At 72.2% G+C, this 56,777-nt stretch carries 49 protein-coding genes and 2 tRNA genes (1 of these 51 running past the window's edge); 30 read left to right on the top strand and 21 right to left on the bottom strand.

Going from position 1 to position 56,777, the window contains the following annotated elements; all coding sequences use genetic code 11:
- From ACZ49B_RS24900 to ACZ49B_RS24885, 4 genes are all read right to left on the bottom strand, one after another.
- On the bottom strand, positions 1–475 hold the 5' end (the start) of the coding sequence (locus ACZ49B_RS24900) for a carbohydrate ABC transporter permease (RefSeq protein WP_468309748.1). It extends 500 nt beyond the left edge of the window; the window shows 475 of its 975 coding nt (coding positions 1–475); the start codon lies at positions 473–475; its stop codon lies beyond the left edge, outside the window.
- A gap of 6 nt (positions 476–481) precedes the next feature.
- Positions 482–1,816, bottom strand: a complete 1,335-nt coding sequence (locus ACZ49B_RS24895; RefSeq protein ID WP_468309745.1) for an ABC transporter substrate-binding protein — start codon at positions 1,814–1,816, stop codon at positions 482–484.
- 177 nt (positions 1,817–1,993) lie between these two features.
- The gene (locus ACZ49B_RS24890; protein WP_468309743.1) at positions 1,994–3,202 is read right to left on the bottom strand and encodes an ROK family transcriptional regulator; all 1,209 of its coding nucleotides are present in this window, start codon (positions 3,200–3,202) and stop codon (positions 1,994–1,996) included.
- 153 nt (positions 3,203–3,355) lie between these two features.
- Positions 3,356–4,444: a mechanosensitive ion channel family protein gene (locus ACZ49B_RS24885; RefSeq protein WP_468309740.1), complete on the bottom strand. Its 1,089-nt coding sequence runs from the start codon at positions 4,442–4,444 to the stop codon at positions 3,356–3,358.
- Positions 4,445–4,705: 261 nt separating this feature from the next.
- Between ACZ49B_RS24885 and ACZ49B_RS24880 the strand changes: the two genes are divergently transcribed.
- Positions 4,706–5,242, top strand: coding sequence for an HNH endonuclease (locus ACZ49B_RS24880; RefSeq protein ID WP_266667001.1), 537 nt, complete (start codon positions 4,706–4,708; stop codon positions 5,240–5,242).
- Between the two features lie 39 nt (positions 5,243–5,281).
- Here ACZ49B_RS24880 and ACZ49B_RS24875 read toward each other — a convergent pair whose 3' ends face one another.
- Complete coding sequence (locus ACZ49B_RS24875) at positions 5,282–8,389, bottom strand: beta-N-acetylglucosaminidase domain-containing protein (protein ID WP_468309736.1); 3,108 nt, start codon at positions 8,387–8,389, stop codon at positions 5,282–5,284.
- A gap of 211 nt (positions 8,390–8,600) precedes the next feature.
- Between ACZ49B_RS24875 and ACZ49B_RS24870 the strand changes: the two genes are divergently transcribed.
- Genes ACZ49B_RS24870 through ACZ49B_RS24860 form a run of 3 tightly spaced genes read left to right on the top strand, consistent with a single transcriptional unit; the run spans position 8,601 to position 11,105 of the window.
- The gene (locus ACZ49B_RS24870) at positions 8,601–8,828 is read left to right on the top strand and encodes a hypothetical protein (RefSeq protein WP_468309733.1); all 228 of its coding nucleotides are present in this window, start codon (positions 8,601–8,603) and stop codon (positions 8,826–8,828) included.
- Positions 8,829–8,850: 22 nt separating this feature from the next.
- Entirely contained in the window at positions 8,851–10,845 is a 1,995-nt protein-coding gene (locus ACZ49B_RS24865) for a 4-alpha-glucanotransferase (RefSeq protein ID WP_468309730.1), read from the top strand.
- Between the two features lie 20 nt (positions 10,846–10,865).
- On the top strand, positions 10,866–11,105 hold the full coding sequence (locus ACZ49B_RS24860; protein ID WP_468309727.1) for a hypothetical protein: 240 nt from the start codon (positions 10,866–10,868) through the stop codon (positions 11,103–11,105).
- 201 nt (positions 11,106–11,306) lie between these two features.
- On the opposite strand, the gene ACZ49B_RS24855 is transcribed toward ACZ49B_RS24860, so the two are convergent.
- The gene (locus tag ACZ49B_RS24855) at positions 11,307–11,801 is read right to left on the bottom strand and encodes a MarR family winged helix-turn-helix transcriptional regulator (RefSeq protein WP_468309724.1); all 495 of its coding nucleotides are present in this window, start codon (positions 11,799–11,801) and stop codon (positions 11,307–11,309) included.
- 111 nt (positions 11,802–11,912) lie between these two features.
- Here ACZ49B_RS24855 and ACZ49B_RS24850 point away from each other — a divergent pair, with 111 nt between their 5' ends.
- From ACZ49B_RS24850 to ACZ49B_RS24835, 4 genes are all read left to right on the top strand, one after another.
- Positions 11,913–13,202, top strand: coding sequence for an MFS transporter (locus tag ACZ49B_RS24850; RefSeq protein ID WP_468309721.1), 1,290 nt, complete (start codon positions 11,913–11,915; stop codon positions 13,200–13,202).
- Positions 13,203–13,267: 65 nt separating this feature from the next.
- Positions 13,268–14,206, top strand: coding sequence for an EamA family transporter (locus tag ACZ49B_RS24845; protein ID WP_468309719.1), 939 nt, complete (start codon positions 13,268–13,270; stop codon positions 14,204–14,206).
- 53 nt (positions 14,207–14,259) lie between these two features.
- A complete protein-coding gene (locus ACZ49B_RS24840) occupies positions 14,260–15,186 on the top strand; it encodes a DMT family transporter (RefSeq protein ID WP_468309716.1) in 927 nt (308 codons plus the stop codon).
- A 10-nt stretch (positions 15,187–15,196) separates the two neighbouring features.
- Positions 15,197–16,096 (top strand): LysR family transcriptional regulator, encoded by a 900-nt coding sequence (locus tag ACZ49B_RS24835; RefSeq protein WP_468309713.1) that lies wholly within the window; start codon positions 15,197–15,199, stop codon positions 16,094–16,096.
- A 79-nt stretch (positions 16,097–16,175) separates the two neighbouring features.
- On the opposite strand, the gene pepN (ACZ49B_RS24830) is transcribed toward ACZ49B_RS24835, so the two are convergent.
- The gene (pepN, locus tag ACZ49B_RS24830; protein WP_468309711.1) at positions 16,176–18,761 is read right to left on the bottom strand and encodes an aminopeptidase N; all 2,586 of its coding nucleotides are present in this window, start codon (positions 18,759–18,761) and stop codon (positions 16,176–16,178) included.
- 141 nt (positions 18,762–18,902) lie between these two features.
- Between pepN (ACZ49B_RS24830) and ACZ49B_RS24825 the strand changes: the two genes are divergently transcribed.
- Entirely contained in the window at positions 18,903–19,424 is a 522-nt protein-coding gene (locus tag ACZ49B_RS24825) for a DUF1203 domain-containing protein (RefSeq protein WP_468309709.1), read from the top strand.
- Between the two features lie 73 nt (positions 19,425–19,497).
- Here ACZ49B_RS24825 and ACZ49B_RS24820 read toward each other — a convergent pair whose 3' ends face one another.
- The 3 genes from ACZ49B_RS24820 to ACZ49B_RS24810 all read right to left on the bottom strand — a co-directional run bounded on the left by ACZ49B_RS24820 (position 19,498) and on the right by ACZ49B_RS24810 (position 24,904).
- Positions 19,498–20,526 (bottom strand): aspartate-semialdehyde dehydrogenase, encoded by a 1,029-nt coding sequence (locus ACZ49B_RS24820; protein ID WP_468309706.1) that lies wholly within the window; start codon positions 20,524–20,526, stop codon positions 19,498–19,500.
- A 208-nt stretch (positions 20,527–20,734) separates the two neighbouring features.
- On the bottom strand, positions 20,735–24,064 hold the full coding sequence (locus ACZ49B_RS24815) for a S8 family serine peptidase (RefSeq protein WP_468309703.1): 3,330 nt from the start codon (positions 24,062–24,064) through the stop codon (positions 20,735–20,737).
- 273 nt (positions 24,065–24,337) lie between these two features.
- Complete coding sequence (locus ACZ49B_RS24810; protein ID WP_468309700.1) at positions 24,338–24,904, bottom strand: CGNR zinc finger domain-containing protein; 567 nt, start codon at positions 24,902–24,904, stop codon at positions 24,338–24,340.
- A 131-nt stretch (positions 24,905–25,035) separates the two neighbouring features.
- Here ACZ49B_RS24810 and ACZ49B_RS24805 point away from each other — a divergent pair, with 131 nt between their 5' ends.
- A complete protein-coding gene (locus ACZ49B_RS24805) occupies positions 25,036–25,494 on the top strand; it encodes a VOC family protein (RefSeq protein WP_468309697.1) in 459 nt (152 codons plus the stop codon).
- Between the two features lie 23 nt (positions 25,495–25,517).
- Positions 25,518–26,420, top strand: a complete 903-nt coding sequence (locus ACZ49B_RS24800; protein WP_468309694.1) for a pyridoxamine 5'-phosphate oxidase family protein — start codon at positions 25,518–25,520, stop codon at positions 26,418–26,420.
- Here the strand turns inward: ACZ49B_RS24800 and ACZ49B_RS24795 are convergent.
- Together ACZ49B_RS24795 and pepN (ACZ49B_RS24790) are read right to left on the bottom strand one after the other, a co-directional pair.
- On the bottom strand, positions 26,396–27,355 hold the full coding sequence (locus tag ACZ49B_RS24795) for a hypothetical protein (protein ID WP_468309691.1): 960 nt from the start codon (positions 27,353–27,355) through the stop codon (positions 26,396–26,398). The genes ACZ49B_RS24800 and ACZ49B_RS24795 overlap by 25 nt on opposite strands.
- A gap of 158 nt (positions 27,356–27,513) precedes the next feature.
- Positions 27,514–30,072 carry an aminopeptidase N gene (gene pepN / locus ACZ49B_RS24790; RefSeq protein WP_468309688.1) on the bottom strand — a complete coding sequence of 853 codons (2,559 nt, stop codon included), beginning with the start codon at positions 30,070–30,072 and terminating at the stop codon, positions 27,514–27,516.
- A 124-nt stretch (positions 30,073–30,196) separates the two neighbouring features.
- On the opposite strand from pepN (ACZ49B_RS24790), the gene ACZ49B_RS24785 reads away from it, so the two are divergent.
- Entirely contained in the window at positions 30,197–30,844 is a 648-nt protein-coding gene (locus ACZ49B_RS24785; RefSeq protein WP_399251625.1) for a mycothiol-dependent nitroreductase Rv2466c family protein, read from the top strand.
- Between the two features lie 123 nt (positions 30,845–30,967).
- On the opposite strand, the gene ACZ49B_RS24780 is transcribed toward ACZ49B_RS24785, so the two are convergent.
- Both ACZ49B_RS24780 and ACZ49B_RS24775 read right to left on the bottom strand, forming a co-directional pair.
- Positions 30,968–31,624, bottom strand: coding sequence for a superoxide dismutase (locus ACZ49B_RS24780; protein WP_468309685.1), 657 nt, complete (start codon positions 31,622–31,624; stop codon positions 30,968–30,970).
- Positions 31,625–31,808: 184 nt separating this feature from the next.
- Entirely contained in the window at positions 31,809–33,218 is a 1,410-nt protein-coding gene (locus ACZ49B_RS24775) for an amino acid permease (protein WP_468309682.1), read from the bottom strand.
- Positions 33,219–33,384: 166 nt separating this feature from the next.
- Here ACZ49B_RS24775 and ACZ49B_RS24770 point away from each other — a divergent pair, with 166 nt between their 5' ends.
- Complete coding sequence (locus ACZ49B_RS24770) at positions 33,385–34,167, top strand: SDR family NAD(P)-dependent oxidoreductase (RefSeq protein ID WP_468309679.1); 783 nt, start codon at positions 33,385–33,387, stop codon at positions 34,165–34,167.
- 71 nt (positions 34,168–34,238) lie between these two features.
- Here ACZ49B_RS24770 and ACZ49B_RS24765 read toward each other — a convergent pair whose 3' ends face one another.
- A complete protein-coding gene (locus ACZ49B_RS24765) occupies positions 34,239–35,654 on the bottom strand; it encodes an amino acid permease (protein WP_468309677.1) in 1,416 nt (471 codons plus the stop codon).
- A 285-nt stretch (positions 35,655–35,939) separates the two neighbouring features.
- Between ACZ49B_RS24765 and ACZ49B_RS24760 the strand changes: the two genes are divergently transcribed.
- Positions 35,940–36,521, top strand: coding sequence for a biotin transporter BioY (locus ACZ49B_RS24760; protein WP_468309674.1), 582 nt, complete (start codon positions 35,940–35,942; stop codon positions 36,519–36,521).
- A gap of 84 nt (positions 36,522–36,605) precedes the next feature.
- Here the strand turns inward: ACZ49B_RS24760 and ACZ49B_RS24755 are convergent, their stop codons facing one another.
- The gene (locus tag ACZ49B_RS24755; protein WP_468309672.1) at positions 36,606–38,051 is read right to left on the bottom strand and encodes an amino acid permease; all 1,446 of its coding nucleotides are present in this window, start codon (positions 38,049–38,051) and stop codon (positions 36,606–36,608) included.
- A gap of 221 nt (positions 38,052–38,272) precedes the next feature.
- On the opposite strand from ACZ49B_RS24755, the gene ACZ49B_RS24750 reads away from it, so the two are divergent.
- Both ACZ49B_RS24750 and ACZ49B_RS24745 read left to right on the top strand, forming a co-directional pair.
- On the top strand, positions 38,273–38,758 hold the full coding sequence (locus ACZ49B_RS24750; protein ID WP_266629240.1) for a ribose-5-phosphate isomerase: 486 nt from the start codon (positions 38,273–38,275) through the stop codon (positions 38,756–38,758).
- Positions 38,759–38,830: 72 nt separating this feature from the next.
- On the top strand, positions 38,831–39,637 hold the full coding sequence (locus tag ACZ49B_RS24745; RefSeq protein ID WP_468309668.1) for an Fpg/Nei family DNA glycosylase: 807 nt from the start codon (positions 38,831–38,833) through the stop codon (positions 39,635–39,637).
- A gap of 54 nt (positions 39,638–39,691) precedes the next feature.
- On the opposite strand, the gene ACZ49B_RS24740 is transcribed toward ACZ49B_RS24745, so the two are convergent.
- A complete protein-coding gene (locus ACZ49B_RS24740) occupies positions 39,692–40,927 on the bottom strand; it encodes a GNAT family N-acetyltransferase (RefSeq protein ID WP_468309666.1) in 1,236 nt (411 codons plus the stop codon).
- 117 nt (positions 40,928–41,044) lie between these two features.
- Here ACZ49B_RS24740 and ACZ49B_RS24735 point away from each other — a divergent pair, with 117 nt between their 5' ends.
- The 5 genes from ACZ49B_RS24735 to ACZ49B_RS24715 all read left to right on the top strand — a co-directional run bounded on the left by ACZ49B_RS24735 (position 41,045) and on the right by ACZ49B_RS24715 (position 46,719).
- A complete protein-coding gene (locus ACZ49B_RS24735) occupies positions 41,045–42,187 on the top strand; it encodes a SpoIIE family protein phosphatase (RefSeq protein WP_468309664.1) in 1,143 nt (380 codons plus the stop codon).
- 146 nt (positions 42,188–42,333) lie between these two features.
- On the top strand, positions 42,334–43,287 hold the full coding sequence (locus tag ACZ49B_RS24730; protein ID WP_468309661.1) for a hypothetical protein: 954 nt from the start codon (positions 42,334–42,336) through the stop codon (positions 43,285–43,287).
- Between the two features lie 185 nt (positions 43,288–43,472).
- Positions 43,473–44,324: an ABC transporter ATP-binding protein gene (locus ACZ49B_RS24725; RefSeq protein ID WP_468309659.1), complete on the top strand. Its 852-nt coding sequence runs from the start codon at positions 43,473–43,475 to the stop codon at positions 44,322–44,324.
- Positions 44,324–46,231, top strand: coding sequence for an ABC transporter permease (locus ACZ49B_RS24720; protein WP_468309657.1), 1,908 nt, complete (start codon positions 44,324–44,326; stop codon positions 46,229–46,231). The genes ACZ49B_RS24725 and ACZ49B_RS24720 overlap by 1 nt, the downstream gene beginning before the upstream one ends.
- Entirely contained in the window at positions 46,171–46,719 is a 549-nt protein-coding gene (locus tag ACZ49B_RS24715) for an FtsX-like permease family protein (protein WP_468309654.1), read from the top strand. Before ACZ49B_RS24720 ends, ACZ49B_RS24715 begins: the two co-directional genes overlap by 61 nt.
- A gap of 217 nt (positions 46,720–46,936) precedes the next feature.
- Here the strand turns inward: ACZ49B_RS24715 and ACZ49B_RS24710 are convergent, their stop codons facing one another.
- A complete protein-coding gene (locus ACZ49B_RS24710; RefSeq protein ID WP_468309651.1) occupies positions 46,937–47,128 on the bottom strand; it encodes a hypothetical protein in 192 nt (63 codons plus the stop codon).
- Complete coding sequence (locus ACZ49B_RS24705) at positions 47,107–47,484, bottom strand: DUF4232 domain-containing protein (RefSeq protein WP_468309648.1); 378 nt, start codon at positions 47,482–47,484, stop codon at positions 47,107–47,109. The genes ACZ49B_RS24710 and ACZ49B_RS24705 overlap by 22 nt, the downstream gene beginning before the upstream one ends.
- A 996-nt stretch (positions 47,485–48,480) precedes the next feature.
- On the opposite strand from ACZ49B_RS24705, the gene ACZ49B_RS24700 reads away from it, so the two are divergent.
- From ACZ49B_RS24700 to ACZ49B_RS24690, 3 genes are all read left to right on the top strand, one after another.
- On the top strand, positions 48,481–49,899 hold the full coding sequence (locus ACZ49B_RS24700; protein WP_468309645.1) for a pyridoxal phosphate-dependent decarboxylase family protein: 1,419 nt from the start codon (positions 48,481–48,483) through the stop codon (positions 49,897–49,899).
- The gene (locus ACZ49B_RS24695; RefSeq protein ID WP_468309643.1) at positions 49,896–50,354 is read left to right on the top strand and encodes an HD domain-containing protein; all 459 of its coding nucleotides are present in this window, start codon (positions 49,896–49,898) and stop codon (positions 50,352–50,354) included. The genes ACZ49B_RS24700 and ACZ49B_RS24695 overlap by 4 nt, the downstream gene beginning before the upstream one ends.
- Before the next feature lie 177 nt (positions 50,355–50,531).
- The gene (locus ACZ49B_RS24690) at positions 50,532–50,726 is read left to right on the top strand and encodes a hypothetical protein (RefSeq protein ID WP_030297273.1); all 195 of its coding nucleotides are present in this window, start codon (positions 50,532–50,534) and stop codon (positions 50,724–50,726) included.
- Here the strand turns inward: ACZ49B_RS24690 and ACZ49B_RS24685 are convergent.
- On the bottom strand, positions 50,723–50,860 hold the full coding sequence (locus ACZ49B_RS24685) for a hypothetical protein (RefSeq protein WP_468309640.1): 138 nt from the start codon (positions 50,858–50,860) through the stop codon (positions 50,723–50,725). The genes ACZ49B_RS24690 and ACZ49B_RS24685 overlap by 4 nt on opposite strands.
- Before the next feature lie 264 nt (positions 50,861–51,124).
- Between ACZ49B_RS24685 and ACZ49B_RS24680 the strand changes: the two genes are divergently transcribed.
- A complete protein-coding gene (locus ACZ49B_RS24680) occupies positions 51,125–51,412 on the top strand; it encodes a hypothetical protein (RefSeq protein ID WP_468309638.1) in 288 nt (95 codons plus the stop codon).
- 197 nt (positions 51,413–51,609) lie between these two features.
- On the opposite strand, the gene ACZ49B_RS24675 is transcribed toward ACZ49B_RS24680, so the two are convergent.
- Positions 51,610–51,680, bottom strand: a tRNA-Gly gene (locus tag ACZ49B_RS24675).
- A gap of 169 nt (positions 51,681–51,849) precedes the next feature.
- Here ACZ49B_RS24675 and ACZ49B_RS24670 point away from each other — a divergent pair.
- The 5 genes from ACZ49B_RS24670 to clpX all read left to right on the top strand — a co-directional run bounded on the left by ACZ49B_RS24670 (position 51,850) and on the right by clpX (position 56,630).
- A tRNA-Pro gene (locus tag ACZ49B_RS24670) sits at positions 51,850–51,926 on the top strand.
- A gap of 172 nt (positions 51,927–52,098) precedes the next feature.
- Entirely contained in the window at positions 52,099–53,493 is a 1,395-nt protein-coding gene (tig, locus tag ACZ49B_RS24665; protein WP_468309636.1) for a trigger factor, read from the top strand.
- A 321-nt stretch (positions 53,494–53,814) separates the two neighbouring features.
- Positions 53,815–54,432 (top strand): ATP-dependent Clp protease proteolytic subunit, encoded by a 618-nt coding sequence (locus tag ACZ49B_RS24660; RefSeq protein WP_351884830.1) that lies wholly within the window; start codon positions 53,815–53,817, stop codon positions 54,430–54,432.
- An 86-nt stretch (positions 54,433–54,518) separates the two neighbouring features.
- The gene (locus ACZ49B_RS24655; RefSeq protein ID WP_030297267.1) at positions 54,519–55,190 is read left to right on the top strand and encodes an ATP-dependent Clp protease proteolytic subunit; all 672 of its coding nucleotides are present in this window, start codon (positions 54,519–54,521) and stop codon (positions 55,188–55,190) included.
- 153 nt (positions 55,191–55,343) lie between these two features.
- Positions 55,344–56,630: an ATP-dependent Clp protease ATP-binding subunit ClpX gene (gene clpX / locus ACZ49B_RS24650; RefSeq protein ID WP_030297265.1), complete on the top strand. Its 1,287-nt coding sequence runs from the start codon at positions 55,344–55,346 to the stop codon at positions 56,628–56,630.
- The last annotated feature ends 147 nt before the right edge of the window (positions 56,631–56,777 follow it).

Raw genomic sequence — 56,777 nt, 5'->3', positions numbered from 1 at the left:
CGGCCCCCTCCAGCAGGGTGTTGACCGGGCCGGTGCCGGGGTTGAGCAGGAAGACGAAGGCCAGGGTCGCGGCCACCGGCGGGGCCAGGTACGGCAGGTAGAACAGGGTCCGGAAGATCCCCGCCCCCGTCTTGATCTTCGTGATGAGCAGGCCGATGCCGAGGCCGAAGACGACGCGGCCGGCGACCATCACCACGACCAGCCACAGGGTGTTGCGCATGGCCGGCCAGAACAGCGGATAGTCCGAGAAGACGTACGTCCAGTTGTCCACGCCGTTGAAGACGGGCGGGCGGAAGCCGTCGTACTTCGTGAACGAGAAGTACACGGTGGAGACGAGGGGGTACGCGAAGAAGACGGCGAACCCGATCAGCCAGGGCGACATGAAGGCCGCGGTCCGCAGGGCGGACCGCCGTCGCTTCGCCCGCAGGGCGGGGGCGGTGGGTAGGGTGCCTGTGCTCGGCAGCGGGGCGGTCATCGCGGGCTACTTCGCCTTCGCGATGTCCGTGTCGATCTGCTGGTCGGTCTTGGCGAGGCCGGCCGGGATGTCGGCGACGTCGCCCTTCTCGACCGCGTACGCGAGGTCCTGGAAGGTCAGCTGGTAGGTGCCGCCGTCGGCCTGGGCCGGGGTGGTGTTCGACCTCGGGTGCCGGGCGATGTCGAGGAAGGTCTTGAACTCCGGGGTGACCTGGAGGTTCGGGGACTCCAGGGCGGCCAGGGTGGAGGGCACGTTGTGGATGGCGTTGGCGAACGCCACGACCGCCTCGGTGTCCGTGGTCATGTACTTCACCAGCTCCCAGGAGGCGTTCTGCTTCTTGCTGCCCGAGGCGATGCCCATGATCGTGCCGGAGAGGTAGCCCTTGCCGTAGTCGGCGACCTGGTCGTCCGGCACCGGCAGCGGTGCGGTCCCGATCTCGAACGTGACCCCGGCCTCCTTGGCCATCGCGGCCCGCCACTCGCCGTCGATCTGCATGGCGACCTGGCCCTTGTGGAAGGGGTGCTCGGCGCTCCACTCGTCACCGAAGGTGCTGCGGAACTTCTCGAGCTTCTCGTAGCCGCCGAGCTTGGCCACCAGGTCCTTCTGCGCGCTCAGCATGCTCGCGAAGCCCGGGTCCTCGGCCAGGTTCGACTTCCCGTCGGCGCCGAAGTACTTCGGGCTCCACTGCGCGGCCAGGCGCATGGGGGTGGTCTCGTAGCCGTGGTAGGTCGGCATGATGCCGAGCTGGTCGTACGAGTCCCCGTGGGACTTGGTCAGCTTCTGCGCGACCTCGGTGAACTGGCTCCAGGTCTTCGGGGGTTCGGTGATGCCCGCGGCCTTGAAGGCGTCCTTGTTGTAGACGAGGCCGTACGCGTCGTTCAGCAGCGGCAGCGTGCACTGGTTGCCGTTGAACTGGGTGTATTCCAGCAGGGTTTTGGGAAAGACCTTCGCCTTGTCGACTCCCGACTTCTGCAGGAAGGGGTTCAGGTCGGCGAAGGCGCCGGAGTTGCAGAACTTGCCGACGCTGTCGGTGGTGAAGGAGGAGACCACGTCGGGGGCCTTGTCCCCGCCGGCCCGGAGCGCCTGGTTGATCTTGTCGTCGGTCATGTTGCCCGTGACCTTGACCTTGATGTTCGGGTGCGCCTTCTCGAACCGGGCGATGTTCTCCTCGATCGCCTTGGCCTCGCTCGGCGCGGACCAGCCGTGCCAGAAGTTGAGCGTGACCTCCTTGTCCGGGTCGTCGGCGGCCGCGCTGCCGCTCTGGCCCGTACACGCGGTGGCCAGGACGGATATCGCGGCGACGGCGGTGGCCACGGCGGTCAGGCGGCGGTTTCTGGGCATGGCGGTGCTCGCTCTCTGCGGGAGGAACTTCCGGAGGTGTGCCAGGGGATGCGACGACGGGCTTCGGTGACGCGGTGGTGCCGGTGGCGCCGGACAAGCGAGGGGCAGGGAGAGTCGATGGGGCCGGAGGTGCTGGTCGTACGTCCGGGAAAGCGGGCCGTGCCCGGCCCGGGCCGGTCAGCGGCGCGAGGTGTCGAAGACCTCGTCGCGGGTGGCGGCGAGGGCGCTCTCGAGCGCTCCGCGCAGCACGGGCCGCTCGCGCACCGTGCCCGACACCAGGCGGGGCCGGGAGGGGGCCAGATCGGCGAGCTCGGCCTCGACGAGCTCGCGCAGCACGTCCCCGCCGGCGGCGGTCACCGCGCCGGAGAGCACCACGATCTCGGGGTCCAGTACGGCGACCAGCGCGGCCAGACCGGTGGCCAGTGCGGTGGCGTACTGCTGCAGGAAGCGCAGGTTCGCCCCCTCGGGATCCCCCGCGGCCTGCGCCAGCAGCGCGACCGCCGCGGCGACCGGCGCCCCCGCATCGGCCCCGGGCGGCATCCCGATGCCCAGCGCGGCCGCCATCCCGGGCACCACCTCCATACCGGCCAGGGCCTGGTAGCCGCCGGAGTTGACCCGGGTGACCTGCCGGACCAGGGGGTGGCCCGACACGGGCAGGAACCCGACCTCCCCCGCGCCGCCGGTCCAGCCGCGGTGCAGCCGGCCGCCGAGCACCAGGGCGGCGCCGAGGCCCTCCTCGTTCCACAGCAGGACGAAGTCCCCGTGGCCGCGGGCCGCGCCGAGGCGCTGCTCGGCGACCGCGGCGAGGTTCACGTCGTTCTCGTACCCGACCGGCATCGGCAGGGCCGCCGCCAGCTCCTCGAGGAGGGTGGGGGAGTGCCAGCCGGGGAGGTGCTCGGCGTAGCGCAGCACCCCGGTGCGGGGGTCGAAGGACCCGGGGGTGGCGATGACGGCGCGGTGGATGTCGGAACGCTCGAGCCCGGCGTCCTTGACGGCCCCGCCGAGGGCCCGGGTGACCCGGTCGACGGCCCCGGCGCCCTCGGCGTACGGGAGCTCGTGGCTGCCGATGACCTCGCCGGTGAGATCGGCGACGGCCGCGACGATGCCGCCCGGGGTGACGTCCAGTCCGGCGACGTGGGCGGCGCGCGGGTTGACCCCGTACAGCTGGGCGTTGGGTCCGGGGCGGCCGCCGTCGGTGCCGGTGGCCACGACCAGCCCGGCGGCTTCGAGGCGGGCCAGCAGCTGGGAGGCGGTGGGCTTGGAGAGCCCGGTGAGCCGGCCGATCCGGGTGCGGGACAGGGGGCCGTGCTCCAGCAGCAGGTCCAGCGCCGCGCGGTCGTTCATGACGCGCAGCAGGCTGGGCGTTCCGGGGGTGGTGCCGGTCATGAGCGCTCTCTCCGTCGTCGGCTCACGCCGTGATGGGAACTGTTAGGTAAGTTTCCTATCGGTGTTTGAGCCGTGTCAATGCCGCTGCCCCCGCAGAAATGAACCTGCGGGGGCAGCGGTGTGGTGCGGGAGCGATAAAGGGGAGGGGTGGGGCTACTTGCTGATCCGGGGGGTGGCGGAGGCCGGCGCCGGGATCGGGGCGGTGGCCAGGGACTGCGGGGAGGCCGGGTTCGCGAGCGCCGACGGGGGCGCCACCGTGGCCGAGGGGTCGGCCGGGGCCTCGTCCTCGCCGTCGGCGGCCGGCAGACCGCCGATGATCCGGATACCGGCCTCGTCGAAGGCCTCCTTGATCCGCCAGCGCAGCTCGCGCTCCACGGCGAACTGCTGGCCCGGCATCGTCTTCGCGGAGATCTTCACCGTCATCGACGCCAGCAGCACCTCGTCCAGGCCCAGCACCTCCACCGGGCCCCACAGCCGCTCGTCCCACGGGGACTCCTTGGCCAGACCGTCGGCGACGTGCTTGACCACCTCGCGGACACGGGTGAGGCTCTCCGACGGCTTGACCTGGACGGCCACGCCCGCGGTCGCCCAGCCCTGGCTGAGGTTGCCGATCCGCTTGATCTCGCCGTTGCGGACGTACCAGATCTCGCCGTTGTCCCCGCGCAGCTTGGTGACGCGGAGGCCGACCTCGACGACCTCGCCGGAGGCCACCCCCGCGTCGATCTTGTCGCCGACGCCGTACTGGTCCTCGAGGATCATGAACACGCCGGACAGGAAGTCGGTCACCAGGTTCCGCGCACCGAAACCGATCGCCACACCGGCCACACCGGCACTCGCGAGCAGCGGACCGAGGTTGATGCCCAGGGCGCCGAGCACCATCAGCCCGGCCGTGCCGAGGATCAGGAACGAGGCCACCGAACGCAGGACCGAACCGATCGCCTCGGAGCGCTGCCGCCGGCGCTCCGCGTTGACGAGGAGCCCGCCGAGTGCCATGCCCTCAACGGCTTCGGCGCCCCGGTTCATCCGCGTTATCAGCTTGGTCAGCGACTTGCGGACCAGCGAGCGCAGGGCTGCGGCGATCACCAGGATCAGCAGGATCTTCAGGCCGAGGTACAGCCATCCGGCCCAGTTCTCCTCGATGAAGCTGGCGGCGTTCGTGACGCTCTCGTGGGCTTCCTTGACCGAAGCGGCCGGGTCCGGGTTGTCGGCTGCCAGGGGCAGCAGGGCGGCAGGCCAGGGCACGACGGGAACCTCCAGGTGTAGCGGTCCGCCCGCGGAAGGGGTGTGCGGGACAGACCAACCACACTAACGGGGCATTCGTGTGACCCCGTTGCCGTGTTCGAGGGAGAGACCAGACTCACCTGGGGATGAAGCGGGTGTGGTTGAAAACACCTCGGACCCGTTACGGGCGCGTGGTGGCGCTTCGACCAGCCGTAAGGAGAGACTGGAGAGCAGATCGTCCCGGCGCGAGCCACGCGCCGCCGGCGTACAAGGAGGCAGTCCGTGCCGCACGTCCTGGTCCTCAATGCGTCGTACGAGCCGCTCGGCGTCGTACCGCTCCGCCGCGCGCTCGTCCTCGTCCTGGAGAACAAAGCTGTCTCCCTGGAGGAATCCGGCGCCTTTCTGCACAGCGCGACGAGAGTCGTCCCCGCGCCCAGCGTGGTCCGGCTCAAGCGTTTCGTGCGGGTCCCCTACCGGGGGCCCGTTCCACTCACCCGCCGCGCGCTGTTCGCCCGCGACGGCGGCCGCTGCATGTACTGCGGCGGGGTCGCGACCAGTGTCGACCACGTGATCCCGCGCAGCCGGGGCGGGCAGCACGCGTGGGACAACGTGGTCGCCGCATGCCGGCGGTGCAACCACGTCAAGGCGGACCGGCACCTGCTGGAGCTGGGCTGGCGGCTGCGGCACCAGCCGGCTCCGCCGTCGGGGCTGGCCTGGCGGATCATCGGCACGGGCCACCGGGATCCGCGCTGGATGCCGTACCTCCAGCCGTACGGCGCCGAGGACGCCCTGGACCGCATCGGCGCGGCAGCCTCCTGAATCCCGGGCCGCGGGGCCGCGGCCTCCGGGCCGGGGCCCCTACGGCGTGACCGCGTAGGCCTCCGCCGCGAAGAGGCTGCAGCCGAAGCGGGTCGCGCGCTTCTCGCAGGTGACGCGGACGAAGCGGGCCGGGGCCGGGGCGTCCAGGCGGACCGTCTCCAGGCCGCCGCGGGATGCCGCCACCCTCGCCGCCGGGTGCCAGGTGACGCCGTCCGGGGAGGTCTCCACCCGGTACGCCGACGGGTACGCCTCCTGCCAGTGCAGGACCAGCTTGCCGATCCGCGCCGCCGCCGGGAGCTCCGCCTGCCACCACGCGCCGTCCACCGGCTTGGACGACCACCGCGTGGTCGCGGAGCCGTCCACCGCCGCCGAGGCCGGGAACGCCGGCGTCTCGTCCCCCGACGACGAGGCCCGCGCCGAGCGCAACAGGTCCGGCCCGCCCGTACGCGGGACCGCCCGGACGGTCAGCGTCCGGGTCTGGCCCGCGAACGTGACCGGCACCGGGTAGCTGCCCGCCGGGGTGCCCGCCGGGACCGTCACCGACACCGGGACCGTGACCCGCGTACCCCGGGGAGCCGCGGCTTCCGCGGGGAGTTTCACCTCGACCCCCTGCGGCGCCGCCGCCGAGAGCGGGCCCCGGGCCCCGCCGGCGCTCAGCGCCGACAGCCGGCCCGGCACCACCTGCGCGGCCCCGCCGATCTCCACGTCCACGGCCTCCGGCAGTTCGAAGGAGGCCGACGGCCCGTCCGCCAGCCACGGCACCACCTGGTGGACCGCCGGAGCCGGCCCCGCCCACGACAACCGCACCGCGTCCGCACCCAGACCGCCGACGTCCGCCTGCGTCCAGCCCGACGCCGAGGCCTCCGCGACCTTGCGCCAGCCCTCGCCCGGCACGTGCGCCTCCACCGCCGCGCCCCGGACCCCCGGCGGCAGCGGGTCCGTCATCACGGTCACCACCGACACCGGCCGCACCGTGTCCAGCTGGACCGTGTACGAGTCCGGCTCCTGCGACACGGTGCCCGGCCGGCGGGCCGCTCCCGTCCACGCGTCCGCCTCCGCCACCGCCTGCGCGAGGAAGGGGTCCAGTACGGTCTGGTCCAGCCGGGCGGTGCCCGGCTCGGCCAGCGCCTTGCGGGCCGCCGACAGTTCCTGCGAGGCCTTCCACGCCGCCGCCCCGTCCCCGCGGGACTGGGCCCGCAGGAGGTCCACCGCCAGCTCGCCCGCCGTTCCGTACGCCGACAGCCGCGCCAGCCACGGCCCGGCCTCGTCCGACAGCCCGGGCAGCCGCTCGGGCGCCTCCCGCAGGGCCGTGAACGCCGCCCGCAGCCGGTCACCGGCCGCCGGGTCGCCCGAGCCGCGGCTGCGCCAGAACTCGTCCACCAGCGGGCGCAGGTACGCCGACTCCTGGTGGCCGAGGCCCGAGGAGGCCGTGTTCCCGGCCAGCGCCGCCAGGGACCGGCGGGCCGCCTGGTCCGGCCCGGCCAGGTCGGAGACCGCCGCCGCCCAGGACTCGCCCGGCCGGTAGCCGTTCGCGTTCCACGCGAAGTCGGCGGCCGTGAACAGCGGGATCCGCGCCAGGGTGCCCTGCTGCATCGCATTGGCCAGCAGGGCCGCCGAGCCGCCCGCCACCGCCGGCTCCCGGCCCGTGTACGGGCCGAGGAAGACCCGGCCCGGGTCCCAGTCGTTGACCGGGTAGTTGTCCATCGTGACGAGCGGGTGCTGCCCGAAGGCGCTGCGCGCCCCCTCGAGTTCCTTCCCGGTGATCGCGCGCGGCACCACGCCCACGCCCGTCCAGGCGACCTCCACCCGCCCGTCGAGCCGGCTCGCCAGGGCGGTCCGGTACGCGGTCGCGCCCTTCTGGTGGTACTCCGTCGGCATCAGCGACAGCGGCGCCGCGCCCGGATGCCGCGCGGCCAGGTGCGCCGCCAGCTCGCCCGCGACCTCCGCGTGCGCCTTCGCGGCCGCCGCCGGGCCCGTTCCGTACCGCACCCGGTCCGCCCGGCAGCCCCACTCGGTGTAGCTGACGTCCTGGAACTGCACCTGGAACGCCCGGAAGCCCAGGTCCCACATCGCGTCCAGCTTGCGCGCCAGCGCCGCCCGGTCGGCCGCCGAGGCCAGGCACATCGACTGCCCCGGGGCCACCGCCCAGGCCAGCACCACCCGGTTGGCGCGGGCCCGCTCGGCCAGCGCCCGGAACTCGGCTTGCTGCGCCGCCGGGTAGTCCTCCCGCCAGCCGGTCGTACGGTACGGATCGTCGCCGGGCGCGAGCAGGAGCCGGTTCTGCTTGGTCCGGCCCATGAAGTCCAGCTGTGCGAGCCGCTGGTCCTGTGTCCACGGCTGCCCGTAGAACCCCTCGGTGATCCCGCGTACGGGCGCGGTCGGCCAGTCCCGCACCACCACCCCGGGCACCTTCCCGCCGCCCGCTCCGACCGGGGCCAGCAGCTGGCGCAGCGTCTGCGCCGCGTGGAACAGCCCGTCCTCCCCGACGCCGGCCAGCGCGACCGTGTCCCGGCCCGCGGCCTTGCCGACGGCCAGCCGGTAGCCCCCGTTCGGCAGCTCCGCAGCCCCGGCCGCCGGGGCCGCGCCCAGCGCCCGCAGGGCCTCCTGCGCGTCGGGGCCCTGCAGCCGTACGACGGTGCCCCGTTCGGGCAGCGGCGCCCCGGGAGCCGGTTCGTGCAGGGTCCGTACGCCCGCCGCGCGCAGGGCGGTGCGGACCAGCCCGATCGCGTACGGATCGGCGTCCGGTGCCGCCACCAGCACGGCCTCGGGGCCCAGCGGGACCTCGCGCGCCGCGTCGGCGGTCATCGACTGCGGCCGCGGCCACACGGCCGGCCCCTCGGCGGCCGCTCGCGGAGCGTCGGAGCCCGGGTCGAACGCGGGCCCAGGAGCCAGCCCCGTCGCGGGATCGGCACCCGGCCCGGCGGAGGGGCCGGCAGCGGGCGCGGCGGCAGGCCCGGCAGCAGGTCCGTTCGCATGTCCGGGCGCGGTCCCCGTGGCAGGTCCGGCCGTCGGGTCCGGCCCCGGGAGGGCCGGCGCGCTCGGCGCCGCGAATGCGGCGGGCGGACCGGCGAACACCCCGCCGCCCAGCAGCGTCCCGATGACCGCCACCGCCGCCGCAGTCGCCCGCTTCCTGCCCCTGAGCTGCACGGAGCCTCCCCGTCCCGAGTCGTCACCCGCCCGTACGAATGACCCCGAGCCCACCACCCGTGCGGCCGGAGTGTCAATGCGGGCGGGCGTTCTGACCTGGATACGCAGGAATTGCGGCGCTGCCCGCGGGGTATGGCTGCGATGTTCCCGGCGGTGTTCCATGACCCCTGACCCACCCTCACACCTCGTACGGACAAAGGAGCAACCGCCCGTGGACACCGCAACCGGCACCCCGCACACCCCCGCCGCACCGCGGCACACCCCGCTGCTCGCCCACCTGCCCGCGCAGGCCGGGCCCGCCGAAGGACCCCTCACCAGCGAGCCCCCGCTCGCCGGTGCCGCCCACGCGCCGCTGACCAGCGAGCCCCCGCTCACCGACGAGGCCCCGCTGACCAGCGAGCCGACCCCACCCGCCGCGGCCGCTGCCGCAGGCGACTAGACACAGGGACACAGGTATTCACATGGACGACCTCGCCCGGCTCGCGGCCCTGCACGGCATCGCCACCACCTACCGGCCCGCCGAGGACGTCACCGTCCCGGTCCCGGAGGCCACCGTCAAGGCGCTCCTCGGGCTGTTGGGGGTCGTCGCCGACGACGCCGAGGACGTCCGGGTGCGCGCCGAGGACGCCGTACGGGAGGAGGCCGAGCGGCTGCTGCCGCGGACGGTGGTGCTCTGGCAGGGGGAACCCGTGCCGCCGGAGCCCGCCGGGCTGCCGCCGGGCACCCGGGTGCGGGTGGCCGCCGAAGAGACGGGGGAGGAGCTCGCGTGGGGCCCCGGACTGCCGCTCGGCGTCCACCGCCTCGCCGCCGAGACCCCCGACGGCCGCACCGGGGCCGCCACCCTGATCGTGGCCCCGGAGCGGGCCCCGGCCGCGCCCGAGCGGGCCCACGGGCTGCTCGTCCAGCTGTACTCCCTGCTCTCCGAGCACTCCTGGGGCATGGGCGACCTCGGCGACCTGGCCGCGCTCGCCCGCTGGGCCGGCCGTACCCACGCAGTCGGGTTCATCCAGGTCAACCCGCTGCACGCGGCCGTGCCCGGGGTCCCGTCCGACCCCTCCCCGTACCGGCCCTCCACACGCCGCTTCCCCGACCCGGTGCACCTGCGGATCGAGGACGTACCCGAGTACGCCGACTGCCCCGATCCGGGCGCCCTCGCCGAACTCGCCGCCCGGGGCGGGGAGCTGCGCCGCGCGGTCCTGGAGAAGGGGGCGCTGATCGACCGCGACGCCGTCTGGGCCCTCAAGCGCGCCGCCCTGGAACTGCTGTACGCGGTCCCGCGCACGCCCGGACGGGAGGCCGCCTACCGGGAGTTCTGCGCCGAACAGGGCGAGGCGCTGGACCGGCACGCCGCCTGGTGCGCCGAGCACGCCGACGACGACCCGAGAAGCGGGGCCGACTTCCACCGCTGGCTGGTCTGGCTGACGGTCACCCAGCTCGCCGCGGCCCAGAGCGCCGCCCGCGAGGCCGGGATGACGGTCGGCATCGTGCACGACCTGGCCGTCGGGGTGCACCCGAAGGGCTCGGACACCGCCGGCCCGCCCCTCTACGCGGACGGCGTGTGCGTCGGCGCCCCGCCGGACGCCTTCAACGCCCGCGGCCAGGACTGGGGGCTGCCGCCGTGGCGGCCCGACCGGCTGGAGGCCACCGGCTACGCGCCGCTGCGGGCCCTGCTGCGCGGGGTGTTCCGCTACGCGGGCGCCCTGCGCATCGACCACGTCATGGGTCTGTTCCGGCTCTGGTGGATCCCGGAGGGCGCCCCGCCCGCCGACGGCGCGTACGTCTCGTACGACGGCGAGGCGATGCTCGCGGTCCTGGTGCTCGAGGCCCACCGGGCCGGGGCCCTGGTCATCGGCGAGGACCTGGGGACGGTGGAGCCGCGGGTCCGCCGGGCGCTGGCGCGGCGCGGGGTGCTCGGCACCTCCGTGCTCTGGTTCGAACGGGACTGGGCGGGCGACGGACAGCCGCTCGCCCCGGAGGCCTGGCGGGCCGACTGCCTGGCCACCGCCACCACCCACGACCTGCCGCCCACCGCCGCCAAACTGGCCGGCGGCCACGTCGAACTGCGCGACCGGCTCGGCCTGCTGACCCGCCCGGTGGAGGAGGAGCGGGCCCAGGACGCCGCGGACACCGCCCAGTGGCTGGACGTGCTGGAGGGGCTCGGCCTGGACACCAAGGGCGAGGAGGCCGCCGTACGGGCCCTGTACGGCTTCCTGCTGCGCACCCCCGCCCGGCTGGTCGGCGTATGGCTGCCGGACGCGGTCGGGGACCGGCGGCCGCAGAACCTGCCGGGAACCTGGGACCAGTACCCCAATTGGCGGCTGCCGGTCGCCGACGCCGCGGGACGGCCGCTGACCCTGGAGGCGCTGGCCGCCTCGCCCCGGGCGAATGCCCTGCTGGCCGCGGTGCGGGAGGGGGCGGGTTCCCGTACGGCACCCCCGGGCGCGCGCCTCGTTTAGGTGTTCGCTACGTTTGCACCGTGGACAAGAAGAACGCTCTGCGCGCCGGCGCCGTCACGGCCGGATCGACGCTGATGATGCTGCTGATGACGTCGCCCGCGCTCGCGGTGACCCATGACGACGGCGACGACCCGGGCAAGGGCCTGAACGTTGCCCAGACCCTCGGTCTGTACGTCGGCCTGCCGATCCTGCTGTTCCTGATCATCGCGGGCCTCGTGATGGTCCTCGACAAGTCGGACAGGCCGCAGACGCAGGGCTGACCCCGCGGGGGGTAGTACCCGTCAGAGACTTCCGGGGCGCCGGGGGTCCGCAGGCCGGTGCCGTGAAGGCGTCGGTGCGGACCCCCGGCGTCCCGTTGTGCGTTCCGGACGCCGGCCGGGCGCTTTTTGACGCCCGCCGGACGCCGGCCGGGCGCTTCTTGACGCCCGCCAGACGCCGGCCGGGCCCTTCCTGACCGCCCGCTAGACGCCGGCCATCAGCTTGCGGAGCAGGCCCGTCAGGACGGCGACCTCCTCGTCGCCGAGCCCGGTGAGTGCGGCGCGCTGCACCTCCAGGCCGGCGGCGACGGCCTCGTCGACGAGGGCGAGCCCGCGGTCGGTGATCGTCACCTGCAGCCCCCGCCGGTCGTGCGGATCGGGCTTGCGGCAGAGCAGCCCGGCCTTCTCCAGTTTGTCCAGGCGCCCGGTCATGCCGCCCGTCGTGAGCATGAGCGTGGCCGACAGCTGGCGCGGCGAGAGGGTGTACGGGGCGCCGGAGCGGCGCAGCGTGCCGATGACGTCGAACTCGCCGCGCGAGATCCCGTAGCGGGCGTAGGTCTTCTCCACCGCGTCGCCCATGGCCCGGGAGATCCGGTAAATGCGGCCGAAGACGGCCATGGGGGCGGTTTCCAGGTCCGGCCGCACTGCAGCCCACTGGTCGATGATCGCGTCGACGGCGTCCTTCTTGGCCTCGGTCATGCGCGCAGTATCCGGCCTTCCTCCGATCGTTCGCAAGAAAGTTGCTTGACGGAAAGTAGCTTAGGGGTAAGCTACTTTCCAGCAATCTACTTCGGGGGAGGAACAGTGGCCATGGCCAAGGAAGCAAGGGTGGCGGGGGAGCGGCCCCTGCTCGTCGGCGTCGGTGTCAGCGCGGTCGGGATCGGCATGTACGTCCCGTTCTCCCTCGTCTTCTTCCACCACGTCACCGGCCTCTCCTTCGCCCTCGTCGGCGTGGTCATGACCGCCACCGGCCTGGCCGGACTGGCCTTCATGCCGCTGGCCGGCTCGGCCGTCGACCGGTTCGGCGCCCGGCGGACCGTCCTGGTCCTCTACGCGCTGCGGGCGCTCGGCTTCGCCCTCTACCCGTTCGCCGGCTCGCTGCCCGCCTTCGCCGCCGTCGCGCTCGTCACCGCCCTGGCCGACCGGTCCTTCCCCGCCGTCCAGCAGTCCCTGATCGGGGAAGTGGCGCGCGGCGGCGCCCGGGACCGGCTCCAGGCCTCGCTGCGGGCCCTGCAGAACGCCGGGATGGGGGCCGGAGCCCTGATCGTCTCCGGAGTGCTGGCGCTGTGGGGAACCGCCGCCTTCACGTACACCGCCTGGGGCAACGCGCTCGCCTTCGCGCTCGCCGGACTGCTCGTGCGCCGGGTCCGCCCGGTGCGCGACGGGGCGGGCTCCACCGCCGAGCGGCCGGCCGCCGGATACCGGATGGTCCTGCGCGACCGGCCCTTCCTCGCGCTGACCGCCGCCAACTTCCTGACCGCACTGGGCTACGCGGCCCTGTCCGTGCTCTTCCCGCTGTACATCGCCACCTGGCTGCACGGGCCCGACTCCCTCACCGGAGCCGCGTTCACCGTCAACACCGCCCTGTGCGCCGGGATCGGCGTGCTCGTCGCGAGCCGGGTCCGCCGCTCGGGGGCCCGCCGCACCCGCTCGGCCGCCCTCGGGGCACTGCTCTTCGCCGCCGCCTTCGTCGGGCAGATCGTGCTCGGCACCCTGCGACCCGGGCAGACCGCGACCCTGGTCGCCCTGCTGGCCATCGTCGTCGTCTACACCCTCGGCGAGCTGGTGCACAGCCCGTCCGGCGGGGCCCTGTCGGTCTCCGCCGCGCCGGCAGCCGTACGAGGCCGCTACCTCGCCACCTACCAGCTGTCCTACTCGCTGGCCACCGCGCTGGCCCCCTCCCTCTTCACCGCCCTGCTCTCCGTCGACGGCCGCCTGCCCTGGGCCGTCCTCGCCGCCGCCGCGGCCGGCGCCGCGCTGGCGCTGGTCCGGCTGGAGCGGCGGCTGCCGACCGAGGCCGTGTACGCCGAGCCTCCGGCCGTGGTGGTCGCCGCCGGGGCGCGGACCCCGGCTGCCCCGGCGCAGACCCCGGCTGCCTGAGCCGCCCGCCGGTGGTCCGGCTCCGCTCGTCCCGAGTTCCTCATCCGTCCGAGGAGTCCCCTGTCATGAACCGTTTCGCCACCGTCGCCGTGACCGCCCTCGCCCCGGTCTCCTGGGGCTCGACCTACGCCGTGACCACCGAACTGCTCCCGCCCGACCGGCCCCTGTTCACCGCGGTGATGCGGGCCCTGCCCGCCGGCCTGCTGCTCACGGCCCTGTCCCGCAGACTCCCGAGCGGGCAGTGGTGGTGGAAGTCCGCCGTCCTGGGCACGCTCAACATCGGCGCCTTCTTCCCGCTGCTGTTCCTCTCCGCCTACCGGCTGCCCGGCGGGGTGGCGGCCGTACTCGGCTCCGCCGGACCGCTGTTCGTCGTCGGACTCGCCGCCCTCGTCCTGGGGGAGCGGGCGCGGCTGCGGACCGTCCTCGCCGCCGTCACGGGGGCGTTCGGCGTGAGCATGGTCGTCCTGACCGCCGAGGCCCGGCTGGACCTCGTCGGCATCGTCGCCGGTGTCGTCTCCTCCGCCTCCATGGCCGCGGGCACGGTCATGACCAAGCGCTGGGGGCGCCCGGACGGGGTCGGCCCGCTGGCCGTGGCCGGCTGGCAGCTCACCGCGGGCGGCCTGGTCATCATCCCCGTCGCGGCCCTGCTCGAGGGGGCGCCGCCCGCGCTCGACGGCAACGCCCTCCTCGGCTACGGCTACATGATGCTGATCAACACCGGCGTCGCGTACTGGCTCTGGTTCCGCGGCATCGGCCGGCTCACCGCCACCTCGGTCACCCTGCTCGGCCCGCTCTCCCCGCTCAGCGCGGCCGTGATCGGCTGGGCGGCCCTCGGGCAGGCACTGTCGCCCGTCCAACTCGTGGGCATGGGGATCGCCTTCGGCGCCACCGTCGCGGGCCAGCTGTTCGCGGCCGCCCCGGCCCCGACGGAATCGTTCAGTTCTGCTGAACAGAATGATCGAAACATTTCGATGGACCTGACGGATGGCTCGGTGCGACGGTAGATCCATGCCGGACGGACAGACCGTCCGACCAGCACCCGAGGGGGAGATACACCGTGGCCGTCATGGACCGGGTCCGTACCGTCGCGCAGCACACGCCGGGCATCCGGGCGAAGAAGGGGTCCGCCGGGCTCGGCGTACTCCTCGCCCTGGTCGCCACGGTCGTCTGGTCCGGCAGCTTCGTCGCCACCCGGGGGATGGCCGACGCCGTCCCGCCCGTCCAGGCCGTGTTCTGGCGCTGGATCATCGCCACCCTCGCCGTCGCCCCCTTCGCGGCCCGGCAGGCCTGGCAGCAGCGGGAACTGATCCGCCGGCACCTCGGCTTCATCGCCCTCGCCTCGCTGTTCGGCGTCGCCCTGTACAACACGCTCGTGCACCAGGCCGGACTGACCACCTCCGCCTCCAACATGGGCATGATCATGGCCGCCTCGCCCGTCGTCATGGCGCTGTACGCCCGCCTCGGCGGCGAACGGCTCGGCGCCCGGCGCACCTTCGGACTGCTGCTCGCCGCGTTCGGTGTGCTGCTGCTCGTCGGGGACGGCTCGCTCGGTTTCGACTTCGGGGCCGGCGACCTGTGGATGTTCGCCGCCGCCCTGTCGTTCGCCACGTACAGCGCGCTGCTGAGGCGCAAGCCCGCCGAGCTCGGCGGACCGGCCTTCCTGATCACCACCTTCGTGCTCGGCGCGCTCATGCTGGCCCCCGTGTACGCGGTGTCCGTCACCGTCCAGGGCGGCTTCGAGGTCACCGCGGGGACCGGCGGCATGCTGCTCTACGTCGGCGTCATGTCCTCCGCCGTCGCCTTCTTCGCCTGGAACAAGGCCGTTTCGCTCATCGGCGCGGCCCGGGCAGGGGTCGTCTACTACCTCCAGCCGGTGTGCGTCGCCGGCCTCGGCCTCCTGCTGCTCGGTGAGCGGACGGGCCCGGCGCAGCTGCTCTGCATGGCGCTGATCCTGGGCGGCGTGGGCTTGGGAGCCCGGCGGTAGGTTCGGTCCCATGACCGAGTGGGACATCAAGAAGCTGCGGATCCTGCGGACCCTGGCCGACCGGGGGACCGTGACCGCGACGGCCGAGGCGCTGCACATGACGCCCTCGGCCGTTTCGCAGCAGCTGACCAATCTCGCACGGCAGCTGGGGGTTCCGCTGCTGGAGGCGCAGGGGCGCCGGGTCCGGCTCACGGATGCCGCGCACCTCGTACTGCGGCATGCGGAGGCGGTGTTCGCGCAGCTGGAGCGGGCGGATGCCGAGCTGGCCGGGTACCTGGCCGGGGATGCGGGGGAGGTCCGGATCGGGGCGTTCTCCACGGCCGTGCCGGTGCTGGTGGTCCCGGCGGTGGCGGCGCTGCGGCGGAGCCACCCGGGGGTGGAGGTACGGGTACGGGAGACCGAGGCGGCGGAGTCGTACGAGCTGCTGTCCGCCGGGGCGGTCGACCTTGCCCTCTCACTGGCGGCCCATGCCCCGACGGCCCGGGACCCGAGGTTCACCCGGCTGACGCTGATGGAGGACCCCCTGGACGTGGCCCTCCCGCCGGACCACCCGCTGGCGCAGGCTCCGACCCTGCGGCTGGCGGACCTGTCCGGCGACCCGTGGATCTACGGGGGCAGCGGGCCGTGGCAGGAGATCGCCCGCAACGCCTGCGAGGCGGCCGGCTTCGTCCCGGAACAGGCGCACTCGGCGTCCGGCTGGACCGCGATCCTGGCGATGGTGGAGGCCGGAATGGGCGTGGCGCTGGTCCCGCGCATGGTGTCGAGCCGGGCCTCGGGGGTGACGGTGCGGGTCCTGACCCGCGACCGGCCGACCCGGCACGTCATCGCGGCCACGCGCCGCGGCTCGGAGTCCGCGCCGGCGGTGGCGCACGCACTGGCCGCTCTCCGCGAAGCCGCCGCGGCCCCCTAGCCCTTCGGGCCCCCGTGCTCTTCGGGCCCCGTGCCCGGTGGGCCCGCCGAACGTGCTCGGCGGGCCCACCGGGGTGGCGTCAGGCCGAGGCGGAGGCCGCGTCCGCGGACTGGGCCTTCAGGGCGCGTTCCACGCCCGAGCGGGACTCCGAGACCAGGCGGCGCAGGGCCGCGTTCGGCTGCGCCGAGGCCAGCCACGCGTCCGTCGCCGCCAGGGTCTCCGGGGAGACCTGCAGGGCCGGGTACAGGCCCACCGCGATCTGCTGCGCGATCTCGTGGCTGCGGTTCTCCCAGATCCCCTTGATCACCGCGAAGTACTTCTCGGTGTACGGGGCCAGCAGCTCGCGCTGGTCGGTCTGGACGAAGCCGCCGATCACGGCCTCCTGCACCGCGTTCGGCAGGTCCGCCGAGTCCACCACCGAGGCCCACGCCTCGGCCTTGGCCTCCGCCGTCGGACGCGCGGCCCGCGCGGTGGCCGCGTGGCGCTCGCCCGCCGCCGTACGGTCGCGCTCCAGCTCCGCCGCGATGGCCGGCTCGTCCAGCACACCCGTGGCGACCAGGCGCTCCAGGAACGCCCACCGCAGCTCGGTGTCGACGACCAGGCCCTCGACCTCCGCCGCACCGTCCAGCAGCGCGGACAGGTAGGTCAGCTGCCCCTCGGTGCGGGCCGTGGCCGCGAACGCGCGGGCCCATGCCAGCTGGTGGTCGCTGCCCGGCTCGGCGCCGCGCAGGTGCTCCAGCGTCGCGTCGGTCCAGGTCGCCAGGCCCTGCTCCCGCCACGCCGGGTCGGCGTACAGGTCGACGGCCAGCTTCACCTGCCGGTGCAGCGACTGGACGACGCCGATGTCCGACTCCTTGCCGATGCCCGACAGGACGAGGGCGAGGTAGTCGCGCGTGGCCAGTTCGCCGTCGCGGGTCATGTCCCACGCCGAGGCCCAGCACAGCGCCCGCGGCAGCGACTCGGTGAAGTCGCCCAGGTGCGCGGTGACGTTGGCGAGGGAGACCTCGTCCAGGCGGACCTTGGCGTACGACAGGTCGTCGTCGTTCAGGAGGACGACCGCCGGACGGGCCCGGCCGACCAGCTCCGGCACCTCCGTCAGCTCGCCGTCGATGTCCAGCTCGATCCGGTCCGTACGGACGAGCTTGCCGCCGTCCAGGTCGTACAGGCCGATCGCGATCCGGTGCGGCCGGAGCGTCGGCTCGCCCTTGGCGCCCGCAGGCAGTGCCGGAGCCTCCTGGCGCACCGCGAACGCGGTGATGTTCCCGGCCGCGTCCGTCTCGATCGCGGGGCGCAGGATGTTGATGCCGGCCGTCTCCAGCCATGCCTTCGACCAGGTGGTCAGGTCGCGGCCGGAGGTCTCCTCGAGGGCGCCCAGCAGGTCCGACAGGCGCGTGTTCCCGAACGCGTGCGCCTTGAAGTACGCCTGCACGCCCTTGAAGAAGGCGTCCATGCCCACGTAGGCGACGAGCTGCTTGAGCACCGAGGCGCCCTTGGCGTACGTGATGCCGTCGAAGTTGACCAGGACGTCGTCCAGGTCACGGATGTCGGCCATGATCGGGTGCGTGGACGGCAGCTGGTCCTGCCGGTACGCCCAGGTCTTCATCGAGTTGGCGAAGGTCGTCCACGCCTGCGGCCACTTCGTGCCCTCGGCGTACGCCTGGCAGGCGATCGAGGTGTACGTCGCGAACGACTCGTTCAGCCACAGGTCGTTCCACCACTCCATGGTGACCAGGTCGCCGAACCACATGTGCGCGAGCTCGTGGAGGATCGTCTCGGCACGGCCCTCGTACGCCGCGTCCGTCACCTTCGAGCGGAAGACGTACTGGTCGCGGATGGTGACCGCGCCCGCGTTCTCCATCGCGCCCGCGTTGAACTCGGGGACGAAGAGCTGGTCGTACTTGGCGAACGGGTAGTCGTACGCGAACTTCTCCTGGAACCAGTCGAAGCCCTGGCGCGTGACGGCGAAGATCGCCTCGGCGTCCAGGAACTCGGCGAGCGACGGCCGGCAGTAGATGCCGAGCGGCACCGACTGGCCGTTCGGGCCCTCGTACGAGCTGTGCACCGCGTGGTACGGGCCGACGATCAGCGCCGTGATGTACGTGGAGATGCGCGGGGTCGGCTCGAAGCGCCAGACGTTGTCCTTGACGTCCGCGGCGTCCGGCGTCGGGGAGTTCGAGATGACCGTCCAGCCCTCGGGGGCCGTCACGGTGAACCGGAACGTGGCCTTCAGGTCGGGCTGCTCGAAGCTGGCGAACACGCGCCGCGCGTCCGGCACCTCGAACTGGGTGTACAGGTAGGCCTGCTGGTCGACCGGGTCGACGAAGCGGTGCAGGCCCTCGCCCGTGTTGGTGTACGCGCAGTCCGCGACGACCTTCAGCTCGTTGGCCCCGGCCGCGAGGTGCTTCAGCGCGATGCGCGAGTCCCGGAAGACCTCGGCCACGTCCAGCGACTTGCCGTTCAGGACGACCTCGTGCACGGCCGGAGCGACCAGGTCGATGAAGGTCTCCGCGCCCGCCTCGGCGGACTGGAAGCGCACGGTGGTCACGGAGGGGTACGTGCCGCCCTCCTGCGCCCCGCTCAGGTCGAGGTCGATCTCGTACGAGTCGACGCTGAGCAGCTTCGCCCGCTGCTGAGCCTCTTCACGGGTCAGATTCGTGCCAGGCACGCGTTCATCTCCTTCGATGGTGACGTTGCCCCGCCATCCTTCCACGTGGCGCAGACCAGACGCCCGGGAGTAATCCACGGGCGAAACGCGGCGTCCGATTTCCGCCAGCTTCGCCGCGTCCGGGCGGGCACCCTGGACGCCATGACCACACATTCGAAGCCCCGGCCGGCGCTCCACGGCGTACGCCCCCTCGCCCCCGCCGCCCTCGCCGGCCTGCGCGTCCGTGACGACGCCGGCCGGCCCTGCCTGCCGTACGAGGACCCCGAGGGCGGCGCCCCGCTGCGCTGCTGCCTGCGCCGCAGCCACCCCGGGGAGCGGATCGCCCTCGTCTCGTACGCGCCGCTGCGCCGCTGGGCCGCCGAGACCGGCGCCGACCCGGGCGCGTACGACGAGCAGGGCCCGGTGTTCATCCACGCCGCCGACTGCGGCGGGCCGGCCGAGGGCTCCGGGTACCCCTTCGCCCAGACCGGGGCCCTGCGCACGGCGCGCCGCTACGACGCCGGGGGCCGCATCCTCGGCGGGCGCGCCCTGACCCTCGGCGAGGAGCCGGACGCGACGCTGGAGGAGGCGCTGGCGGAGGCCTTCGCCGACCCGGACGTCGCCCTCGTGCACGTCCGCGCCGTCGAGTTCGGCTGCTTCCTCTTCGAGGCCCGCAGGCCCTGACGGCCGACGGCCGGCGGGAACGCAAAAAGGGGCGGCACCGGCCGGTGCCGCCCCTTTTTGCGTGGCCGGACGCTCAGCCGCGCAGTTCCTCGGCGACGAGCTCGGCGATCTGGACCGCGTTCAGGGCCGCGCCCTTGCGCAGGTTGTCGTTCGAGAGGAACAGCGCGAGGCCGTTCTCGACCGTCTCGTCGGCGCGGATGCGGCCCACGTACGAGGCGTCCTTGCCGGCCGCCTGCAGCGGGGTCGGGATCTCCGAGAGCTCGACGCCCGGGGCGTCCTTGAGCAGCTCGTACGCGCGCTCCACGCTGATCGGGTTCGCGAAGCGGGCATTGACCTGGAGGGAGTGGCCGGCGAAGACCGGCACGCGCACGCAGGTACCGGAGACCTTGAGCTCCGGGATCTCCAGGATCTTGCGGGACTCGTTGCGGAGCTTCTGCTCCTCATCGGTCTCGAAGGAGCCGTCGTCGACCAGGTTGCCCGCGAGCGGGACCACGTTGTACGCGATGGGGCGCTTGTAGACGGTCGGCTCCGGGAAGTCCACGGCGCCGCCGTCGAAGGTCAGCTGGTCGGCGGCCTCGGAGACCGCGCACGCCTGGCCCTTGAGCTCGGCGACGCCGGCCAGGCCCGAGCCGGAGACGGCCTGGTAGGTGGTGGCGACCATCGCGGTCAGCCCGGCCTCCTCGTGCAGCGGGCGCAGCACCGGCATCGCGGCCATGGTGGTGCAGTTCGGGTTCGCGATGATGCCCTTGGGGCGGTTCTTGATCGCGTGCGGGTTCACTTCGGAGACGACGAGGGGCACGTCGGGGTCGCGGCGCCACGCGGAGGAGTTGTCGATCACGACCGCACCCTGGGAGGCGACCTTCTCGGCGAGGGCCTTGGACGTCGAGCCGCCCGCGGAGAAGAGCACGATGTCCAGGCCGGAGTAGTCGGCCGTGGAGGCGTCCTCGATGGTGATCTCCTTGCCCTCCCACTCGAGGGTCGAGCCCGCGGAACGGGCCGAGGCGAACAGCCGCAGCTCGTCCACCGGGAACTTGCGCTCGGCGAGGATGCCGCGCATGACTCCGCCGACCTGTCCGGTGGCTCCGACGATTCCGACCCTCACGGTGACTCCTTTTGGTACGTACGACGCGGGCGCGTGAAGCCATCATGCGTTCGACCCCACGAGGCTTGTCCAATCCATTGTCCGAGGAACGGACAGTGTCCTGGGTGTGAACCCGGTTACCGTCCGGTAGTCAGGCCCGTGGCGTACGAAAAGCCCGAAGGGGCGGTGCCCGGTCGGCACCGCCCCTTCGGTCGTGGAACCGGTGGAGCTACGGGGTGACCTTCTCGATCTGGACGCTGCCGGTGCCGGCGGCGGTGCCGCGGGCGTTGAGCAGCTTGACCTCGCCGAAGAACTGACGGCCCTCGGGGGCCGGAGCGGCGGCGAGGACGTTCGCCGTGACGGACGCCGAGGCACCGTTGGCGAGGTTCACCGCGGCACCCTCGTCGACCTGGACGGAGCCCAGGGCGGACGAGAAGTACACGTCGCGGTAGTTGAACGTGGTGGACCCGGACGGAACCGCGTAGCCGTCCACCTGGATGGTGTAGGTGCCGGCGGCCGGGTTGAGCAGGGTCACGGCCTCCTCGGAGTCGCCGTCGGCGGAGGAGCCGACCTTCACGCCGTCCTTGAGGACGGTGAGGTCGAGGTCGGCACCGGTGTCGGAGACACCGCCGATGGCCACGTCCAGGCGGGAGACGCCCTCACCGATGGTGACGGTGCTCGTCTGGGTCTCGCCGTTCGCGATGGTCGGCTTGGCGACCTTCGCGGAGCCGAGCGGGCCGCCCTGCAGCTTGCCGCCGGAGATGGCGGCGGCGTCGTTCTTGATCGTCCACTGGACCGGGGCGGGGGTGCCCTGCTTCACCTCGGGCAGGACCTTGACCGCCGGGTCGAAGGCCGCGCCGAGGACGCTGACGTCCAGCTTGAACGGGTTGTCGAGCAGCGGCGACGTACGGCGCGACTCGACCTCGATCTCCCAGACGCCCGGCTGCGGGTTCTCGTACGAGCGCAGGTCGGGGCGGCAGGTGTTCGCCGGGTTGTCGTAGTTCGGGTAGCACTGGGTCGTCGCGCTGTCCTCGACGCCCACACCGTACGGGTGGATCGAGATGAAGCGCGTCTGGCTGCCCGCCGCGAGACCGCCGAGGGCGACCTCGAGGGACTTCGCACCCTGCGGGACGGTGACGAAGTACGACTTGTGGCTGTTGCGCTGGACGGAGGAGGTGTCCGACATCGTGAACGACGGCTTCGCCAGCGGGGTGGAGGCGACGACCGTGGTCAGGATCTGCTTGTCGATGCCCTCGGTGGTCTCGTCGTCCAGCTGCAGGATGCCGCTGTGGACGCCGGCCGTCTTGGGCTTGGCCTCGACCTTGATGGTGACCGGCTTGTTCAGCGGCAGCGTGACGTAGTCGTAGTCGCCGACGATCTTGAACGTGCCGTCGTTGTTGCGCCAGCTCAGGTTGTGCCGGGTGCCGTACTTGACGCCCGTGGTGCGGGTGACGACGACGTCGTAGACCTTCTTCTGGCCGACCTTGAGGCCGCCCTCGCGGTCGTAGAGGCCGGTGCCGAAGCCCGGGGTCTTCAGGAACTGGTCGATCGCGGTGTCGACCGGCGCCTTGACGGTGAACTCGTTGGCCTTGGCGTCGCGCTGGAGGGACTCCCACGCGTCGACGATGTTGATGAGGCCCGCGCCCTGGGCGTGCGCCGGGACGTCGGCGATCTTCTTCGCGGTGCTGGTGAGCGCCACGCGCAGGCTCGCCGGGGTGACCGTCATGTGCTGCTGCTTGGCGGCCGAGAGCAGCAGGGCGCTGGCGCCCGTCGCCTGCGGCGAGGACATCGAGGTGCCCTGCAGCATCGAGTAACCGGCCGGCAGGTTGTAGCCGGCCTCCTTCACCGGGGAGCCGGGCAGCCAGGTCTGCGTGGTGTTGATGGCAGCGCCGGGGGCGGTGATGGTCGGCGTGAAGCCGCCGTCCTCACGCGGACCGCGCGAGGAGAACGGGAACATGTCGTACTTCTTGCTCACGCCGGAGCCGTAGTTCGCGGCCCAGGTCTCCTTGGAGACCGCGGCACCCACGGAGATGACCTTGTCCGCGAGACCGGGGTCGCCGATGGTGTTGACACCGGGGCCCTCGTTGCCCGCCGAGATGACGAGCTGGACACCGTAGGTGTCGATGAGGTTCTTGTAGAGCTCGGCGCGGGCGTTGTTGCCGTCGTTCAGCGCCGGCAGGCCGCCGATGGACATGTTGACGATGTCCACACCGCGGTTGACGACGAGGTCGATCATGCCCTCGGTCAGCGCGACGTTGGTGCAGCCGCCGGACCAGGAGCAGGCGCGCGAGGAGACGATCTTCGCGCCGGGCGCCTCGCCGTTCATCTTGCCGCCGAAGAGGCTGTTGGCGGCGGTGATGCCGGCGACGTGCGTGCCGTGCTCGGACTCGATGATGCCGATGTTGACGAAGTCGGCCTTCTTGCCGACCCAGTCACCACCCAGCGGGTCCATCGGGACGTCCTTGCGGATCTGGATCACGAACGGGATGCGCTCGGCGACGTCGGTCGACGGGTTGTCCGTGCCGAAGTAGCCGACCTGGTAGCCGTCCTTGTACGGCTTCATCGGCTCGTTGTTCGTGAAGTCGCCGTCCTGGTCGGTGTCGACGCGGACGGTGCCGGCGGCGGCGTCGTAGAGCATGCCGAACCGGTCGGTGGTGTCCCCGTCCCGGTTGACGTCGCCCTTCGCGTCACCGGTGGCGGTGATCGACTCGCTGAAACGGCTCCACTGGTACGAGCCCTCCGGGGCCTTCCAGCTCTGGCCGCCCGCGCTGAAGGTGCCGCCCGCGGCCGTGACCGGGGTGATCTGCGCACGCCAGGTGGCGTCGTTGTCGGTGATCGGGTCGGTCGCGGTGACCCAGTCGACGATCTTGCGCTCGCCCGTGGTGGTCTTCTGGAGCGCCGGGTGGCCGAGGTCGACGCCCGAGTCCAGGATGCCGATGGTCACGCCGCGGCCGTCGGCCTGCGGGTTCTTGGCGACGAAGTCCACCGCACCGGTCTCGAAGGACGGGTTGTACGGGTTCTTCGCGGGGGTGTTCTTGTCCGGCCCCGGGTAGGCCTCGGAGGCGGTCTTCTTCGCCGAGCTCGAGTCCTTGCCGCCGTCGGGGCGCGGGTCCGAGAGCTGGATCTCGTGCTTGAGGTCCAGGGCGTGCACCGAGGACAGCTTCGCGGCCGCCTTCAGCGCGGCCTCGGCCTTGGCGGTCGGCAGCGTGGCCCGCACGTAGCCGAGCTTGTCGTTCGTCTGGCCGACCGAGGCGCCCTGGACCGCACCGAGCTGGTCGGCGACCTGCTTGGTCTGGCCGGGAGCGGTGGCCACCATGACGGTGACGGTCGCGTCACCCTTGGCCTTGGCCGCCTGGAGCAGCTCGGCGTCCGCCGAACCGATCTTCTGGTCGGCTGACTTGACGGCCGGGCCGGTGCCCGGGGTGCCGGCCGCGGGGCCGGTGGCCGCGAACACGGGCATCGCGCCCGCGGTCGCGAGCGCGGCGACCAGACCGGCCGCGGCCGCGACGCGTGCAACGCGTCTGGCCCCGGATATGGAGCTGGGGGATTCGAGGGTCATCAGCATCCCTGGATAAGTGAAAGATACGGTCCGGATTTCGGTGCCGGATGACCGGTCAGCTTTGCGCAAGTGACAGCTCTTTGGGGAGCGTTGTCTTGACCGAGACCTGACATGGCGGACTCTCGCCAGGTCGGGCCATGTGCCATCGAGGTCGTACCGGGGCGTAACCGTGCGAATCGCAGGGGGTGAAGAGTTGATTTATCGACTTCCCGACCTCATTGCGGGGATGGTCCGAAGCCCCGTCTCAGATCGGGTGTGACAACTTCCGGGCCGTCAGCGCTCGCGCGTGCGCGCGTAGTGCCGCGAGGCCTTCGCCCGGTTTCCGCACACCGACATCGAGCACCAGCGCCGGGTGCCGTTGCGCGAGGTGTCGTGGAAGTGCAGCACGCACGTCCCGGAGGCGCACTTGCGGATCCGCTCGGGCGTCGTGGCCAGCAGTTCCAGGTAGTCGCGGGCGGCCGTCCAGGCCGGACCCCAGGTCGGATCCGCGAACTCGGCGCGTTCGCCGGGGCCTTCGGCGGTGAGGGTGGCCCGGATCCGCCCGTGTTCGAGGACGGCGTCGATCAGGGCGCGCGCGCTCTCGTCGTCCGGGTCGGCGACCGCGCGGGCGAGCGCCTCGCGGGCGGTCAGCAGGTGGACCAGGGTCGCGGCGTCGGCGCGGAACCGGCCGGCCAGGCCGGTGCTCTCCAGCCAGATCGCGAGCCCCTCGATCCGGGTCAGCCCGAAGGCCCCCGCGAAGAGGTCGGTGATCTCGCCGTCCCGCATCCAGCGCGTGTTCAGCAGGTCCAGGGAGACCGGCTCGCCCGTCAGGGGGCGGGGGTCCGCGGCCTCTGTCGCCATCTCGCCACTCCTCCGTACGCGCCTGCTAACCCCTCAAGAGTACGTGAGCGGTTGACGCGCCTCGCTCTAACCCTTAACTTGGAGGTAGAAGGTTAGAACCTACGTCGTGGAACCGATGAAAGGGGGCAGCCGTGACGGCTGTCATCAGCAAGCTGCGCACCGGGCACGTGGGCCTGAACGTCACCGACCTCACCCGCTCCCTCGCCTTCTACCGGGATGCCCTCGGCTTCGAGCCGCTGGGCGAGGGCAAGGAGGAAGGCCGCCGGTTCGCCTTCCTCGGGCAGGACGGAGAGCTCGTCCTCACGCTCTGGCAGCAGGCCGACGGCGGGTACGCCCCGGCCGCTGCCGGACTGCACCACCTGGCGCTCTCCGCCGCCACCATCGACGAGGTGCGGGCGTACGAGGAGCGGCTGCGCGGGCTGGGCGTGGAGTTCGCGTACGAAGGGGTCGTCGCCCACGGCGAAGGCAGGGCCTCCGGCGGCATCTTCTTCCACGACCCCGACGGCACCCGCCTGGAGATCTCCGCACCGGCCGGCGCCGAGGAGGCGCCCGCCCCCGTTTCGGGGGCTCCGACCTGCGGGTTCTTCTAGGCGCTCAGTCAGGAGGCGGCATCATGGACCGGTACCACCAGGGCTCGCTGGCCGTGCAGGAACGCGTGGGGGTGCGCGAGCTCGCCGACCACGTCGGCCGTTCGATCGGCGCGGGCATCAAGGACGTCGCCGCGGCCTTCCTGGGGCTGCAGCCGCACCTGGTCGTCGGCGCCGCGGACGGGACGGGACGCATGTGGGCCTCGCTGCTCACCGGCGCCCCCGGTTTCGTCCGGGCCACGGGTCCGCACAGGATGGCGGTCGTCGGCGGAGTGCCGGCCGGGGACCCCCTCACCGAGGCGCTGGCCACGGCGGGTACCAGGGTCGGGACCATCTCCCTCGACCCGCGCACCCGGCGCCGCATGCGCCTGGGCGGGACCCTCGAGGTGACCGCGCAGGGGTTCGCGGTCGAGGCGGACCGGGTCTTCGCCAACTGCCCCAAGTACATCCAGAAGCGGCAGCCGCTGGAGCTGGTCGCCGAAGGAGCCGGTGTCGTGCGCCGCGGGAGCGCGCTCACCCCCGACCAGGAGCGGGCCGTCCGGGCCGCCGACACCTTCTTCGTCGCCACCACCGCCGGGAACGGGGTCGACGCCAGCCACCGCGGCGGGATGCCGGGCTTCGTCGAGGTGCTCTCGCCGGTTGAGCTGTCCTGGCCGGACTATGCGGGCAACGCCATGTTCCTGACCCTGGGGAACCTGGCCGCCGATCCGCGGGCCGGGCTGCTGTTCCCGGACTGGGAGAGTGGGGCGGTGCTCCAGCTCAGCGGGCGGGCCCGGACCGAGTTCGGCCCGGACGGCAGCCGGAGCGTCCGCTTCCGCGTCGACTCGGTGGTGGAGGCCCTGCACCCCGGGAGGCTGCTCTGGAGCGCCCCGGAGTACTCGCCGGCCAATCCGGCGCCGCCACCTCACCGAGGGAGGACGACCAGGTAGGCGGCGGGCTCGCGGTCGGCGGACGCCGTCAGGGCGGTCCGGACGACCGCGGCCTGCTGCTCGGGCCAGTCGCGGAGCTTGCGCGGGGTGATGTGCAGGACGGTCACCCCGAGCCGCTCCAGGGTCTCCCGCTTGCGGACGGCCTCCGAGAACTGCTCGTCCTCGCCCTGCCGGGGTGCGCGGGTGTCGATCTCCACGGCGACGGCCTGCTCGGGCCAGAACGCGTCGACCCCGCCCAGGTGCGGGCCGCCGGGCAGGCGCAGATCCACGTTCCAGACCGGCTCGGGCAGCTCGTAGCCCCGTACGAGCTGGTACAGCCGGTCCTCGGCGATCGCCCGGCCCTCGGCGAGCAGCGACTCGACGGCGTCCACCACGTGGGGGCGGTTCAGCAGCCGGGCCACCGTCAGCTCCCGTACGACGGCTCCGGGTTCGCAGTGCCCCGCGCGGACGGCCTCGCTCAGCAGGCGGCGTACGGTGCCCGCGTCGGAGAGCTGGGCGACGGCGTCGGCCACGGCCCGGGCCACGGGCGCGACGGGCAGCCCCGTCACCTGCTGCGCGCGGGGCGGGGTGTGCGACCGCACGATCCGCACGCTGCCGACGGAGCGGAGCCGGCGGGTGTGGGGCACCAGCACGTCGATCTGCGCGAGGGCGGTGAGCGCGGGGGCGGAGCCGAACCGGTACAGCGCGAGGGCCGCCAGCCCGGTGATCATGGCCTCGCCGCCGCGGCGGCCCGCGTACAGCAGGGCGGCGTGCAGGCGCTCCTCGCTGGTCGCGGTGCCCGCGTGGAGGAGGAACACCCCCGGCAGGATCTCCTGCCAGGGCCGCGCGGCCGCGTCGGAGGCGCTCACGCCGTGCTCGCGGAGCTGGGTGAGGCTCATCACGCGGGGGCGGCTGCCCGTGAGGTGGGCGAGGGGGAGGGGTGCGTTGTGGTTCATGCGGCGGAGATTCCCGCTCGCCCGGGCCCCGCTAACCCCTGTTACGGTCCCGTCGACAAATCCGGACAAGCCCGCACTAAAGTACGGCCGTTCGAAAGCCGATACCGCCGTTCGCTTCCGCCGGCGGGGCCGCAGGCCCGGCCCCGCCGAGGGGAGCGTCAGACCGCGGCGGCCGCCGCGTCGCAGGCCTGCGCGCGCAGGGCGCGGGCCAGGTCGTCACGGGCCTCCAGCACCAGGCGGCGCAGCGCCGGCGGAGCCGACTCGTGGGCCGACAGCCAGGCGTCCGTCGCGGCCAGCGTGGCCGGCGAGTCCTCCAGCGACGGGTACAGCCCCTTCACCACGTGCATGGCGATCTGGATCGAACGCTCCGCCCAGATCCGCTCGATCACCTCAAAGTAGCGCTCCGCGTAAGGCGCCAGCAGCGCCCGCTGCGAAGGCTGCTGCATCCCGGCGATCGTCGCTTCCACCAGTGCGTTCGACAGCGCGTCGGATTCGACCACCGCCGCCCAGGCCTGGTCCTTGACCGCCTCCGAGGGCCGTGCCGCCAGGCACCGCACCTGGTGCCGCTTGCCCGACGCGGTGTCGTCCCGCACCAGTTCCGCCGCCAGCGCGGCCTCGTCCACGGCGCCGTGCGCGGCCAGCGGCAGCAGGAAGTCCCACCGCAGCTCCTGGTCCACGTCCAGCCCGTCGATCCGGGCCGACCCGTCCAGCAGCCCCAGCAGCAGCTGGAAGTCGCCCTCCGTCGCCGCGCCCGCCGCGAAGAAGCGGGCCCAGGTCAGCTGGTGCTCCGAGCCCGGCTCGGACATCCGCAGCTCCTGCAGCGCGACCGCCGACAGCACCCGGCCCCCCTGCTCGCGCCAGTCGGCCGCCGCGTAGTGCGTGACCGCGGTCAGCGCCTGCGCGTGCAGCATCTGCAGCACGCCGACGTCGCTCTCGCGCCCCGCGTGGGCCAGCACCATCGAGACGAAGTCGCGCGCCGGCATGAGCCCGTCACGGGTCAGGTTCCACAGCGCCGACCAGCACAGCGCCCGGGCCAGCGGGTCCGCCACGCCTCCGAGCCGCTCGCGCAGCGTCGCCAGCGAGCCCTCGTCGAAGCGCATCTTGCAGTACGTGAGGTCGTCGTCGTTGACCAGCACCAGGTCGGGCCGTTCCTGCCCGGCCAGCTCGGCGACGACCGTCGAGGCGCCGGCCACGTCCGCCTCGGCTCGCGCGTAGCGGACCAGCGCGGCCTCCTCCAGCCGGTACAGGCCCACCGCGACCCGGTGCGGGCGCAGCTCCTCGCCCTCCTGGACCACGGCCAGCTCGGTCACCCGCCCGCCCGCGTCGTACGTCACCACCGGCGTCAGCACGTTCACGCCCGCCGTCTGCAGCCACGCCCGCGACCACTCGGCCATGTCCCGCCCGGAAACCTCCCCGAGCACCGACAGCAGATCGTCCAGCGTGGTGTTCCCGTACGCGTTGGCCTTGAAGTAGCGCCGCGCGCCCTCGAGGAACGCGTCCCGCCCCACGTACGCCACCAGCTGCTTGAGGACCGCCGCGCCCTTGGCGTACGTGATGCCGTCGAAGTTGAGCTTCGCGTCCTCCAGGTCACGGATGTCGGCCGTGATCGGGTGCGTGGAGGGCAGCTGGTCGGCCCGGTACGCCCACGCTTTGCGGCTGTTGGCGAAGGTCACCCACGCCTGGTCGAAGCGGGTCGCTTCCACCTGCGAGAAGGAGCCCATGAAGTCCGCGAAGGACTCCTTCAGCCACAGGTCGTCCCACCACTTCATCGTGACGAGGTCGCCGAACCACATGTGGGCCATCTCGTGCAGGATCGTGTTGCAGCGCCGCTCGTACGCGGCTCGCGTCACCTTTCCGCGGAAGATGTACTCCTCGCGGAAGGTCACCATCCCCGGGTTCTCCATCGCGCCCAGGTTGTACTCGGGCACGAAGGCCTGGTCGTACTTCCCGAAGGGGTACGGGTAGTCGAAGTGCTCGTGGAAGAAGTCGAACCCCTGCTTGGTGACCAGGAAGACGTCGTCCGCGTCGAAGTGCTTCGCCAGCCCCTTGCGGCACATCGCACCCAGCGGGATCGTCAGGTCCCCGCGCGTGTAGGTGTCCGTCACGTAGTGGTACGGGCCCGCCACCACGCACGTGATGTACGTGGAGATCGGCGCGGTCTCGGCGAACCGCCGCGTCTGGCCCTCGCGGGACACCTCCGCGCCGTTGCTCCAGACCTGCCAGCCCTCCGGCGCGGTCACCTCGAAGCGGTAGGGCGCCTTCAAATCGGGCTGCTCGAAGTTCGCGTAGACCCGCCGCGCGTCGGCCGGCTCGTACTGCGTGTAGAGGTAGACCTCGCCGTCCTCCGGGTCCACGAAGCGGTGCATGCCCTCGCCCGTCCGGCTGTACGCGCAGTTCGCGTCCACCACGAGGACGTTCTCGGAGGCCAGCCCGGCCAGGGCGATCCGCGCCCCGTCGAAGACGGCGGCCGGGTCCAGTGCGCGGCCGTTGAGCGTGACGGAGTTCACCGACGGGGCGACGAGGTCCGCGAAGCTGGCCGAGCCGGGGGCCGCGGACCGGAAGCGGATCGTGGTCACCGAGCGGAAGGTCCGCGGGCCCTCGGCCGGTTCGGCCTCGTCCACGGCGGACCTCAGGTCGAGGACCACCTCGTACCCGTCGACGGACAGCAGCTCGGCCCGCTCGCGGGCCTCGTCACGGGACAGATTCTCTCCGGGCACGTGCACTCCTTCGTGCGTGATCGCGATACCTGATCGAATCCTCCCACGGGGGAATGCGGAAGGTCCTGGCCTGGTTGGCGAGGGGGAACAGGACCCGTGGTACCCACGCGACACGAGGAGAGACATGGCCGACACCCAGGTGCGAGAGAAGACCCCGGTCGACTTCTGGTTCGACCCGCTCTGCCCCTGGGCCTGGATGACGTCCCGCTGGATGCTGGAGGTCGAGAAGGTCCGCGACGTCGAGGTGCGCTGGCACGTGATGAGCCTCGCCGTCCTCAACGAGAACAAGCTCGACGAACTGCCCGAGCGCTACCGCGAGATCCTCGGCCCCAAGGGCTGGGCGCCGGTCCGCGTGGTCATCGCGGCCCAGCAGAAGCACGGTGACGAGATCACCGGCAAGCTCTACACCGCGCTCGGCACCCGGATCCACAACGAGGACAAGGGCGCGACCCGCGAGGTCATCGCCGAGGCGCTGGAGGAGGTCGGCCTGCCGGCCGAGCTGCTCGCGTACGCCGACTCCGACGAGTACGACCAGGTGCTGCGCGACTCCCACAACAACGGCATCGAGCGCGTCGGCCAGGAGGTGGGCACCCCGGTGATCTCCGTGCCCGGCGCCGAGGGCGACGAGGTGGCCTTCTTCGGGCCGGTCGTCACCCCGACCCCGCGCGGCGAGGCCGCGGCCCGGCTGTGGGACGGTACCCTGCTGGTCGCCTCCACCCCCGGCTTCTACGAGATCAAGCGCACCCGTACCCAGGGCCCGATCTTCGAGTAGGCCTCCCGCCGAACACGGAAGACCCCCGCAAGTCACGTCCTTGCGGGGGTCTTCCGTTGGACACGTCCGCACGCGAAGGCTGAGAAGACGATCACGAGGCGGACGGGCTCGGCGGGGCTGTGATCAGCCCTTGGCGGGGATCAGCAGCGGGGTGTTCGCCTTGGCGTCGGCGTAGCGCCCGGCCACGTCCTGCCAGTTGACGACGTTCCACATGGCCTCGATGAAGTCCACCTTCTGGTTCTTGTACTGCAGGTAGAAGGCGTGCTCCCAGGCGTCGAAGACCAGGATCGGCACCGAGGCCTGGCCGACGTTGCCCTGGTGGTCGTAGACCTGCTCGACGAGCAGGCGGCCGCTGATCGGCTCGTACGCGAGCACGCCCCAGCCGGAGCCCTGCGTGGCGGAGGACGCGAACGTCAGCTGCTTCTTGAACTTCGCGAAGGAGCCGAAGGACTCGGTGAGGGCGTCCGCGAGCTCGCCGATGCCGTCCGCGGCGGTGGGCTCGCCGCCGCCCTCACCGGTCTTCGGGCTGGCCATGTTGTGCCAGTAGATGCTGTGCAGGATGTGGCCGGAGAGGTGGAAGGCCAGGTTCTTCTCCAGGCCGTTCAGCGCGCCCCAGTTCTCCTTGTCGCGCGCCTCCTCCAGCTGCTCCAGCGTGGTGTTGGCGCCGGCGACGTAGGCCGCGTGGTGCTTGTCATGGTGCAGCTCGACGATCTGCGGGTTGATCACCGGCTCGAGCGCCGCGTAGTCGTAAGGAAGCTCAGGAAGCGTGTAGATGGCCATGCGTGTTGTCCGGTCCCCTCGGCGTGCCAACTGCTTATTGCAATCTATGCGCAACTGCATGCTAGCAGTATCTATTCCGGTGATCACGTAAGGGTCACCTGACCTCGTCGGGTGTGCCCCGGGTACGGCGAAGGCGCTCCCCCTGCCCGGTGGCAAGGGGAGCGCCTTCGTGGTGTGCGGGCCGTCAGGCCCGGGCCGCCGCCCGGCGCTGCATGACGTATCCGGTCGCGGCCAGGGCCGCGGTCAGGCCGCCGGTGAACACCACCTGGACCCGGGTGTCCTCGCCCAGGACCATCAGGACCAGGACCCCGACCACCCCGGCCAGTGCCACCCACGTCAGGTACGGGAAGCCCCACATCTTCACGACCAGCTTCTCCGGGGCCTCCCGCTCCAGCCGGCGCCGCAGCACGAACTGCGAGACGGCGATGAAGCCCCAGACGACGAGGATGACCCCGCCGACCATGTTCAGCAGCCAGGCGAACAGGGTGTCCGGATACCAGTACGACAGCAGCACGGTGACGAAACCGAACCCGCAGGAGGCGAGCACCGCGCGGCGCGGCACCCGGCCGCTGACCTTGCCCAGCGCCTTGGGGCCCTGGCCGCGGGAGACGAGCGAGTGGGCCATCCGCGAGGAGCCGTAGACGTTGGCGTTCATCGCCGACAGCAGGGCGATCAGGATGACCACGTTCATGATCTCGCCGGCGGCCGGGATGCCCAGGTGGTCCAGGGTGGCCGCGTACGGGCCCTCCCCGGTCACCGCCGGGTCGTTCCACGGCAGCAGCGTGACGATGACCAGCATGGAGCCGACGTAGACGATCGCGATCCGCCACATGGTGGTCTTCACGGCCCGGGCCACGCCCTTGACGGGGTCGTCGGACTCGGCGGCCGCGATGGTCACCGTCTCCAGACCGCCGTACGCGACGACCGAGGCGAGCAGTCCGACCAGCAGGCCGTCCATGCCGTTCGGCAGGAACCCGCCGTCGTGCACCAGGTTGGCGGCGCCGGGGGAGGAGGTGCCGGGCAGCAGGCCGAGGACGGCCAGCACGCCCAGGCCCAGGAACAGCGCGATCGCGCCGATCTTGAGGGCGGCGAACCAGAACTCGAACTCGCCGAAGTGGGAGACGGCGGCCAGGTTGGTGCCGCAGAACAGGGCCATGAAGGCCAGCACCCACATCCAGGACGGGGTGCCCGGGAACCAGCCGGTCATGATGTGCGCCGCGCCGATCGCCTCGATGGCCACGCCCACGCACAGCAGCGTCCAGAACATCCAGCCGGCCGTGAACCCGGCCCAGGGGCCGATCGCCCGGTCCGCGTGCACGGAGAACGAGCCGGAGGCGGGGTTCGCGGCGGACATCTCGCCGAGCATCCGCATCACGAACATCACGAGCAGCCCGGACGCGGCGTACGCGACCACGATCGAGGGACCCGCGGCGGCGATGCCGGCGCCGGAGCCGACGAAGAGGCCGGCTCCGATGACCCCGCCGAGGGCGATCATCGAGAGGTGGCGCTGCTTGAGGCCGTTGCCGAGGGGGGATCCGGCGCCGCCCGAGGGGGGCGCCTCCTGGGCGCGGGGCGCGGTGGATGTCTGGCTCATGGAGGTGTTGCCTGTCCGGTGTGCGGGTGGACGGGAGGAAGTGCCCCAGTCTCACCTCTGTCCGATCATCGGACGCTTGGTGTCCGTTATTCGGACAATGGGATGACCGCCGGTGATCGTCCCCGTACGCTCGCGGCAAGACACCGAAGACGCGGCAGGAGGCCGAATGGACCACGGCACAAGGGAATTGGCGCCGACGGGCCGGGGCGTACTGGTCACCGGAGCCTCCCGGGGCATCGGGCGGGCCGTCGCCACCGCCTTCGCCCGGCAGGGGGACCGGGTCGCCGTGCACTGCACCGCCCGCCGGGCCGACGCCGAACGGACCTTCGCCGAGCTGCCCGGGGACGGCCACGTCCTGCTCACCGGCGACCTCGCCGACCCCGCGCAGGTGGCGGACCTGGCCGCCGCGGCCGAGGACGCGCTCGGCGGTGTGGACGTGCTGGTCAACAATGCCGCCGTCATGGTCGCGCACCCGCTGCCCACCACCTCGTACGCCGACTGGCAGGCGGCCTGGCAGCACACCGCCGCGGTCAACCTGTTCGGCGCCGCCAACCTCGTGCACTGCGTCGCCCGCCGCATGATCGACGGCCGCCGCGCGGGCCGCGTCGTCAACATCGGCTCGCGCGGCGCCTTCCGGGGTGAGCCCGACCACCCGGCGTACGGCGCCACCAAGGCGGCCCTGCACGCCCTCGGCCAGTCCCTCGCCGTCTCCCTGGCCCCGCACGGCATCGCGGTCGCGGCCGTCGCACCCGGCTTCGTGGCCACCGAACGGGTCGCCGGGCGGCTCGACGGGGAGGAGGGCGAACGCATCCGCGCCCAGAGCCCCTTCGGCCGGGTCGGCACCCCCGAGGAGGTCGCCGCCGCGGTCCTCCACCTCGCCTCGCCCGCGGCGGCCTGGAGCTCGGGCACCGTCCTCGACGTCAACGGCGCCTCGTACCTGCGGACCTGACGGCCCCCGAACGCGCAGCGGGCCCCCGCCTTCCGGCACAGGGGGCCCGCTCCTTCACCGCTTCCGCGGGATCAGCCCCGGCGCGCCCGGATCTCGCGCACCCAGGCCACCACCAGCACGGCCGCGGCCGCACCGGTGGACCACAGCAGCTGCGGCCGTGCCGCGTCGTCGAACAGCATCAGCACCAGCACCGCCGCCATGCCGATCAGCGCCGCCCACGTCAGGTACGGGAAGCACCACATCCGCAGCGTGAGGCGCTCCGGCATGTCCCGCTCGAGCGTGCGGCGCAGCTTCAGCTGCGAGACCGCGATCAGCGCCCACACGAACAGCAGCACCGCGCCGACCGCGTTGAGCATGTAGAGGAAGACCGTGTCCGGCCACAGCAGGTTCAGCACCACCGACACGAAGCCGAAGGCCACCGAGGCGAACACGGCCCGGCGCGGCACTCCGCCGCCGGACACCTTCAACAGCGCCGCGGGCGCCTCGCCGCGCTCGGCCAGCGAGAACACCATGCGGGAGGAGCCGTACAGGTTGGCGTTGAGCGCGGAGAGCAGCGCCACGAACACCACGATGTTCATGATCTGGCCGGCCGCCGGGATCCCGATGGAGTCCAGCACCGCGACGTACGGGCTCTCGCCCGGCGTCAGCGAGTCCCACGGCAGCAGGGTGACGATGACCACCATCGAGCCGACGTAGAAGAAGAGGATGCGCCACACGGCGCTGCGCACCGCGCGGGCCACGGACTTGGCCGGGTCGTCGGACTCGGCGGCCGCGATGGTGACGACCTCCAGGCCGCCGAAGGCGAAGATGACGGCGAGCATGCCGGCGACCACCCCGCCGAAGCCCTCGGGGAGGAAGCCGCCCTGGCCCGTGAGGTTGGCCATGCCGATCGGATCCGTGTCCGGGAGCAGGCCGAAGATCGCGAGGGTGCCGAGGACCAGGAACAGCACGATCGCGCCGACCTTGAGGGCCGCGAACCAGAACTCGAACTCGCCGAAGTTCTTCACGGCGGCCAGGTTGCTCACGGTGAAGACCACCATGAAGATCAGCACCCAGACCCACTGGTCGACCGAGGGCAGCCAGCCGTTCGCGATCTTCGCGGCGCCGGTGGCCTCCACGGCCAGCACCACGACCAGCAGGAACCAGTACAGCCAGCCCGCGGAGAAACCGGCCCAGCGGCCCAGCGCCCGCTCCGCGTACACGGAGAACGACCCGGAGGCGGGCATCGCCGCCGACATCTCCCCGAGCGCGCGCATCACCAGCATGGCGAGGGCGCCCGCCAGCAGGTACGAGCAGATGATCGCGGGGCCGGCGATGCCGATGCCGGCGCCGGAGCCGACGAACAGCCCGGCGCCGATCACGCCGCCGAGGCCCAGCATGGTCAGGTGGCGCTGCTTGAGACTGTGGCTGAGGGGTTCCTCCGGCAGGCCGGGGCCGGTCGGCGGGGTGGGCCCGGAAGGCGGTGCGGTGGGCAAGCGGTCGCGCATGAGTGGGTGCTCGTACTCTCGTGCTCGGCAGCGGCGGTGGGGGCTCCGCAGAGGATTGGCGGGACCCTACAGTCTCGCCGGACGGCGCCCCTCCGTGCAAAACGGACGTGTTGTCTGAATCTGGCTCGTGACGCGGATCACTGCATGTCAGGTGTGAACCGGCCTCTTTGTGCACTCCCCACCAAACCGGTGAGTAGGGCTTTGTCCCGGCCGACGGAGAGGAGGCGCCCGGCCGCGCACTAGCGTCGGTGATCGTCCCGTCACCCTCACTCCGCGGAGCCTCCGATGAGCACTGCTTCCGTCTCCTTCCGCCCCGGCGCCGTCCTCGCCGACCTGCTGCCCGCGAGCCGCGTCCGCGACATCGCGCTCGTCGTCGGCGGTGCCGCGCTCACCGGCCTGGCCGCGCAGCTCTCCGTGCCCGTCCCCGGCTCCCCAGTCCCGGTCACCGGCCAGACCTTCGCGGCCCTGCTGGTGGGCACCGCCTTCGGCGCCCGCCGCGGCTTCCTCTCGCTCGCCCTCTACGCGCTCGTCGGCATGGCGGGCGTGCCGTGGTTCGCGGGCGGCACCTCCGGCGCGGGCGGCGCCTCCTTCGGCTACGTGCTCGGCATGCTGCTCGCCGCCACCGTCGTGGGCGCCCTGGCCCGCCGCGGCGCCGACCGCTCGGTGCTCCGTACGGCCGCCACGATGGCGCTGGGCTCCGCCCTGATCTACGCGGTGGGCGTGCCGTACCTGGCGCTGTCCACCGGGATGTCCTTCGGCGCGGCCGTCGCGGCGGGTCTGACGCCGTTCCTGATCGGCGACGCGCTCAAGGCCGCGCTGGCCATGGGTCTGCTGCCCGCCACCTGGAAGCTGGTCGGCCGCAAGTAGCCCCCGTACGGCAAGCGCTGCAAGCACGGCAGCCCCGGACCACTTCGCGTGGTCCGGGGCTGCCGTGCTTGCTCACGTGCCTGCCTAGGCGCGCTCGGCCACGCGCTCGGCGGCCTTGCGGCGCATGTCGCGCACCACGCCGATGACCAGCACGACGGCGGCGACCAGCAGCGACAGCATGACCGTCTCGCGGTTGTCCTTGTCGTAGACCATGTAGGCCAGGACGAAGGTGATCATCGCGGCGGTGGCCCACGTCAGGTACGGGAAGAGCCACATCTTGACCGTCAGCTTGTCCGGCGCCTCGCGGACGAGGATCTTGCGCATGCGCAGCTGGGTCAGGCAGATGACCAGCCACACGAAGAGCGCGATGGCACCCGAGGAGTTCAGCAGGAAGCTGAAGACGGTGTCCGGGGAGCTGTAGTTGAAGTAGACCGCGGCGAAGCCGAAGACGACCGAGCCCAGGATCGCGGCCATGGGCACGCCCCGCTTGTTGACCTTGGCGAAGATCTTGGGCGCGTCACCGCGCTCACCCAGCGAGAACGCCATGCGGGAGGCCGTGTACATGCCCGAGTTCAGGCAGGACAGCACGGCGGTCAGGACGATCACGTTCATGATCTGGCCGGCGTGCGCGATGCCGATCGAGTCCAGGGCGGCGACGTACGAACCCTTGTCGACGATCGACTTGTCATTCCACGGCAGCAGGGTGAGGACGATGAAGATCGAGCCCAGGTAGAAGACGCCGATGCGCCAGATCACCGAGTTGGTGGCCTTGGTGACCGCGCGGCGCGGGTCCTCGGACTCGCCGGCCGCCAGGGTGACGATCTCGCTGCCCATGAAGGAGAAGACGACCATCAGCACACCGGTGAGGATGGAGCCCCAGCCGTTCGGCATGAATCCGCCGGCGTCGGTGAGGTGGGCGAAGCCCGCACCCGGGTTGTCCGAACCCGGCAGCACGCCGAACACGGCCAGCATGCCGACGATCACGAAGGCGCCGATGGCGACGACCTTGATGCCGGCGAACCAGAACTCGAACTCGCCGTAGGAGGCGACCGAGCCGAGGTTGGTGACCGTCAGGACCACCATCACGATCAGGGCCCAGCCCCACTGCGGGACGGCCGGGACCCAGCCTTCGAGGATCTTCGCACCGGCCGTCGCCTCAACGGCGAGCACGACGACCCAGAAGAACCAGTACAGCCAGCCGATGGAGAAGCCGGCCCAGCGGCCGAGCGCGCGGTCGGCGTACGCCGAGAAGGAGCCCGAGTTCGGGCTGGCGGCGGCCATCTCGCCGAGCATCCGCATCACGAAGACGACCATCGCGCCGACGAGGAGGTACGAGATCAGGATGGCGGGGCCGGCCTTGGCGATGCCGCCACCAGAGCCGACGAAGAGACCTGCGCCGATGACGCCACCAATGGCGATCATGGAAAGGTGGCGGTTCTTGAGACCGGCCTTCAGACCGTCGGAGGGCAGGCCCTCACCGGAGTTACCGGTGGGGTTGCCTTCCTTCTGAAGGGTCGTCGTGGAGCTCATGGACGGATCCTTAGGTTCTCGGGTTGCGAGGCCCCGGCATTCAAACCTGAGATGAACGCAGGACGGAAGACCTCAGTCCGGATCGTTGCCTTGGGATGAAAGTCCAGGACGTGGGTCCCGCCCTGTCCCATCTGCGTTCTTTGGGTTTACTTGAGCTTTAGAAGTGACTTACGCGACACCCCTCCGCGGATCTTCCGGGCCGCTCGTGCCACACTCGTCGCATGCGCGTGTACCTCGGATCCGACCATGCCGGCTTTGAGCTCAAGAACCACCTGGTGGACTGGCTCAAGAACAACGGCCACGAGCCCGTCGACTGCGGGCCCCACATCTACGACGCGGTGGACGACTACCCGCCGTTCTGCCTGCGCGCCGCGGAGAAGACCGCAGCGGACGCCGACAGCCTCGGCATCGTGATCGGCGGCTCCGGCAACGGCGAGCAGATCGCCGCGAACAAGGTCAAGGGCGTCCGCGCCATCCTGGCCTGGAGCGTCGAGACCGCGAAGCTCGGCCGCGAGCACAACAACGCCAACGTGATCTCCGTCGGCGGCCGCATGCACACCCAGGACGAGGCCGTCAGCTTCATCGAGGCCTTCCTGGCGACCCCGTACTCCGACGAGGAGCGCCACACCCGCCGCATCGAGATGCTCTCCGCGTACGAGACCACCGGCGAGCTCCCCCCGATCCCGGCCCACCACCCGCAGGGCTGATCTTCCGTTTCGTCGTGCCGCCGTGGCTCCGGGCCCGGCGGCACGGCCGTTTCCAGAGGTAGGAGCAGTGCAGTGCCCGAGGGGCATACGATCCACCGCCTCGCCCAGGACCACACCGAGCGCTTCGCCGGACGGCCGGTCCGGGTGAGCAGCCCGCAGGGCCGCTTCGCCGAGAGCGCCGCCCTGCTCGACGGGCGGGACCTGGAGAGCGCCGAGGCGCACGGCAAGCACCTGTTCCTGGAACTCGGCGACGCCTGGATCCACATCCACCTCGGCCTGTTCGGCAAGCTCGGCTTCGGCCCCGCTCCGGCGCACCCGGCCACCGACACGGTCCGGCTGCGGCTGCTCAATGCGGAGCACTGGGCCGACCTGCGCGGCCCCACCGCCTGCGCACTGATCGGCGACGCCGAGAAGAAGGCGATACACGAGCGGCTCGGCCCCGACCCGCTGCGGCCGGCGGACGACCCGGACCGCGCCTGGAAGCGGATCTCCCGCTCCCGCACCACCGTCGCCGCCCTGCTCATGGACCAGAAGGTGATCGCGGGCGTCGGCAACGTCTACCGCGCCGAGGTCCTCTTCCGGCACGGCATCGACCCGTACCGGCTGGGCAAGGACCTCACGCGCGGCGAGTGGGACGCCATGTGGGCGGACCTGGCGGCGCTGATGCGCGAGGGCGTACGGAACAACCGGATCGACACCGTCCGCGACGAGCACCTGCCCGAGGCCATGGGCCGCCCGCCGCGCGTGGACGACCACGGCGGCGAGGTGTACGTCTACCGCAGGGCGAACATGCCCTGCCACATCTGCGGGACCGAGGTCCGCACCGCCGACCTGGCGGCGCGCAACCTCTTCTGGTGCCCGTCCTGTCAGACCCGCTGAGGCCGGACCCGCTGAGGCCGGACCCGGCGACCCGAGCGGCCTCGGGAAGGCCGCTCAGAAGCCGTGCGGGAGCCAGGGGGCCGCGTCGGCGGTGAAGGCCCGCGAGGCCGCAGCCAGGGCGCCCGGGCGCAGCTCGCGCACCCGGCCCGCCGCCGCCAGCGCGGTCAGGGTGATCCCGCCGAGGTACGCCGAGCCCAGCTCCCGGGCCGACAGCTCCAGGTCCGCCGGGTCCGCGGTCCGCGTGACGCGGGCGGTGCCCTCCGCGTCGCAGACCAGCCGCCACCGCCCCTCGTTCCACGGGCAAAACGCGTCCTCGACCTCCACGACCACGTCCAGCGGGGCCCCGTACGTCCGCGCCTCCAGGGCCTGAGGCAGGTCCACCAGCCGCAGGTGCAGCGAGTCCTTCAGGCTCGGCCGCGACCGCCGGACGTCGCTGACCAGGTGGAGCACCGGATCGTCCACCGGTCGCCTGCCGGCCCGGACGGTGGAGGTCAGGTCGATCTCGAAGAGGTAGCGCCACAGCGCGGCCGTCGCCGCCGGGTCCAGCGCATCGAGATCGGCCACCTCGACCTTGCCCTCCGGGCCCTGCGGCTCCCAGACCGCCCTGACCCGGTAGCGGGCGTACCCGGCCACCTCGCCGTCCGCCCGCTCCGCCACCACGCACTTCAGCGGCGAAGCGCCCTCGCGCAACACCTCCGGATCCAGCACCCCCAGCCGCTCCCAGCCGGGCTGCCGCGCCGGCATGCCGGGCCGCCGCGCGACCAGCTCCGCGTACACCTGCTCGCAGTCCGACAGCGCCTTCTCCGGATCGACGAGCCGCAGCCGCACCTCGTCCGTCCCCGGCGGCACCGAGAGCCGTACGCGGGTGCTGTCGATGGCCAGGGCCAGCGCGTACGACGCGATGCCGTAGCCGAAACGCCCGTAGATCGCCGCCTCCGAGGCCGTCAGCACGGCGAGCGGCTCGCCACCCGCACGGATGTCGTCGAGCTGGCGGCGCATCATCGACGTGAGCACCCCCCGGCGGCGGTGCGTCGGCGCGACGCCCACCATCGTGACCCCGGCCGCCGGCACCAGCGCGCCGCCCGGCACCGAGAGGCGGTACGAGAACGCACTGGCCGAGCCGACGCAGGTCCCGCCGTCCCAGACGCCCAGCGAGCGCCCGGGCTCCGTCAGAGACTTGTAGAGTTCCCGCTCCTGGGAAGACTCCGGCACCCCGCCGAACGCCAGTTCCAGGTGGTCGTACCAGACATCCCACTCATCAGCCTGCAATACGCGCATCTCAAGAGCCATACGGCCATCCTTACCAGGGCATTCCGTCACAGTCGAAGGGTTTTCGACCGGCCGGAGCCCCCAGGTCCGGGGGTCCCCCTGCGCATGCACAGCCAGGATGGATAAGGTCCCGAAGCAATGGCCGGAGCACGCATGGAGACGCTCATGGCCCGGATGCGCATGCTGTCGCACCGGGCTCGCACCGCCCTGCGCAAATCCGCCGTCGACTACTTCCGCGGCGACGCCTCCGACTGGCTCGCCTTCGCCGGGCTGCTCCTGACCATCCCCGCCATCGCCTGCGGCACGATCATGCTGCCGGTCTGGTTCTCGCCCTCCGCCCTCGTCCTGCCGATCGTCGCGGGCGGGCTGCTGCTGCGCCCCGCGAGCCTTCTCGCGCTGTACGCGGCCTCCGCGGCGGCGCTCATCGTCGAAGCCCTCGTCCTCGGGCCGTACACCCTCGGCCCCGCCCGGGTCACCCCCGGCACGGTCCTGGTCGTGGCCGCCTGCGGGTTCTTCGGACTGGTCATCGCCCAGTTCCGCAGCCGCGTCGGCGTGCCCTGGCGGCGCGGCGGCACCATGCTCTTCGACCTGCGCGAACGCATCCGGGTCCAGAGCAAGCTGCCCGGCCTGCCGCGCGGCTGGCACCGCGAGATGGCCCTGCGCCCGGCCGGCGGCCAGTCCTTCTCCGGCGACTTCGTCGTCGCCGCCCGGACGAACGGCGGCCGGACCCTCGAGGTCGTCCTGACCGACGTCTCCGGCAAGGGCATGGAGGCCGGCTCCCGCGCCCTGCTCCTGTCCGGCGCGTTCGGCGGCCTGCTCGGCGCCCTGCCCCCGCACGGCTTCCTGCCCGCCGCCAACGGCTACCTGCTCCGCCAGGACTGGGACGAGGGCTTCGCCACCTCCATCCACCTCGTCCTGGACCTGGAGACCGGCGACTACGAACTCCTCTCCGCCGGCCACCTGCCCGCCCTCCAGCTCTCCGCGGGCACCGGCCGCTGGCAGGAGAAGTCCGGCGAGGGCCCGCTGCTCGGCGTCTACGACGGCGCGGAGTTCGAAGCCGCCCGCGGCAACCTGCGCCGCGGCGACGTCCTCATGCTCTTCACGGACGGCCTCGTCGAGACCGCCGACCGCGACATCGGCGAGGGCATCGACCGCCTCACCGGCGAAGCCGACCGCTACGTCGCCGCCGGCTGGGACGGCGCGGCCTGGCACCTGATCGAAAAGGTCGCCAAGGACGTCAACGACGACCGGGCACTGCTGCTCATCCGCCGCTCACCCTGACCTGTCAGTGGCCGATGGCAGCATCCAAGTGCCCTGCCGCGCCCCTGTACACGAACCCCTTTGTGTTTCGGGCGAACGCTGTGCACACTGATCACCGTTGAATCGAACAGGTTCAATTTTTCATGCCACTTTCGTGGGGGGATTGCATGACTCTCAACCGCAAGCGCGCCGCCTGGATCGGCGCGCTCGTCGCCGCCGTCGTCACGGCCGGCGCCGTCGGAGCCCCGGCGCAGGCCGCCGAGGGCAAGACCATCAAGCCGGTGTCCGGCAAGATCCAGCCCAAGAAGCTGCCGGCGAACGCCAAGGCCAAGGTCGCGGCGAAGGCGACGGCCAAGTCCAAGGCCGAGTCCAGTGCATCGAGCCAGGCGTCCGGTCTCGCCGCTGCGGGCAGCATCACGCTGCAGCCGGGCGAGGTGCTCGCGTCCAACGAGTACATCCAGACCGCCAACGGCGTCCTGTACATGCAGCCCGACGGCAACCTGGTCCTGGACCACGTGGCCGGCGCCGAGCTGTGGGCGTCGGGCACGTACGGCAACCCCGGTGCCTACGCCGTGTTCCAGGCCGACGGCAACTTCGTCGTCTACAAGAAGGGCGGCGGCGAGGGCAAGGGCGGGGCCGTCTGGAGCAGCGCCACCTGGGGCAACGCCAACGGCCGCATCGACTTCCAGGACGACGCCAACCTCGTGGTCTACCGCAAGGACGGGTCGGCCGCTTGGTCCACCCGCACCTGGCAGGTGTGGGACACCACGCTGAGCGGCGGCGAGAACCTGGACCGCGGCACGTGGATGGCCGCCACCAACACCGTCCTCGCCATGGACAACCGCGGCTACTTCGCGGTCTTCGAGCGCAACTCGGACACCGTCCGCTCCGCGGTCGGCGCCTACAGCCCCGGTGCGTACGCCCGGATGCAGAAGGACGGCAACTTCGTGATCTACGCGAAGAACGGCGGCGAGGGCAAGGGCGGCGCCCTCTGGAACACCGAGTCGTGGGGCAACCCCGGCGCCTACCTCACCTACGGCATGGATTCGACCCTCGTGCTGCGTGCGGCCAACGGCGAGGAGCTCGGCCGCTTCGCGACCGGCGACAACGAGCAGGGCTGATCCGGTCCACGGCGGGTTCCGGGCCTGAGCGCCCGGCCGTCTGACCGTTACCCCACCCCGGGCCGCACGGCCTGGGGTGGGGTTTTCCCCACCCCGGGCCGACCGGGTTCCGCCATGGTCCCGAGGGCCCCCGCCTCCGTAGCGTCGAGACCACGATCATCGGCGGACACGGAAGGCGGCACATCATGGGGCTCCGGCGGAGCAGGCGGCAGCGCGAGACCGGGCGGGGTGCGTACGAGGGCACCGGGCGCGCGGCGTACGAGGGCACCGGGCAGGGGGCCTACGACAGCACCGCCGCCGTCGAGTTGCGCGGCGTACGGCGTGAGTACGGCCGGGGCACCGCCGCCGTGCACGCGCTGCGCGGGATCGACCTCAGCCTCCCCCGCGGCAGCTTCACCGCCGTGATGGGACCCTCCGGCTCCGGCAAGTCCACCTTCCTGCAGTGCGCGGCCGGGCTCGACCTGCCCACCGCAGGCTCCGTCCGCCTCGGCGGCACCGAGATCACCGGCATGAACGAGAACGAGCTCACCGAGCTGCGCCGCAGCCGCCTCGGCTTCGTCTTCCAGGCCTTCAACCTGCTGCCCTCCCTCACCGTGGAGCAGAACGTGCTGCTCCCGATGCGGCTCGCCGGCGGCCGCCAGGACCGTGCGCGGGCCGCCGACCTGCTCGCCCGCGTCGGCCTCGAGGGCAAGGGCCGGCGCCGCCCCGCCGAGCTCTCCGGCGGACAGCAGCAGCGCGTCGCCATCGCACGGGCCCTGGTCACCCGGCCCGACGTCGTCTTCGCCGACGAGCCCACCGGCGCCCTCGACACCACCACCGCGGCCGAGGTCCTCGGGCTGCTCCGGGCCGCCGTGGACTCCATGGGCGCCACCATCGTCATGGTCACCCACGACCCGGCCGCCGCCGCCCACGCCGACCAGGTGCTCTTCCTCGCCGACGGGCTGATCGCGGACCGGCTGCCGCACAGCTCCGCCGCGGTCATCGCCGACCGGATGACCGCCCTCACCGCCCCGGCGTACGCGGGAGCGGCCGCCTGATGCCGCTCCACCCCAACGGCCTGGCCCGGGCGGCGGTCCGCTTCCGCCCCGCCGCCTTCGCCGGCACCTTCATCGCCCTGCTCATGACCGTCGCCATCGTCTCCGCCTGCGGCATCCTGCTGGAGAGCGGAGCCCGGGCGGCCGTCCCGCCCACCCGGTACGCCCAGGCCCCCGTCGTCGTGGCCGCCGACCAGCAGATCCGCTGGCAGGTGGGCAGCGGCGAGGGCTCGTACGAGGAATCCGTACGGGTCCCGGAGCGGGCCCGGGTCGACGCCGCCCTGCTGGAACGGCTGGCTCCGCTCGGACGGGCCGTCCCCGACGTGGTCTTCCCCGTACGGGGGGATGCGGGCTCCGCCGTGGAGGCCTCGGGTTGGGGGGCGTCGGCCTTCACCGGTGCACAGCTCGGCCGGGGCCGGGCCCCGGGGGCTGCGGGCGAGGTCGTGCTGGGTACGGGAACGATTGCGGGTGCGGGTGCGGGTGCGGGTGCGGGTGCGGGGTTCGCAGGTGACCGGGTGTCGCTCGACACCCCGGTCGGCAAGCGGGAGTTCCGCGTCGTGGGACACGCCGAAGGCACCGGTGTCTGGTTCTCCGACGCCGAGGCCCGCGCCCTGTCCGGGCACCCCGGCACGCTCGACGCCGTCGTCCTGTTCGATGCCGACCCCGCCAGGGTCCGCGCCGCCGTCGACGGCCGCGCCCAGGTGCTGACCGGCGCCGCCCGCGCCGTGGACCCGCAGCTCGCGGGCGCCAGGGAGCTGCTGGTCGGCCTCGGCGGCTCCTTCGGCGGCACCGCCACCCTCGTCGCCGTCTTCACCGCCGCCGGGACGGTCGCGCTCTCCGTCGGGCAGCGCTCCCGCGAGTTCGCCCTGCTGCGGGCGGTCGGAGCCACCCCGCGACAGATCCGCCGCACCGTCGCCACCGAAGCCCTGCTCGTCGCGCCGGTCGCGGGCGCGCTGGGCTGCGTACCCGGAATCGCCCTTGCCGCCTGGTGGTTCGGGCAGCTCAAGGCCAAGGGCGCGATCCCGGCCGGGGTCGACCTCGCCGTCTCCTGGATCCCCCTGGTCTCGGCCGTCGGCATCGGCCTCGTCGCCGCCCTGCTCGCCGGCTGGGCCGCCGCCCGCAGGCCCGCCCGGATCCGCCCCGGCCAGGCGCTCGCCGAGGCCGCCGTGGAACGCCTCCGCCCGGGGTGGATCCGTACGCCGCTCGGCCTGGCGGCCGTGGCCGGCGGGACCGCCTGCGCGGGCCTGGCCGCCACCTCCGGCGGGGACGACGCCGCCAACGCCGCGCTCGGCGTGGTCATGCTCTTCATGCTGGCCGTGGCCCTGCTCGGCCCGCTGATCGCCCGCGCCTGTGCCTTCGTACTCGGCTTCCCGCTGCGCGCCGGCGGCGCCTCCGGCTCGCTCGCCGCCGCCAACTCCCGGGCCCACGCCCGCCGACTCGCCTCCGCGATCACGCCGATCGTGCTCGCCATGGCCTTCTCCTCGACCCTGGTCTTCCTGCACACCAGCGAGGAACGTGCCGCCCGGCAGCAGCAGGAGGCCGGACTGCTCGCCGACCACGTGATCACCGACCCCCCGACCGATGTGCGCGGGGAGTCGCGGTCACCCGTACCTCCGTCCTCGCGATGTTCGGCACGGGCCCCGAGCAGCGGTTCCAGTCCGTCTCGGCCCAGGGCGTCGCGGGCGATGTCACCACCGTCCAGGACCTGGGCGTACGCGAGGGCAGCCTGGCCGCGCTGCGCCCCGGCACGGTGGCCGTGGACCGCAGCCTCGCGGAGTCGGCCCGCCTCGGCGTCGGCGACCGCGTGCAACTCCGGCTCCCCGACGGGGCTCCGGCGACCCCCGAGATCGTGGCCGTCTACACCCGGGGCCTCGGCCTCGGTCAGGTCACCCTCCCGGCGGCCGACCTGACCGGCCACACCACGGCGGGGCGCGCCACCGAACTGCTGATCCGCGGCCCGGTCCCGGCGGGTCTGGGGTCCGCGATGTCCACCTCGGACTGGACCACCGCCCAGAACACGGACCGCGAGGTCAACGCCTGGGCCAACACCGTCATGGCGGCCGTCCTCGGCGGTTTCGCGGCCGTCGCCGCCGCCAACACCCTGGTGATGACCGTCCTCGACCGCCGCCGCGAGCTGCGGATGCTGCGCCTGGTCGGTTCCACCCGCCGCCAGGTGCTCCGGATGCTGCGCTGGGAGGCCCTCCTGATCGGCGGCGCGGGCGTCACCCTCGGCAGCGCGATCGCCCTGGCCACGCTGTACCCGCTGACCAAGGCCCTCACCGGGGCGCCCCCGCACATCCCGCCGATGCTGTACGCCTCCTTCGCGGCGGCGGCCCTGACCCTCGGCCTGACCGCCACCACCCTGCCGGCCCGCTGGGCCCTCCGCCGGGAAAGGTAGCCGGGCGCGTGCCGGGCCCTGGCCGAACCGGATGCGCCGGACACCGACCAGCGAGCGCCGCAGCCTTCCGCGGAGCACGCCGGCCGGTGTCCGGGGCGAATTCCCGGCGTGGCGGCGACCCGGCCCGTCACCCGGGCACCGTCAGAGGGTCGGAGAACTCCGCTCCGCGCACGGCGGCCGCGCAAAGCGGGGCACGACGACCGCGCCTCGGTCACGGTCATCGGTACGGCCACTGGCCCGGATGCGGTTGCGCGCACAGGTCCACCCCCGACGGCAGGTCCTGGACGTCCCCGCCCAGCGCCGCAGGCATCATGCGGTGCAGCCGCCGGTGCAGCTCGTACGCGGTCCGCGTCTTCCCGCCCCCGAAGGGTCCGTTGAGCCGGATGATCAGCGGGTCATCGCCTTCCAAGGGCCGATCCCGAGCTTCCCGGTGTTCCCGAGGTCGACGGAGTGCTCGAGCTCCAGCTCCACCCGGGGCGCACCGGCCCGCGGGGTCACGTCCAGCACCCACCCCTCGGCGGCGGGCACCGTCCCCTCGGTCACCAGGTTCCGCCACACCATCATGACCGTGGCCGCTTGGCCGGGCCGGAGCTCCACCCTCTGCGGGGCACCCTCGGCGCCGGTCGGCGCGGACGTGATCTCCTCCGCCCCGTGCACGACTGCGACTTCGACCGGGACCCGCTTCTTGTCCAGCAACCGGATCTCCGGATAGCCCTCGAGTACATAAGTCTGCTTGCTGCAGTTGACCAGCTGGACGTCGGTCACCCGAAGCCCCATCGCGGCGTTCCCGGTCCCTTCGAGCAGCCGCACCCCGCCGTCGGGACAGTCCTCTTGCGCCCCTGCCGCCGATGGCGCAGCACCGACGGACGGCGCGGCCCCCGCCCCACTGGGCCCCGGCGCGGCCTCAGGCGCGGGCGGCGTATCGCACCCCACGACCACCCCCGCCAAAACGGCCCCCCAGACAACCCCCGCCACCCACCACGTACGCGCCATCCTCCGACCCTACGACCCCCACCGCCGCCCCCGACCCCGCCCGCCCAACTCCGGCTCCCTGCCGCCGACTACCCGCTGCCGCCCGGCCTGCCGCGCCTCCGGTCCTGTGCTGCCCGTCTGCGCGCCTCCGCCTGCCGCCACCTCCGCCGGGCACTGCCCGCCCCGCCTGCCCCCTACTTGCCCTCCGACCTCCGCCTGCGTGCCGCCTCCACCTGCCCTGCTCCGCCCTCCCCCTTCTGCCCGCGCGTGCTCGACCTTGCCTCCCCCCCCCCGCCTGCCCGCCCGGTTTCCGGCTGCCTCACCCACCCCAGCCGTCCCGCCCGACTCCGCCCACCAACCAACTCCAGGCCGCAGCAGGAAATCCAGCCCCCTCGTCGGAACCTCAGCCCCGCCGGCGTTTGAGGCGCGGGTCTGGGGCGGAGCCCCAGGGGCCCTGGCGTAGCCGGCGGTCGCTTGCGCGGCTTCGCGCCAGTCAAGCCCGTCCCACTCCCGCCGAGTCCCGGCCCACACCGTGTAGCTCCAGCCCCCACCAGCCAACTCCCGGCCGCAGCGGCCATCCAGCCCGGTCGGCAACCTCAGCCCCGCCGGCGTTCGAGGCGCGGGGTCCGGGGCGGAGCCCCGGAGAGCCTGGGCGCAGCCCGGGGCCGCTCGCGCAGCCGCGCCGCACGTCACGCGGGGCCCCGGGGGCGGGCCCCCGGAGACGCGGGCTGGGCCAATCACCCCCGATTGGCCGGTCCGCCGCGCCCGGCGGATCCCTACCGTGCCCCCATGGACCGCACGCTCGCCGCCGACCTCGCCCGCCTCCCCGACCTCCTCGAGGCCACCCGCCGCACCGCCGCCGACGCCCTCGGAGCCCTGGACGCCCGTCCCGTCGTACCGCCCGCTGGGCCGCCCCAGGACCCCGGGCCGCCCCGGGACCCCGAGCCGATGCCGGAGCACGCCGCCGGGGCGGACGCCGCCCTCGCCGCCTTCCGAAACCGGTGGGAGCCCCGCCTCTCCGCCTCCGCCGGCCCCCGCTACCTCGGCTTCGTCACCGGCGGCGCCACCCCCGCCGCCCTCGTCGGCGACTGGCTGACCGCCGTCCACGACCAGAACTCCAACTCCGCCCTGGACCCCGCCGGCCAGGACCTCGAACGCGAAACGATCACCTGGCTCCGCGAGCTCTTCGGCCTCACCGCCGCCCACACCGGCACCTTCGTCAGCGGCGCCACCATGTCCAACACCACCGGCCTCGCCATCGCCCGCGAGTGGCTCGGCGAACGCCTCGGCGTCTCCCCCTCCGAGGACGGCGCGGCAGCCCTCGGCCCCGTCCGCGTCCTCTCCGGAGCCCCGCACTCCTCCATCGCCAAGGCCCTCTCCGTCCTCGGCCTCGGCCGCAGCTCCCTCGTCGCCGTCCCCACCCTCCCCGGCCGCGAGGCCGTCGACCCCGCCGCCCTCGACCGCGCCCTGGCCGACACCCCCGGCCCGGCCGTCGTCGTCGCCAACGCCGGCACCGTCAACACCGTGGACTTCGACGACCTCCACGCCATCGCCGCCCTCCGCGAACGCCACGCGTTCTGGCTCCACACCGACGCCGCCTTCGGCGCCTTCGCCGCCCTCTCCCCGGAACACGCCCACCTCGCCGCCGGCCTCGACGCCTCCGACTCCCTCTGCATCGACCTGCACAAGTGGCTGAACGTCCCCTACGACAGCGCCGTCCAGTTCACCCGCCGCCAAGACCTCCAGGCCCGCGTCTTCCAGAACGCCGCGGCCTACCTCGGCCCGCTGGGCGAGCGCCCCGACCTCGTCCACCTCACCCCCGAGAACTCGCACCGGCTGCGCGCCCTCGCCGCCTGGTTCACCCTCCGCGCGTACGGCCGCCAAGGCCACCGCGAGATCGTCGAGCGCGACATCGCCTGCGCCCGGGCCCTCGGCGCCGCACTGGAGCAGGACCCCGCCTTCCGCCTCCTCGCCCCGGTCCGCCTGAACGTCGTCTGCTTCACCCTCGCCGAGGACCCCACCCCGGCCCGCCTGACGGCCCTCCGGGAGGCGGCGCAGGAGGAGGTCTTCGTCACCCCCACCGTCTACGAGGGAACCCCCGCCCTGCGCGCAGCGTTCTCCAACTGGCGCACCACACAGGCCGATGTACGCCGGGCCGCGCAGGCTCTCCGTACAGCGGCACACACGGCAGCGAAGGGGACCGCATGACGCAGCAGCAACCGCTGACCCTGCTCGAGGTCGAGGCCCTGGCGCGCTCCGCGCACGAGGGCCAGACCGACAAGGCCGGCCGGCCGTACGCCGAGCACCTCGCGGCCGTCGCGGAGGGAGTCCGTACCCGCGGCGGCAGCGCGGAGCAGCAGGCGGCGGCCTGGCTGCACGACGCCGTCGAGGACGACGCGCTCAGCCGGGAGTGGCTGGATTCCGCCGCTCTGCCCCAGCCGGTGAAGGACATGGTCCTGGCGGTCACCAAGCGCCCCGGCGAACCGGTGGAGGAGTACGCGGCCCGGATCCTCGCCACGCCCGGCGCCCTCCTGGTCAAAGAGGCCGACCTGGCGCACAACGCGGACCCCGTACGGCTCTCCGTACTGGACGGCCCCACCCGGGAACGACTGTCCGCGAAGTACGCGTATGTCCGCTCCCTCCTCGGCCTCACCGCACCGTGACGCCGGCCCCGCGCCCGAAATATGACCGGTGCACGGCCGGTTGGCGGGAACGCATCGAGGCCGATTCGTCACGGGGCGGATAGCCGGGGCCCGTTGGTGGGAGGATGGTCCATGTGGGGGCGCGCGCGGGCCGCGCGCCCCAGGCCGACCAGGGGACGACCGAAGGTGTGATCAGTAGTGGCCATTTCGCTGTCAGTGGTGGTTCTGTTGGCGGTCATCCTGGTGGTGCTCGTCCGCGGCAACCACATCAAGGCCGGCCCCGCGATCGTCGCGGTCCTCTTCGGCTTCTTCCTGGCGTCCAGCTCGATCGCCCCGGACGTCAACCGCTTCCTCAACTCCCTCGCCGACACCATCGCCGGAATCAAGCTCTAGGGGAACTCGGGGAGTGCCGGCCGCCCGCCGGTACTCCAGGTCCGCTTCACCCGGCTGCCCAGCGCCATGACGCCGAGGGTGGCCGAATTCTCGTCGGCGATCGCCTTCTCCATGCGGGACGCGAGCACCGTCAACGCATCGGCCTCAGGCGGCCCGGCGTACGCAACCTCCCCCGCTCGCCGTCACGACCGTCCGTGAGATGCCATGGGGCAAACCGGACGATAGGCTAAAAGTGGCATCAGTACGGCGTAACGGAGCGAGACTTCCCCTCGGCACCCCCCCCGTGCGACCGCTGCCGCGGGTTTCGGAGCCGTCACGCCTGACCGGCCGCACCGTCACCGTCCAAGGCAGGTTGAATGATGAACCGGACACGTCGTCTTGCAGCGCTCACTCTGTTGGTGGCCCCCGCGCTCGCGCTGGGCCCCGCCGTTGCCGCACACGCCTCGACCACCCAGGCCCCCGCGGCCGCGAAGTGCAACGTCGAGGTGGATTCAGCCGGCAAGTACCACCTGTGGGGTGAGGGATTCCCCGCCGGCACGACAGTGACCTACTCCGGCTCCGCCTCGGGTTCGGTCCCCATCGACAAGTCGGGGAGGTTCGACCTCGGCGGTCTGACTGGGAGCAAGTACGTCGTCAAGTCGGCCGACGGCAAGACCACGGTCACCTGCACGGCGGTCACCCACTGAGACCTCCGCCCGTTCCGAACGAGCGGGCCGCATCCCGTGGACGAATCGATCGATCGCCGATGCGCTGAGCAAGCCCGCCCAGGGCACGCGGAAGGGCAGGGGTACGCAGGAGGCACGGGGACCTGATCGCAGACCCCGGGAACGACTAAGGGCCAGGCGGAGGAAACATCCTCTGACCTGGCCCTTCAGTGCATCAGAGCGGGCGACGGGAATCGAACCCGCGTAGCTAGTTTGGAAGACTAGGGCTCTACCATTGAGCTACGCCCGCAACGCGTGCGCCGCAGGTCCGGGGGACCGCGGCACGGACAGCATCCTAGCGGGTCGGGCCGGGGGAGTGCACACCGCATGACGCGCCCGCGGTGCGGCGTCCGGAAACGTTCGCTTAAAACCCCGCGCATCGGAGGGTCTCCGGGCATGTACCCTACGTGTCGCACCGACGGGGTGTGGCGCAGCTTGGTAGCGCGTCCGCTTTGGGAGCGGAAGGTCGTCGGTTCGAATCCGGCCACCCCGACCACCAGTACCACCGGCATCGCCATCACGAGATCGCGTTGTGGGCTGATTGCCGCTTGCGGCTACTATGCAAGCTGCGTGCCCGTGTGTCTGATGTACCGGGCCGAATCCGCAGAACCGCTGAATCGCAGCGCGGACGCAGAACCCCAAGCAGTCAGCCACAAGGAGACCGAACCGTGAAGAGCGCCGTGGAGACCCTGAACCCGACTCGGGTTCGGCTCACTGTTGAGGTGCCCTTCGAGGAGCTCAAGGACAGCCTCGACGCGGCGTACAAGAAGATCAACCAGCAGGTCACGGTGAAGGGCTTCCGCAAGGGCAAGATCCCCGCCCGGGTCATCGACCAGCGCTTCGGTCGCGGTGCGGTGCTGGAGGAGGCCGTCAACGACGCCCTCCCGAAGTTCTACACCGAGGCCGTCAACGAGGCCGACCTGAACCCGCTGGGCCAGCCTGAGGTCGACATCACGGAGCTGAAGGACGGCGAGCTGCTGGCCTTCACCGCCGAGGTCGACGTCCGCCCCGAGATCGAGATCCCGGACTACTCCGGCATCGAGGTCGAGGTCGACGCGGTCGAGGTCTCCGACGAGGACATCGAGAAGTCGGTCGAGCAGCTGCGCGGCCGCTTCGCGTCCACCAAGGACGTCGAGCGCGCGGCCGAGGACGGCGACGTCGTCACCATCGACCTCGAGGCCAAGGTCGACGGCGAGGTGCTGCCGGACGGCGTCGCCTCCGACGTCTCCTACACCATCGGCTCGGGCGAGCTCCTCGAGGGCATCGACGACGCGGTCAAGGGCCTGGAGGCCGGTGGCGAGGCCACCTTCACCTCCCAGCTGAAGGGCGGCTCCGCCGAGGGCAAGGACGCCGAGGTCACCGTCAAGGTCACCAAGGTCTCCGCCCGTGAGCTGCCGGAGCTGGACGACGAGTTCGCGCAGATGGCGAGCGAGTTCGACACGCTCGAGGACCTCAAGGCGGACAGTCGCAAGCGCCTCGAGAACATGAAGCAGTACGACCAGGCCACGCAGGCCCAGGAGCGCGTCCTGGAGAAGCTGCTGGAGCTCGTCGAGGTGCCGATCCCCGAGAAGCTGCTCGAGGACGAGGTCAACACCCGCAAGCACAACCTGGAGCACCACCAGCTCGGCCAGATGGGCCTGACCATCGAGAAGTACCTGGAGTTCCAGGGCAAGACGGTCGAGGAGTTCGACGCCGAGACCAAGGACCAGGCGATCAAGGGCATCAAGACCCAGTTCGTCCTGGACGCGCTCGTCAACAAGGAGAAGCTGGGCGTCGACCAGGAGGAGCTCACCGAGCACCTCATGCGCCGTGCCGCCTCCTCCGGCATGTCCCCCGACCAGTTCGCCCAGGCCGTCGTCGAGGGTGGCCAGGTGCCGATGCTCGTCGGCGAGGTCGCCCGCGGCAAGGCCCTCGCGGTCGTCGTCGAGGCCGCCAAGGTCGTCGACACCAACGGTGAGGTCGTCGACCTCTCCGACGAGGAGGACGAGGCCGAGGCCGCCGCCGAGACCGCCGTCGACGGTGACGCCGACGCCGCCGAGGCGCAGGCCGACGAGGCCAAGTAACACCCTGGGCGCCGCCCCGCGCGGCGCCCGCTGAGCAGCACCCGAAGGGCCCGTACGCAGCCGTGTACGGGCCCTTCGCACACTCCGCGCACGGCGCCGCCCACAGGGCATGCGCCCGGCCCCCGAAGGGCCCACGGACCTTGCGCTCCGAGCGAACAGTTCGGGAAGCGGGATGGCGTTGTCCGACCTGCGCGTTAGGGTCCATGAATACGAGGGCACGGGAGTACCCGGAGCCGGCGGCCACCGCCGCCCCGATCGGTCCGCGCCCCAGAACGAGACGCTGAGACGGCATGTGGCCGTCGGAGACGAGCAGGTGGATACGTGACGAATCTGAAGCCTTACGCCGCGGGTGAGCCGTCCATCGGTGGCGGCCTCGGCGACCATGTCTACAACCGGCTGCTCGGCGAGCGCATCATCTTCCTCGGCCAGCAGGTCGACGACGACATCGCCAACAAGATCACGGCGCAGCTCCTCCTCCTGGCCGCGGAGCCGGAGAAGGACATCTACCTGTACATCAACAGCCCTGGCGGCTCGGTGACGGCGGGCATGGCGGTCTACGACACCATGCAGTACATCCCGAACGACGTCGTCACCATCGGCATGGGCATGGCGGCCTCCATGGGCCAGTTCCTGCTCACCGGCGGCGCCCAGGGCAAGCGCTTCGCGCTCCCGAACACCGACATCCTGATGCACCAGGGTTCCGCCGGCATCGGTGGCACCGCCTCGGACATCAAGATCCAGGCCCAGTACCTGCTGCGCACGAAGCAGCGCATGGCCGAGATCACCGCGCACCACTCCGGCCAGACCGTGGAGGCGATCATCCGCGACGGCGACCGCGACCGCTGGTTCACCGCGGAGGAGGCCAAGGACTACGGCCTCATCGACGAGATCATCTCCGCCGCGTCGCTGGTCCCGGGCGGCGGCGGCACCGGGGCCTGATCCCGGCCCCGGCGCACGGGACCTCGTACGAGGCCCCGTACGCCCGCCCGCACCCGGCAAGCCCCAGCCCGCAGAACGCCACCAGGATGGTGAACACCCAGATGCACATGAACAACCTCTCTCCCGCGAGCGGCCTCTACACCGGCGCGCAGGTGGACAACCGCTACGTCGTCCCGCGCTTCGTCGAGCGCACCTCGCAGGGCGTGCGCGAGTACGACCCGTACGCCAAGCTCTTCGAGGAGCGCGTGATCTTCCTCGGCGTGCAGATCGACGACGCCTCCGCCAACGACGTCATGGCGCAGCTGCTGTGCCTGGAGTCGATGGACCCGGACCGGGACATCTCGATCTACATCAACAGCCCCGGCGGCTCGTTCACCGCGCTGACGGCCATCTACGACACGATGCAGTTCGTGAAGCCGGACATCCAGACGGTCTGCATGGGCCAGGCGGCCTCCGCCGCCGCGGTCCTGCTCGCCGCCGGCACCCCCGGCAAGCGCATGGCGCTGCCGAACGCCCGCGTGCTGATCCACCAGCCGTCCGGCGGCACCGGCCGCGAGCAGCTCTCCGACCTGGAGATCGCGGCCAACGAGATCCTGCGCATGCGCGACCAGCTGGAGACCATGCTGGCCAAGCACTCGACCACGCCGATCGAGAAGATCCGCGAGGACATCGAGCGCGACAAGATCCTGACGGCCGAAGACGCGCTCGCGTACGGCCTGATCGACCAGATCGTCTCGACCCGCAAGAACTCCCACTGATCCTTGCCACCAATTGGCGTGGGCACGTCGTCACATTCGGCGATGTGAACCACGTCAAGGGGGCCCCGTACGGGGCCCCCGGCAAGGTACCGTCGGATATGAGGCACCAGGAGCGCTGAACCAGGCGTCTCCCAGGCGAAGGGGAAGCACCTCGTGGCACGCATCGGTGACGGCGGCGACCTGCTCAAGTGCTCGTTCTGCGGAAAGAGCCAGAAGCAGGTGAAGAAGCTCATCGCAGGACCCGGTGTGTACATCTGCGACGAGTGCATCGACCTCTGCAACGAGATCATCGAGGAGGAGCTCGCAGAGACCTCCGAGGTCCGGTGGGAGGAACTCCCCAAGCCTCGTGAGATCTACGAGTTCCTGGAGAGCTACGTCGTCGGCCAGGAGCCGGCGAAGAAGGCCCTCTCGGTGGCGGTCTACAACCACTACAAGCGGGTCCAGGCCGGCGAGAACGGCGGCGCGCAGGGCCGGGACGACGCGATCGAGCTCGCGAAGTCCAACATCCTGCTGCTGGGCCCGACGGGTTCGGGCAAGACGCTCCTCGCCCAGACGCTCGCGCGCATGCTCAACGTCCCGTTCGCCATCGCCGACGCGACGGCGCTGACGGAGGCCGGGTACGTGGGTGAGGACGTCGAGAACATCCTGCTCAAGCTGATCCAGGCCGCCGACTACGACGTCAAGAAGGCCGAGACCGGGATCATCTACATCGACGAGATCGACAAGGTCGCCCGCAAGAGCGAGAACCCGTCGATCACGCGCGACGTCTCGGGTGAGGGCGTCCAGCAGGCCCTCCTCAAGATCCTCGAGGGCACGACGGCCTCGGTGCCGCCGCAGGGCGGCCGCAAGCACCCGCACCAGGAGTTCATCCAGATCGACACGACGAACGTGCTCTTCATCGTGGGCGGCGCCTTCGCCGGCCTCGAGAAGATCATCGAGTCGCGTGCGGGCGCCAAGGGCATCGGCTTCGGGGCGACGATCCGCTCGAAGCGCGAGATCGAGGCGAGCGACCAGTTCCAGGAGGTCATGCCGGAGGACCTGGTGAAGTTCGGGATGATCCCGGAGTTCATCGGCCGTCTGCCGGTCATCACCTCGGTGCACAACCTGGACCGGGAAGCCCTCCTCCAGATCCTGGTCGAGCCGCGCAACGCGCTGGTGAAGCAGTACCAGCGGCTGTTCGAACTCGACGGCGTCGAGCTGGACTTCGAGCGTGAGGCGCTCGAGGCCATCGCGGACCAGGCCATCCTCCGCCAGACGGGCGCGCGGGGGCTGCGCGCCATCATGGAGGAGGTCCTGATGTCGGTGATGTACGAGGTCCCGTCCCGCAAGGACGTGGCCCGCGTGGTCATCACGGCGGACGTGGTCCGCTCGAACGTCAACCCGACGCTGGTCCCCCGCATCGTCCCGAAGGACCAGGGCCCGCAGGAGAAGTCGGCGTAGCCGTCACGACGTACGAGGAGGGGGGGGGGGGGGAGGGAAACGCGCCCCCCCCCCCCTTTTTCGGGGGCCACCCCCCCCCCCTCACGCAGGAGGGTTTGTGAGGCTCTCCCACAACCCCGAGGGCTGCCCCCGGGTTGGGCCCCCCCT

It is taken from the genome of Streptomyces sp. NPDC031132, from assembly GCF_055570595.1.
The sequence above is the reverse complement of the archived record's forward strand: the minus strand, read 5'-3'. Positions and strand labels throughout refer to the sequence as shown.

Coding starts and splice junctions, on each gene's coding strand:
- ACZ49B_RS24895 (WP_468309745.1), bottom strand. CDS start 1,816: ATGCCCAGAAACCGCCGCCTGACCGCCGTGGCCACCGCCGTCGCCGCG.
- ACZ49B_RS24890 (WP_468309743.1), bottom strand. CDS start 3,202: ATGACCGGCACCACCCCCGGAACGCCCAGCCTGCTGCGCGTCATGAAC.
- ACZ49B_RS24865 (WP_468309730.1), top strand. CDS start 8,851: ATGGACGACCTCGCCCGGCTCGCGGCCCTGCACGGCATCGCCACCACC.
- ACZ49B_RS24855 (WP_468309724.1), bottom strand. CDS start 11,801: ATGACCGAGGCCAAGAAGGACGCCGTCGACGCGATCATCGACCAGTGG.
- ACZ49B_RS24850 (WP_468309721.1), top strand. CDS start 11,913: ATGGCCAAGGAAGCAAGGGTGGCGGGGGAGCGGCCCCTGCTCGTCGGC.
- ACZ49B_RS24845 (WP_468309719.1), top strand. CDS start 13,268: ATGAACCGTTTCGCCACCGTCGCCGTGACCGCCCTCGCCCCGGTCTCC.
- ACZ49B_RS24835 (WP_468309713.1), top strand. CDS start 15,197: ATGACCGAGTGGGACATCAAGAAGCTGCGGATCCTGCGGACCCTGGCC.
- ACZ49B_RS24825 (WP_468309709.1), top strand. CDS start 18,903: ATGACCACACATTCGAAGCCCCGGCCGGCGCTCCACGGCGTACGCCCC.
- ACZ49B_RS24815 (WP_468309703.1), bottom strand. CDS start 24,064: ATGACCCTCGAATCCCCCAGCTCCATATCCGGGGCCAGACGCGTTGCA.
- ACZ49B_RS24810 (WP_468309700.1), bottom strand. CDS start 24,904: ATGGCGACAGAGGCCGCGGACCCCCGCCCCCTGACGGGCGAGCCGGTC.
- ACZ49B_RS24800 (WP_468309694.1), top strand. CDS start 25,518: ATGGACCGGTACCACCAGGGCTCGCTGGCCGTGCAGGAACGCGTGGGG.
- ACZ49B_RS24795 (WP_468309691.1), bottom strand. CDS start 27,355: ATGAACCACAACGCACCCCTCCCCCTCGCCCACCTCACGGGCAGCCGC.
- ACZ49B_RS24785 (WP_399251625.1), top strand. CDS start 30,197: ATGGCCGACACCCAGGTGCGAGAGAAGACCCCGGTCGACTTCTGGTTC.
- ACZ49B_RS24780 (WP_468309685.1), bottom strand. CDS start 31,624: ATGGCCATCTACACGCTTCCTGAGCTTCCTTACGACTACGCGGCGCTC.
- ACZ49B_RS24775 (WP_468309682.1), bottom strand. CDS start 33,218: ATGAGCCAGACATCCACCGCGCCCCGCGCCCAGGAGGCGCCCCCCTCG.
- ACZ49B_RS24770 (WP_468309679.1), top strand. CDS start 33,385: ATGGACCACGGCACAAGGGAATTGGCGCCGACGGGCCGGGGCGTACTG.
- ACZ49B_RS24765 (WP_468309677.1), bottom strand. CDS start 35,654: ATGCGCGACCGCTTGCCCACCGCACCGCCTTCCGGGCCCACCCCGCCG.
- ACZ49B_RS24760 (WP_468309674.1), top strand. CDS start 35,940: ATGAGCACTGCTTCCGTCTCCTTCCGCCCCGGCGCCGTCCTCGCCGAC.
- ACZ49B_RS24755 (WP_468309672.1), bottom strand. CDS start 38,051: ATGAGCTCCACGACGACCCTTCAGAAGGAAGGCAACCCCACCGGTAAC.
- ACZ49B_RS24750 (WP_266629240.1), top strand. CDS start 38,273: ATGCGCGTGTACCTCGGATCCGACCATGCCGGCTTTGAGCTCAAGAAC.
- ACZ49B_RS24740 (WP_468309666.1), bottom strand. CDS start 40,927: ATGGCTCTTGAGATGCGCGTATTGCAGGCTGATGAGTGGGATGTCTGG.
- ACZ49B_RS24735 (WP_468309664.1), top strand. CDS start 41,045: ATGGCCGGAGCACGCATGGAGACGCTCATGGCCCGGATGCGCATGCTG.
- ACZ49B_RS24730 (WP_468309661.1), top strand. CDS start 42,334: ATGACTCTCAACCGCAAGCGCGCCGCCTGGATCGGCGCGCTCGTCGCC.
- ACZ49B_RS24725 (WP_468309659.1), top strand. CDS start 43,473: ATGGGGCTCCGGCGGAGCAGGCGGCAGCGCGAGACCGGGCGGGGTGCG.
- ACZ49B_RS24720 (WP_468309657.1), top strand. CDS start 44,324: ATGCCGCTCCACCCCAACGGCCTGGCCCGGGCGGCGGTCCGCTTCCGC.
- ACZ49B_RS24700 (WP_468309645.1), top strand. CDS start 48,481: ATGGACCGCACGCTCGCCGCCGACCTCGCCCGCCTCCCCGACCTCCTC.
- ACZ49B_RS24695 (WP_468309643.1), top strand. CDS start 49,896: ATGACGCAGCAGCAACCGCTGACCCTGCTCGAGGTCGAGGCCCTGGCG.
- ACZ49B_RS24655 (WP_030297267.1), top strand. CDS start 54,519: ATGGTGAACACCCAGATGCACATGAACAACCTCTCTCCCGCGAGCGGC.